Genomic DNA, 57,033 nt, shown 5'->3' with positions numbered 1-57,033 from the left:
ACGGGCGACGCATCTGGACGGGTTTTACTGTTCGTCCTCTTCCCGACGCCGCCCCATCGGACCGCCAAACGGGCCGCTCGCTCGACCCGGTCAACCGGAGTGTTTAGAAATGCGTGCCAATGGTGAAGTTTCCGGCAATGGCGCCTGCGCCGTGGTCGAGAATGTGACCTTCGAAGAAATCCAGATCGGCCAGACGGCCAGCCTGTCGCGCCAGCTCACCCTGATGGATGTGGAGCTGTTCGCCACCGTGTCGGGCAACATCAACCCGGCCCATCTCGACCCGAAATTCGCCGCCGACAGCCGGTTCCAGAAGGTGATCGGCCCCGGCATGTGGACGGGCTCGCTGATCTCCGGCGTGCTGGGCACCTATCTGCCGGGCGCCGGCTCGCTCTATGCCGGCCAGAGCCTGCAATTCCGCCGCCCGGTGGGCTTGGGCGACATCGTCACCGCCACCGTCACCGTCACCGAGAAGCGTCCGGCCAAGAACATCGTCGTCTTCGACTGCGTCTGCACCAACCAGGATGGCGAGGTCGTGGTTCTGGGCACCGCCGAGGTGGTCGCTCCGACCCAGAAGGTGGTCCGTCCGGCGCATGAGCTGCCGCAGATCCAGATGATCCGCCACGACAAGCATGACGCCCTGCTCGCCAAATGCGACGAGTTGCCGCCGGTCGTCACCGCCGTCGCCTATCCCTGCGACGCCAGCTCCCTCCAGGGCGCCGTCGAGGCCGCCGAGGCCGGGCTGATCGACCCCATCCTGGTCGGGCCGGAAGCCGTCATCCGCAAGGTCGCGGCGGCGAACGGGCTCGACATCGCCCGCTACCGCATCGTCGACGCCGCCCACAGCCGCGCCGCCGCCGCGTCCGCCGTGGCGCTGGCCCGCAACGGCGAGGCCGAGGCGGTGATGAAGGGCAGCCTGCACACCGACGAGCTGATGGGCGAGGTGGTGAAGAAGGAGACCGGCCTGCGCACCGCCAGCCGGATCAGCCACGTCTTCCTGATGAATGTGCCCACATACTCCAAGACGCTGCTGATCACCGACGCGGCGATCAACATCTATCCGACGCTGGAGGACAAGGTCCACATCGTCCAGAACGCCATCGATCTCGCCAAGGTGCTGGGCGTCGCCACCCCGCGCGTCGCCATCCTGTCGGCGGTCGAGACGATCAACCCGAAGATCAACACCACGCTGGAAGCGGCCGCCCTGTGCAAGATGGCCGACCGCGGCCAGATCACCGGCGGCATCCTCGACGGCCCGCTGGCCTTCGACAACGCCATCTCCGCCGAGGCGGCGCGCACCAAGGGCATCACCTCCCCGGTCGCCGGCCAGCCCGACATCCTGCTCGCCCCCGATCTGGAGGCCGGCAACATGCTGGTCAAGCAGCTGTCCTTCCTGGCCAACGCCGACCTCGCCGGCATCGTGCTCGGCGCCAAGGTCCCGGTCATCCTCACCAGCCGCGCCGACAATGTGCGGGCGCGCCTCGCCTCCTGCGCGGTCGCCTCGCTGGTCGCCGCCGCGAAACGCCAGCCGAAGCTCGCGCTGGCCGCCGAATAGGACGTAATCGTCATGGTCGCACTGTCAAACTCCAGCGAGGACGCCTGCCTCGTCATCAATGCGGGGTCCTCCAGCCTGAAATTCTGCGTCTTCCAGGGTGGCAGCGCCGCCGAGCTGGCGCCGGTCGTCACCGGCCAGATCTCCGGCATCGGCACCGCCCCCCGCTTCGAGGCCAAGGACGCCTCCCGCAACAAGATCGCCGACCACAGCTGGGCCGACGGGGAGAATCCCGGCCGTCCGAAGCTTCTCCACCATCTGCTCGACTGGATCGGCGGCACGCTGAAGGGCGCCACGCTGGTGGCCGCCGGCCATCGCGTCGTCCATGGCGGCACCCGCTTCTCCGCCCCCGTCCGCGTCACCGCGGCGGTGCTCGACCAGCTGGAGGAGCTGATCCCGCTCGCTCCCCTGCACGAGCCGCACAACATCGCCGCCATGCGGGCGCTGGCGGAGGTCTATCCGTCGCTGCCGCAGGTCGCCTGCTTCGACACCGCCTTCCACCAGACCCAGCCCTGGCAGTCGCAGACCTTCGCCATCCCGCGCGAGCTGACGGCGAAGGGCATCCGCCGCTACGGCTTCCACGGGCTGAGCTACGAATATATCGCCCACCGCCTGCCCCAGGTGGCGCCGGAGCTGGCCGACGCCCATGTGGTGGTCTGCCATCTCGGCAGCGGCGCCAGCCTGTGCGCCATGCGCGGCGGGCACAGCGTCGACACCACCATGGGCTTCACCGCACTGGACGGCGTGCCGATGGGCACCCGGCCGGGCGCCATCGATCCCGGCGTGCTGATCTATCTGATGCGCGAGAAGGGCTACGGCGCCGACGAGCTGGAAAAGCTGCTCTACCACAAGTCGGGCATGCTGGGCGTGTCGGGCATCTCCAACGACATGCGCGACCTGGAGAATTCCGACCTGCCGGCGGCGGCCGAGGCGGTGGAGCTGTTCTGCCACACTGTCGCCAAGCAGGTGGCGGCGCTGGCCGGCTCGATGGGCGGGCTGGACGCGGTGGTCTTCACCGCCGGTGTGGGGGAGAACTCCACCCTGGTCCGCGCGCGGGTGGCGGAGAAGCTGGCCTGGCTCGGCGTCGCCATCGACCCGGCGGCCAACCGGGCCAAGGCGACCCGCATCTCGGCCCAGGACAGCCGGGTGCCGGTCTTCATCATCCCGACCGACGAGGAACGGATGATCGCCCGCCACACGCTGGGCGTCATCGCCGCGGCGCAGGTGAGCCGGGCGGCTTAAACGTCCTCTCCCGCCCGGAGAATCCCCTCTCCCCAGGGGGGAGAGGGAGACCTTCCCGGTAAGGAAGAAGGCATCATGGAACAGGTCCCCACAAGCGCCGTCATCAAACCGCCGGAGAATGTCCGGCTCGGCATCCTGTCGATGCTGCTGGCGATGGTGCTGATGACCATCATGAACGCGCTGGCCAAGATCCTGGCGGAGACCTATCCGCTGGGCGAGGTCACCTTCTTCCGCAACCTGTTCGCCCTGCTGCCGGCGGTCGCCATGGTCGCCGCGGCGGGCGGGCGGAGCTGCCTGCGCACCGACCATCGGCTGGGGCATCTGTGGCGGGCCATCGTCGGCCTCGCCTCCATGGTGCTGCTGTTCTGGGCCTACCACCTGATGCCGCTGGCCAACGCCGTGGCGATCTCCTATTCCGCCCCGTTGTTCCTGACCGCGCTGTCGGTGCCGCTGCTGGGCGAACGGGTCGGTCCGTTCCGCTGGGGCGCCGTGGTGGTCGGCTTCGCCGGCGTGCTGATCATGGTGCAGCCCGGTCCCGACATGATCGACCGCGGCGCGATGGTGGCTCTGACCGCCGCCGTCAGCTACGCGCTGGCGATGATCGCCATGCGCCAGCTCGGCCGCACCGAACGGCCGGTGACCACGGTCTTCTATTTCACCGTCATCTCCACCCTGCTCAGCGCGCTGGCCTTGCCCTTCGGCTGGACCATGCCGGACGGGCATGGGCTGCTCCTGATGGCGGGGATGGGAATCGCCGGCGGCGGGGCGCAGTATTTCAGCACACGGGCCTATTCGCTGGCCCGGGCGGTGGTGGTCGGCCCCTTCAGCTATGCCAGCCTGATCTATGCGACGATCCTCGGCTGGCTGGTCTGGGGCGATGTTCCGGCCCCGCATGTGCTGGTCGGCGCCGCGGTGGTCATCGGCAGCGGCCTGCTGATCCTCTACCGCGAGACCCGGCGCGGGGCCGCCCCCGCCCGCCCGGAGGCGCCGCGCGGCGCCGGGCCGGTCAGGACCGCCTGAGCGGCCCCGGCCCGAACAGCGCGAAACAGACACAGCGCGAAACAGACACCGAGATTCGTTCGAAGGAAAGGACAGGCATCATGGTCACGACCGATGTCCACCGCACCCCGGCTCCCCGCCTGACCGGCCGGCTGCACCTGATCACCGGCGGCCGCGACGCCGCCGGCCCCGACCGCCCCCATCCGCCGATCCCGGCGCACAAGGCGGCACAGCCCGCCCATGCGGTCTGCGCCATCGTCGGCGGCACCGGCCTGTCCGCCAAGCTGGAGCTGCTGCGGCGGCTGGTGACGCGGGTCGATGTGCTGGCGCTCGGCGGCGGCATCGCCAACAGCCTGCTCGCCGCGACCGGCACCGACATGGGCGCCTCGCTGTGCGATCACGCGTTGATCGACGAGGCCCGCAAGCTGCTGGACCGGGCCAAGGCCTGCGGCTGCGAGGTTCTGCTGCCGGTCGATGCGGTGGTGGCGACCGAGGCGCGCAAGGGAGCGGAGGACCGCGTCGTCCCCTGCGCCGCCATCGGGCCCGAGGATATGGTGGTCGACATCGGCCCGGCGACCGTGGCGCGGCTGACCGCCTGCGTCGAGGCCGCGCGCACCGTCGTCTGGACCGGCCCCCTCGGCGTTTATGAGATCGCCCCGTTCGACGGCGGCACCAACGCGCTGGCCTGGCTGATCGCCCGGCGCACCCGCGACGCCGGCCTGCAATCGGTGGCGGCGGGCGACGACACCATCGTCGCCCTGGCATCGGCCGGCGTGGAAAGCCGCTTCAGCGAGCTGAGCACCCGCGACGCCCTGCCGTCCTGGCTCGACGCGATGTCGCCGCGGGCGGTACCGGCCTGACGGCCGTCCTCTCCACCAAATTTGCGAACCCCCGCGGGTCGAACCCCGCTTTCACGGGTTAACTCAAGGTCTCCATGCCATCGGTACGGGACCGAAACGAAAAGACTGGAGCACATCATGGCTGTACGGGTAGCGATCAACGGTTTTGGCCGCATCGGCCGTCTGGTTCTGCGCGCCATCTACGAGAGCGGCCGCAAGGACGTGGAGGTCGTGGCGATCAACGACCTGGCCGATCTGAAGGCGAACGCGCACCTGCTGAAGTACGACAGCGTCCATGGCCGCTTCCCCGGCACCATCGAGACCGGAGACGGCGTCCTGATCGTCAACGGCCATTCGATCAAGGTCGTCCAGGAGCGTGACCCGGCCAAGCTGCCGTGGAAGGATCTCGGCGTCGAGATCGCCATGGAATGCTCGGGCATCTTCACCAAGCGGGCCGACGCCGCCAAGCATCTGGAAGCCGGCGCGCAGAAGGTGCTGATCTCGGCCCCGGCCACCGACGAGGACATCACCGTCGTCTATGGCGTCAACCACGACAAGCTGACCGCCGAGCACAAGATCGTCTCCAACGCGTCCTGCACCACCAATTGCCTGGCCCCGGTGGCCTTCGTGCTGAACAATCTGGTCGGCATCGAAAAGGGCTTCATGACCACGATCCACTCCTACACGGGTGACCAGCGGATCGTCGACACCAACCACAAGGACCTCCACCGCGCCCGCGCGGCGGCCCTGAACATGATCCCGACCTCGACCGGTGCGGCCAAGGCGGTCGGCAAGGTCCTGCCGGAGCTGAAGGGCAAGCTGGACGGCACCGCCATGCGGGTGCCGACGCCGAACGTGTCGGTCGTCGATTTCAAGTTCACCGCCAAGCGCGCCACCTCGGTCGAGGAGATCACCAAGGCGATCGCCGACGCCGCCAACGGCCCGCTGAAGGGCGTGCTGGGCGCCTACACCGAGGATCTGGTATCGTCGGACTTCAACCACGACGCGCACAGCTCGACCTTCGCCCTGACGGAAACAAAGGTCATCGACGGCAATTTCGTCCGCGTCATGGCGTGGTACGATAACGAGTGGGGCTTCTCCAACCGCATGGCCGACACCGCCGTCGCGATGGCGAACGCCAAATAAGGCGACCAACCCGGATCAGCCCGACCCAGACCAGAAGGAGCCGGACGATGAGCAAGACGGTCATATGGACGGAAACCGACGCCAAGGGTTTCGAGTCCGAGTGCCTGTTCAACGAGGACAGCCGCCACTATGAGGTGATGGTCTGCGCATCGGGCCGGCGCCTCTGCCGGTCGGAGTCCTTCCCGGCCCAGTCCGATCCCATGCAGGGGATGAGCGAGGCCGACCGCCGCCAGGCCCTGCGCTGCGCCGAACGGCTGGTGACCGAGATCGAGCATGATCTGGGCGACCGCTGACAAAAATCGGCAGGTTGAAACGGTCAGGGCCGGCATCCTCGGGGTGCCGGCCCTTTCGCGTTACCGATGCCCGGCGAAATCCGCCGTCCGCTCGACGAGATCGTCCAGATCGCGGTGGAACTGCTCCAGCGCGAAGCCGGTGCCGAACATCCGCCACAGCCAGTCGGTCGGCATGTCGCGGGTCCGCCGTTCGGCCCGCGTTTGCTCGATGGAGCCGCGATAGGTCGCCAGAGCATCGGTGAGCGCGGTGGAACGGTCGGGCGCCAGTCCGGCGCTCAGGGCGTCGGCCAGACCGCGCAAACTCGCCGCCCCCGCCACGGCGACCGGTGCCCAGTCGGGACAGACGTCGCGGTCCTGGATATCCAACCGCGGCTGCCCCACCGCCCGGCGCAGCATCACCAGATCGTTGCGCAGCCGCATCAGCGTCCGCAGCAGCGGATCGGGATCCGGCATGTCGGCCAGCCGGCTGCGCCGCTCCCGCGCGGCCTCCCCCACCAGCGTCTCCAACCGGGTCAGGGCTCGCCGGCTGCCCACCACCAGCCGTTCGAGTGCCTCCAGGGAAGCGTCGTCGCCGACGGCCAGCGCATCCAACTGATCGGCGAGCAGCCGCGCCACCGCCGCCGCCGAGTCCAGCACCGTGCGCGAGGCGCGGGCCGGCGCCACCAGCAGCGACACCAGGATGCCGACGGCGCAGCCCAGCCCGACCTCCAGCATGCGGTCGAGCGCGACGGAGAGCGGCCCGAGGCTTGCCCCGGCACTGCCCAGCAGCACGATGATCGCCGTGATCGGGGCGATGCGGAAGCCCGCCGACATCGCCGCCAGATAGGAGAGCGGCGCCACCGCCGCCAGCAGCGCCAGGGCGCGCGCCAGCCCGTCGGTGTGGGGAATCAGCATGGCGATCGCGCCGCCATAGGCCACGCCGACCAGCGATCCGGCGAACCGGTCCAGCGCCGCCTTGAGCGAGCCGCCGACATTGCTCTGGGTGACGATGAGCGCCGTGATCACCGCCCAGAAGCCTTGCGGCAGATCCAGCGCGTTGGCCAGCGCGAAGGTCGCCAGGGACGAGACGGTCATCCGCAGGGCATGCACCAGCTTGGACCGGTTGCGCACCGTCCACGGCGCGACCGCGCCCGGCACTCCGTTCATCCCGCCGCTCTCTCCGCCATCCCGCTCATTCCTCTTGCTCCTCCTCCTCTTCCTCCGGTCCCTCGTCGAGAACCACCGTGTCGTCGACGGCGTAGAGCATGCACTCCTCCTTGCCGCCCAACTGCTCGCAGCGTTCCAGGGCCGCCGTCTTCGCCTCCTCCTCGCTGTCGCGGTCCCAGACCGAGCCCCAGCGACCGGCCAGCGTCACCGCCAGCGCCTTGTGGCCGGGGTTGCGCTGGTAATTCACCATGCCGACCTTGCGCGTCAGGTCGCTGACGAAGGGGACCCGCGCGGGATCGAAGCGGCCGGCGCCGACGATCTCCACCGGCATCGGCCTGAAGTCTTTGGCGTCCGTCATCACCACCTCGTCGCCGACCGCATAGAGGGTGCAGGGCTCCTCGGCGCGGTACTGGCAATATTGCAGGGCGCTGCGCTTCACATCCTCCTCGGTCCGGCTGTTCGACCTGTTGGAGAAATAGGCGTAATTCCCCTTGGCCGAGATCGCCAAAGCCTTGGGCGAGGTCAGGCCGGGATACATCGCCAGCGCCTCGCGCGCCTTGACGCTGAGATAGGGAATGGATGCCGGGTCCACCGGATGGGCCGGGCGGGCCGGCGGAGGAGCCGGAGCCGCCGGTGCCGGGACCGGTGCCGGGGAGAGGGCCGACGGCGGGGTCGGAACCGGCGGGGCGGCGAGTGACGCGATCGACAGTTGCGCCCGTTCGGACGGCGCCGGGCTGGCCGAACCGGCGGGCGCGGCGGACGGTGCCTCGCTCCCCAGCTCGGCCATCCGCGCCTCGGCGATGGGGGCGAAGGTGCCCTGCGGGAACTGCTTCAGATAGGCCTCGAACAGGCCGCGGTTGGAGCTGCCCTTGATGCTGTCCCAGAACAGCGTCTCCTTGTCGGCCCCCGCTGCGGCGCCGGCCGTGGCGGCCCCGTCGGCCGGCGCCGGCGGCATCACCACCGTGGTCGGCCCCAGGAAATAGAAGCGCCCTTCGATGGGAGAGGCGGAAACCCAGGGCTGCTGGACGCCGCCGGAACCGCGTTTCACCGTGATGCCGACATCGTTGAAGACATCGAACACATTCTCCCCCGGCTTCAGCATGGCCTTCGACAAGGCTTCGGTGTAGGGGCTGTTGGCCCCGGCGCCGTCGGCCGCCACGGCGCCCGGCTGGGTCGCATAGGCGATGATGGTGCCGGCCGGCGCCTGCATCTGCGCCAGACCGGGAGACGCCGCGCGCAGGCCGCGCCCGCCGAAGGGATTGTTGCGGCAGGCGTCGAGGATGACGATGTTCAGCCGGCTTTCCGCCAGCGCCATCTCATCCAGCACGCTGGCGATATCGACCAGCTCGTAACGGACATCCGCCTCCTTCTCCAGATTGGCGGAGACCGGCAGCAGATAGTTGGTTCCCCGCGCCTGCATGCCGTGCCCGGCATAGAAGAACAACCCGACATCGGCCCCGGCCAGCTTGGCGCCGAAGCTGCGGATCGCCCGTTCGGTGCCGGCGCGGTCGAGGTCGAGCTGCGGCCCTCCACCGATCAGCTCGAAGCCGGCGGTGCGCAGGGAGTCCGCCATCGCCTTGGCGTCGTTGACCGGGTTGGGCAGCCGCGGCGCATACTGGTAGGTGCTGTTGCCCAGCACCAGCGCCACCCGCCGGTCCGCCATCGCCTCCCCCGGGCCGGACACCCAGGCGAAAAGCGACAGGGCGAGCGCGAGGGTGCGTCCCAGGTTATTCACGGCCGGTGTCCTTCGGATCTGAAGCGTTGCCGCCACTCTGCCCGCGCAACGCCCGCGCTTGCAAGACCGGCAATGCCACGCGCGATGCCGCCGCCACGCGACGGCTTTGCGAATGGCCGTTCACATCCGCTTCTCAAACCGTTCATGAGGCTGACCAACGACATTCAATGCGGTCGCCCAGACTGCGCGCTGACACAGGGCTGGCGCAAGCCGGCCAAAAAATCCGCAAGGGAGAGGAACGCCGTGTTCAAGACCACCGCCCGCACCATGACAGGTTCCATGGCCCGCAGCATGACCCGCACCGTGGCCGCCGCCGGGCTCGCCGCCCTGCTGATGAGCGGAACCGCCGCACCGGCCGCCTTCGCCGATGACGGGCTGCCCAACGTCACCATCCTGGCGACCGGCGGCACCATCGCCGGCACCGGTGCCACCAGCACCACCACCGTCGGCTACACCGCCGCCAAGGTCGGTGTCGAGAAGCTGATCGAAGCGGTGCCGGAGCTGAGGAAGGTCGCCAACGTCAAGGGCGAGCAGGTCTTCCAGATCGCCAGCGAGAACATGACCAACGAGCATTGGCTGAAGCTGGCCAAGCGGGTCAACGAGTTGCTGGCCCAGAAGGATGTCGACGGCATCGTCATCACCCACGGCACCGACACCATCGAGGAAACCGCCTATTTCCTCAACCTGACGGTCAAGAGCACCAAGCCGGTGGTGATCGTCGGCGCCATGCGCCCCTCCACCGCCATCAGCGCCGACGGGCCGGTCAACCTCTACAACGCGGTGACGCTGGCGGGCTCCAAGGACGCCGTCGGCAAGGGCGTGCTGGTCGCGTTGAACGACCAGATCAACGCCGGCCGCGACGTGACCAAGACCAACACCTCGACCGCCGACACCTTCCGCACGCCGGAACTGGGCTTCCTCGGCTACATGCAGGACAACAAGCCGCACTTCTACCGGCAGGTCGTGCGCAAGCACACCGCCGAGGCCGAGTTCGACATCTCCAACCTCGACAGCCTGCCGCAGGTGGACATCGTCTATGGCTATGCCAACAACAACCGCACCGCGCTCGACGCCCTGGTGAAGGCGGGAGCCAAGGGCATCATCCATGCCGGCGTCGGTGACGGCAGCCTGTCGAACGCGATGAAGCCCGGCCTGATCGACGCCCGCAAGCAGGGGGTGATCATCGTCCGCTCGTCGCGTGTCGGCAACGGCATCGTCGCCCGCAATGGCGAGGCCAACGACGACGAGCTGGATTTCATCGCCAGCGACACCCTCAACCCGCAGAAGGCGCGCATCCTGCTGATGCTGGCGCTGACCAGGACGACCGACAGCAAGGCCATCCAGAAGATGTTCTACACCTACTGACCCGGTGCCGGAGGGGGGAGGCGCCCGCCATCCCCGGCCGCCCCGCCCCCTTCCGGTCGGTAACCGACCTCGACACCAACCCTCCCCGCGGCGCGCTGGTCTCCGCCAGCGGACCGCGATATGGCTTCTCCAGCCGGGCGGAATGGGTTCTGCTGCTGATGCTGGGCTGGGACACCAGCGACCCGCCGCGGCCGGACACCCGGCCGGATCCGAAGCCCTGGGGCGACTGACGCGGCGGAAAGCGGAAACGAGGAAGGGATAGGACGGAATGACCGATGGCATGCCTCCCGCCTGGATGCTGTGGGCGCTGTTGTCAGCGTGCTTCGCGGCGCTGACCGCCGTCTTCGCCAAGGTCGGCGTCGAAGGCGTCGGCTCCGACATGGCGACGCTGATCCGGACCGCCGTCATCTTCGCGCTGCTGATCGGAATCACCGTCGCGTCGGGTCAGTCGCTGTCGCCTTCGGCGGTGCCGGGCAGGACATGGCTGTTCCTGGTGCTGTCCGGTCTCGCCACCGGTGCCTCCTGGCTGTGCTATTTCCGCGCGCTGAAGCTGGGGCCCGCCTCCCAGGTGGCGCCGGTCGACAAGCTCAGCGTCGTGCTGGTCGCCCTGTTCGGCGTCCTGTTCCTCGGCGAGAGGCTGTCGGCACCGAACTGGCTTGGCGTCGTCCTGATCGCCGCCGGGGTGATCCTGCTGGCGTTCAGGTGACGCCCTCAAGCCGCGCGGACGTGGCGGAGGAAATCCTCGGCCTGATCGCGCAGGAAGAGCGCCTGCCGGCCGAGATCGGCGGCAGCGCGAACCTCCGAGGCCATCGTGCTGGTCTCATGGGCGGAGCGGGAGACCTCCTCGATGGTGTCGGACACCTCGGTCGTGCGGTCGGCGGCGCGCTGGACCGAGCGGGCGATGTCGGCGGTGGTGGCGCTCTGCCGGTCGGCGGACGCGGCGATGCGGTTCACGAGATCGCTGACCGACAGCACGGTGCGGCCGATGCCGCCGATGGCCTCCACCGCATCGCCGGTCACCGCCTGGATTTCCGCCACCTGCCGGGCGATGTCGTCGGTCGCCCTCGCGGTCTGGTTGGCGAGCGTCTTGACCTCTCCGGCGACGACGGCGAACCCCTTGCCGGCTTCGCCGGCCCGCGCCGCCTCGATGGTGGCGTTCAGCGCCAGCAGGTTGGTGGCGATGCGCAGATCGCCCATGAACAGGGTCGCGGTGCCGCCCACCAGCCGCTTGACCCGGTCCACCGGCTCGAACAGGTCGTTCAGGGCGCGGTCGCCGGCATAGAGCTTGCCGTCACGCACCTCGAACGTCTGCCCATACTGCTTCAGCACGTCCCAGGCGACGCGCATGTTGGTTTCCTGCCGCTCCATCGCCATCCGGTCGGCGTAGCCGGTCAGCAGACGCTCATTGACACCGAATGTGGAGAAGGCAAGCAATATAAACCCTCCGCCACAAAGCAGAACGGTCTTTCCCGCAAGGGACAAAGCTTTTATCATCGCACCCAACCCCAAATTTATTATCGACTCTGACACTCTATTCTTGATTTTGAGCGTCTGCCTTTTGAGTCGGCCATCTGCAAAAGAAAAAATGGGGAAGGCGTTAAAGAAAAATTATTGAAGAGTCCTGATTTTTCTTTGGGTATTTGAGTCAGTCATACGGATTGATTGAAGCATCACGTAGGCTTTGAAAGCTTCGTTCAATGGCCCGCGCCATATTTCGCCATCATTGCCGAAGAGGCGGGCAACAAGGTCGATTCCATCCTCCGGACCCTTTCCCCTGGAAATGGGGATGCTGCCATGCGAAAGGCTTTACGACGGCGCCCGGCCCATCGCCGTCAGCCCGTCGACCATGCGCACCAGTTCCACAACGGACCGGGCTTCCATCTTGCGCATGGCCTGACCGCGATGCAGCTTCACCGTCGCCTCGCTGAGGCCGAGATCGTCGGCGATCTGCTTGTTGCGCAGGCCGGACACCACCATCATCGTGATCTCGCGCTCGCGCGCGGTCAGCGTGTCGAAACGGGCGCGCTGGCTGGTCAGGCCGCGCTCCTGGCAGCGGCGCTCGCCATGGGCGGCGATCGCGGCATGGATGGCGTCCAGCAATTCCTGGTGATGCACCGGCTTGGTCAGGAATTCGAAGGCGCCGGCCTTCATGGCGCGGACCGACATCGGCACGTCGGCATGGCCGCTGATGAAGATCACCGGCAGGCTGTTGCCGGATCGGGCGAGTTCCGCCTGGAAATCGAGACCGCTGCGCCCCGGCAGCCGCACATCCAGCACCATGCAGCCGACCTCGATGGCCGGTCGCTGGTCGATGTAGTGCTGCACCGACCCGTAGCTCCTGACCTGGAGCCCGACGGACTCCAGCAATCCCTCCAGCGCTTCGCGGACGGCTTCGTCATCGTCGATGATCACGACGGTCTCGACCGCCGTCACGGCTTCGGGCTTCCTCCTCATCACTGTCCTCCGGGCGAAACAGGCAGAACGAATTCGAACACGCTGCCACCGGGCGTCCCTGGCGACGCGGTCAGCCGTCCGCCATGCAGCTCGACGATCGACCGGCTGATCGACAGCCCCATGCCCAGCCCATCGGGCTTGGTGGTGTACAGCGCGCGGAAGATGGCGTCGACATCGGCTTCGGCGATCCCCGGCCCGCTGTCCTCGACCCGCACGCGGATCCAGCCATCGGCGCCGCCGGTGACGATGCGCAGCCGCCGCTCGGCCGGCTCGGCCCCGACAGCGGCGGCGGTGGACGTGGCGGTTGAAGTGGCCGCCATCGCCTCGATGGCGTTCATCACCAGATTGAGGATGAGCTGCTGCAACTGCACCCGGTCGCCATGGACCCAGGGCGGACCGGCCTGAAGGTCGGTTTCCACACTTATGCGGGCGCGACGCAATTCGGCCCGCACCAGTTCCAGCGTGTCGGCGATCAGCGCGCTCATGTCGACCCAGCCGGGATCGACCGGAGTCCGCCGCGCCAACGCGCGGATGCTGCGGACGACGTCGCCGGCGCGCTGGGCGTCGCGCACGATCCGCTCCACCACCACGCGGGTCTTGTCGAGGTCGGGTCGCGGCAGCGACAGATGACGAAGGCAGGTGCCGGCGTTGGTGACGATCGCCATCAGCGGCTGGTTCACCTCGTGCGCCACCGCGGCGGCGAGTTCCCCCATCATGGTCAGCCGGCCGATATGGGCGAGATCGGCCTGGGCGGTCCGCAACGCCTCGGCGATCTGCCGGCGCTGGGTCAGGTCGCGAAACACCAGGATCGAGCCGACCAGCGCCCCGTCATCGTCGATGATGGCGGAGCAGCGTTCCTCCACCACCAGTCCCGCCACCAGTCCAGCCGGCCCGATACCGGCGGGAGGATGTCCGGCCCCGTCGCCACCGCGGGGCAGCAGCCGCGACTGGCGTTCCGGCGGGGCGAAATCGCCGCTGCGCAGGACGAGGGCGGAGAAATCCTCCAGCGGCTCATGGGTCTCCTCGTCCACCGCGACGAAGACGGCGGACAGCGGCTGGCCTGCGGCCTCCGGCGCGGTCCAGCCGGTCATCGTCTCCGCCGCCCGGTTCATGAAATCGACACGGCCGTCGCGGTCGCACAGGATGACGCCGTCGCGGATGCTGGCGAGCGTGGCGGCATAGCGCCGCTCGCTGAGGCGCAGCCGGGTGTCGCTGGCATGCTTGTACAAGGCCATCTGGATCACGGTGCGCATCTGCGGTTCCTCGAAGGGCTTCAGCAGATAGCCGAAGGGCTCCGTCAGGCTGGCGCGATGCACGACCTCGTCATTGGCGTAGGCGGTGAGGAAGATGATGGGAATGCGGTGGGCATCGCGGATCCGGCGCGCCGCCTCGATTCCGTCCATCTCCCCTTCCAGCCGGATGTCCATCAGCACGAGGTCGGGCTGCTGACTACAGGCGAGCCGGACGGCATCTTCGCCGCTGGCCGACATGCCGACGATCACATGCCCCATCCGGGAGAGCTGATGCTGAATATCACGCGCAACGATGCGGTCGTCCTCGACGATGAGAATGCGTGCCGCGATCATTGACTTCCCCGATTGCCCCCCTTCAAAGGAAAGGTGATGGCAAACTCCGAACCTTTATTGAAAGTATACTTCAAAGTTCCGTGCAGCTGACTGGTCAAATCAGAAACAAGCTGGAACCCGACGGTGTCCATCCTATCGGGATCATACCCGTCGGGCAAGCCCACGCCGTCATCCCGAACGGATAGGCGGCAGTCCTGCCCATCGGTGGTCAGCGCGACCCGCAGCACCCCGCCCCGCCCGTCCGGATAGGCATGCTTCAACGCGTTGGAGACCAGTTCATTGACGATCAGCCCGCAGGGCACCGCGCGGTCGAGGTCCAGCTTCAGGTCGTCCAGCCCGGCCTCCAGCCGCACCGACCCGGCATGGCGGGAATAGGCGCGCAGCAGATGGGCGCAGACCGATTCCAGATGCTCGCGCATCGGCACGCGGGCGAAATTGCCCAGGCGGTAGAGGCTTTCATGCACCAGCGCCATCGACCGCACGCGGTCGCGGCTGTCGGCGAACAGGGCGGCCACCGCCTCGTCCTTGATCCGGCGGGACTGGAGATTGAGCAGGCTGGTGACGAGTTGCAGGTTGTTCTTCACCCGGTGATGGATTTCCTTGAGCAGCGCGTCCTTCTCCTCCAGAGACGCCGTCTCCAGCGACGCCGCGGCCTGGGCGCCGAGCAGGGTCAGCACATTGACGCGCTGCGGGGTGAAGGCGTAGGTCGCCAGCGCGTTCTCCAGATGCAGCAGCCCGACGACACGGCGGCGGCGCACCAGCGGCAGGCAGAGGATGGCGCGGGCCTCCGTCTCATGGAGATAGGGATCGGCGGACAGTTGGCCGGCGGCGCGGGTGTCGTCGACGATCACCGCCTCCTGGTCGCGGATGGCGCCATGGATGAGGGCATGGGGCAGAGGGAAGCGGTCGGCCTCCTCCTGCACCAGCCGGACCGATACGCCGTAGAGCCCGGTGGTCGCCTCCGCCTCCACCCTCAGGCGCTCGCCACGGGCGAGGATCAGCAGGCCGCGGCTGGCGCCGGCATGTTCGAGCACCAGGGTCAGCAGGGTGGTGGTCAGCTGTTCGACGCCGGCCTGGTCGGAGACGGTGCGCAGCGTCTCCAGAAGCGAGGTCAGATCGACGCCGTCGAACCCTCTCGGCACCTCCGGCACCGCCGCCTCGCCCGCCTCCATCCCCAGGGAAGGGTAACGGCGGGTGAGCTGCCGGACCTTGGCCACCGCCCCCCAGGCGCCATAGCGGTCCGCCGCCTCGCGGATGCAGGCCAGCTCCAGCGTCGGGATGCCCATCCGGCGGTAATGGGCGGCGGCGCATTCCTGGGCCAACGCCTCCACATGCGGCAGGGCGGTACGCCGGGCCGCCAGAACCGCGCGGTCGTAACCGCGCATGGCGTCCTCGCTCCGCCCCTGCGTCCGCGCCGATTCCGCCTCGACCAGGGCGAAGCGCGCGTCGAAGCTGTCGGGGCTGTGGCCGACCCATTCCCGCAGCTGGCCGAGATGCCGCTCCAGTTCCGCGGCGTGGCGGGGCCGCTCCTCGGGACGGCAGCCGTCCATCGTTCCGGCCCGCGCCAGGGCGGCGTGGAAATGGAACTCCGCCATCTCCCAATGGCCGGAGGTCGTCCACAAAAGGCCCTCGGCCCGTTCGGCCGCTTCGACCGCCCCCGCCATCTCGCCGGCGATGCAGCGGAGCTGAAGCGTGCGGATCCAGTGCCAGCAGGTGGCGATGTCCAGGCTGGGGTTGGCCAGGAGCCGCGCCTCGAAGGCCGCGTTGTCGAAGCCCTGCCCGTCGAACGAGCCGAGCGCGCCGGTCCGCCCGCGCAAGGCGCGCACCAATTGCAGCTGGGTGGTGAGGATGTCGACGCACAGCCCGAACTTGACCTGCCGCACATGGGCGAGCCGCGCCTCCGCCGTCCGCTGCACCGTCGCCAGCGGGTCGCCCGCAGCCAGCATGCTGGTGATCAGCGTGACGCTGGTGAAGCCGCCATAGGTGACGTCCCCGACCTCCCGCGCCTCCTCGAAGGCGCGCAGAAGCAGGGGACGTTCGCTGCGGATATCGCGGGTCCAGGGCACGACATGATAGGCGAAGGTCATCAGCACCCGCGCCCGGTAGCGGCTCCGCCCCTGCCGCTCCGCCAGATCGTAACCGAGCCGGCCGAACGCGTAGCCGGCGGCGTAATCGCCGAAATAGGGGCCGGCCATCATGCCGAGATAGGCGAAGCCCAGCGCGGAGGCGTCGCTGCGCCCGTGCCGGAGCGTCAGGTTGGCCATCCGGCACAGGATCAGGCAGACGAGGTTGCGGTCGCTGAAGAAGGCCGGCGGCAGCGCCGCGGCCAGCACGTCCAGCGTCGCCCGGCTGTCGGGATCGCCGATGGACGACAGCGTCGCCAGCGAGGCGATCGGCCGGCCGCCGATGGCCGACCGCAACCGCGCATACTCCTCCCGCGCCAGGGCCGCCGGCGGATGGGCCGGCCAGTCGATGCCGACGCCGCGCAGATAGGCGAGACAGGCGTCGATGGCGCGGTCGCTGCGGTCGATGGCGGTGTAGACGGTGACGAGCAGGGCGGTGATGACGGCGCGGTCGACAGGACAGACGGCCCGCCCGGCCAGCCCGACCAGCCTCAGCTCGGCCCGCCGCAGATCGCCGCTGAGGAATTCGCATTCGGCCAGCAGATGCTCCAGCGCGAAGGCCAGCCGGTGACGCCGCTCCCATTGGCCGCCTTCCAGCAGGCGCAGGCCCGCCTGCGCATAGGCGAGTGCCGAGCCATGGGCGCTGGCGGTCTTGGCCTGATGACCGGCGGCGAGAAGGAGCGTCGCCACCTCCTCCCGCTCCCGCCCGTCCTGGATGAGGGACAGGCAGCCGTCATACTGGCCGACCAGCGCGAACAGCCGCTCGCCCGACAGGTCGGCGGCGAACCCCCGGTGCAGGGCGCGGGCGATGTCGAGATGGAGCATGCTCCGCCCCTCCGCCGGCACCAGGGCGTAGGCCCCCTCCTGCACCCGGTCATGCAGGAAGCGGTAGCCGTCGCCGGTGCGCAGCAGCAGCCCCTCGCCCAGCACCGGCTCAAGCTGCCGCCCGGTCTCCGCCTCCGTCAGGCCGGCGGCCAGCGCCAGGGTGGCGAGCGGAGCGCCGGCGCCCAATGCCGCGAGCCGGGCCAGCAGGTCGCGCGCCTGGGCCGGAAAACGGGCCAGCCGTTCGGTCATCAAGGTGGCGATGCTGGACCCCGACCGCGCCGTCTCCACCGCCGCCAGATCCCAGTCCCAGCGCTTCGCCCCGCGGTCGAACCACAGCCGGCCGGAGCGCTCCAGCGCGGTCAGAAGCTGCACCGCGAAGAAGGCGTTGCCACCGGTCCGCGCCTCCAGCAGCGCCGCCAGCGCCGCCACCTCGCCCGGCTCGCGGTCCAGGCTGTCGGCGACCATCCGGCGCAGATCACCGGACGGCAGCGGCCCCAGCGGAATCTCACGGCAATCAAGTCCCCGGCTGTCGGAGTCCCGGCCGTCGCCGTCCGCCCCGTCGGGGCCCGATGCCAAAGTCCTGATCCGGTCCAGCAAGGCCGTCAGCGGGTGATCCGTTCCCACCTCGTCGCTGCGGTAGGCGCCGATCAGCAGCAGATGGCTGGCGCCGCCATCGGTGATCAGCCGGTCCAGCAGGTCCAGCGTCGCCCGATCCAGCCATTGCAGATCGTCGAGGAACAGCGCCAGCGGGTGATCGGGACGGGCGAACAGCTGGAGCACCCGGCGGAACAGCAGGTCGAAGCGGTTCTGCGCCTCCTGCGGCGGCAGCGGCGGAACCGCCGGCTGTTCGCCGATCAGCAGGGCGAGGTTGGGGATCAGGGCGGTCATCAGCGCGCCGCCGTCACCCACCGCCTCCGCCAACCCGCGGCACCACTGGTCGCGATGGGGAACCGGCAGGGCCAGGATGCGGCTGGCCAGCCCGCGGAAGGCCTCGGCAAGGCTGGCATAAGGCAGGTCGCGCCGACCTTGGTCGAACTTGCCGGCGGCGAACAGACCGCGCGGCGGCACCAGCCGCGTCTCAAGCGCATGAACGACCGCCGATTTGCCGACGCCCGAGCGGCCGGAAATCAGGACGATGCCCATCCGGCCGCGGCTGGCGACCCGGTCGAAGGCGGCCTGGAGGGCGGCGACGGGCTCGTCCCGCCCAAAAAGCGACGGTGGCGGCTCCAGCCCCTCCGGCAGATCGCGCATCCCCGGCGCAAAGGAAGCGATGCGGCCCTGCCCGTCCCACAGTTGCAGGGCATGGGTCAGGTCGCGGACGAGGCCGTCGGCGGTCTGGTAGCGGTCCTCCGCCGTCTTGGCGAGAAGCCGCAGCAGAATGCCGGCGATGGCCGGCGGCAGATCGGGGCTGTGCTGGGTGGGCGGGACCGGGGCGCGGGCGAGATGACAGTGGACCCATTCGATGGGATCCTGGGCGAAGAAGGGCAACGCCCCGGTGAACAGTTCATAGAGCGTGACCCCCAGCGCATAGAGGTCGCTGCGGCGGTCGACCGGACGATTCATCCGTCCCGTCTGCTCCGGCGCCATGTAGGGCAGCAGTGCCGCCGGACGCTCCACCTCCCGTCGCCACGGGACCGACAGGTCGGCCGCCCGGCCGAAGCCGGTCAGGCGCACCGTTCCATCATCGCCGACCAGCAGGTTGAAGGGCCGCAGGTCGCCATGCAGAAGCCCGCGGCGATGCAGCCGCGCCACCGCGCCGACGATGCGGATCGCCAGGGCAAGCCGCTGGCGGAAGGTCCCCGCCGACAGGGAGGGAAATGAAAACGCCAAAGGCTGTCCGCCGGGATCGGCCAGGGTCAGCACCGGCACGCCGCAATGGCGCAGCAGGTCGAGCGGCTTGACCGCCCAGGCCGGGTCCAGGTGGCGCGACAGCTCATGTTCCCGACGCAGCCGTTCCTGCACCGTCTCGGTGGCCGCTTCCGGCTCCGCCATCCGCGCCAGGATGGGAAATGGCTGTCCCGGCCGCGTCACCCGCAGCAGGCGGGTTTCCCCATCGCCGCCCAGGACATGGATGCCTGATCCGGTTTCCGTCAGATGGTCCAGATAGCTTTCCATGAAACGGCCCTTCCCAAGCGCGGCGTCGACAGAGTAGCGGCATTCCGTCACGGATGGGGAGTTCGCCGCCAGGGATCGGCGGGCCGGTCAGGCGCAGGGCGACCCGACCAGGGAAGCGCCCAGGGATTTGCCAAGGGATCCGGCTGTTGGCCGGACGCCATTGGACAGCATGTCGCGCTGCCGCCAGCTGCGCGGCGACAGGCCGACCAGACGGCTGAAGGTCCGGGTGAAATGGCTCTGGTCGGCGAAGCCGCAGGCCAGCGCCACATCGGCCAGCGTCTGCGAGCCGTCCCGGATCAGCTCCTTGGCGTGGTCGATCCGGCGCTGCAACAGCCATTGATAGGGCGTGGTGTTGGCGGTGCGGCGGAAGGCGCGGACGAAATGCCCAACCGACAGCCGGCATTCGGCGGCGAGGTCGGCCAGCCGGATTTCGCCGTCGAGGTTGGCGGCGATCATCTCCTTCACCCGCCGCTCCTGCCAGGGCGCCAGCATCCCCCCGGTCCTGGCCGGGCTCACCCGGCCATAGGTCGTGACGATGTGGGTCGCCAGCGCCGAACAGACATGGTCGAGATAGAGCAGGCTGATCCGCTCGGGAAACTCCAGCGTCGGCAGGATGGCCGAAGCCAGCGCCCGGACCGTCGGATCGTCGAGCGGGCGGCTGGGGTCGATGGACAGATCCTCCAACCGCCCGCCGCGCTGATCGGGACAGGCGTTCTCCAGCACCGCACGGGGCAGATGGAAGGTCAGCGTGTCGAAAGCCGTGTGCATGTGGCAATCGATCCTGCGCCGATAATCATGGATGGAGGTGAGGCCGGCGATGTTGGCGGGTTTCTCCACCGGCTTGCCGTCGACGCGGATGTCGGACCTGAAGTTGGACAGATGATGGCTGACCAGGAACGCGTCTTCCGGTTCGGGACTGAAACGGCCGACCCCGCCGGTCGCGCAGCGGATCCGCGCGATGCCGACCATGCTTCCGCCCGATCCCAGGACCAGCACCTCCGGCTCCTCCGGCATCGGAACGTAGCGCAGTTGCAGATTGGTCCGGTGGGCCATGGCCATGGCTGTCTCCGTTGGCTGGCGGGTTGTACGGCTCGCCCGAGAGGGTAACCGCGACGCTATGCCGCAAGCCACTAGACGCAGATTAACCTTGGCAGTGTTTAGGTCGAGCCACCCTAGACTTTGGTTTAGGTTCTGATCGAACCTCGGGCGATTTTGTTCGATAATATCGTAAAATCAATGGCTTTTGGGGAACTCCCAGCCGCCTTTCAGCGCCGCAGATGTCCGCGGACGGCGTCGGCGGCCGACAGCACCGCCACCGCCGCCTTGTGGACATGGCGGGTCATGCTGGCGAAGGAATGGGGAAGCCCCTCATGCAGCACCAGCCGGTGCGGGATCCGCGCCTGTTCCAGCCGCCGGGCGAGGCGCAGGCTGTCGTCGCGCAGGCAATCCAGCCCGGCCGTCGCCAGATGCAGCGGTGGCAGCCCGCGCAGATCGGCCAGCAGGGGGGCCGCCGCCGGATCGCGGGTGATGCCGTCATGGCCGAGATATTGCCGCCAGTACCAGCGCATCCGCTCGGTGGTCAGGCCGAAGCGCCCGTCGCCGAACAGGCGGTGCGATTCGGTATCGAAGTCATGGGCGAACATGCCGTAGAGCAGCAGGGCGAAGGACAAGGGCGGCCCCGGTTCCTCCCGCGCGTCGAGCGCGAGGCCGAGCGCCAGATTGGCCCCCGCCGAATCGCCGCCGACAGCGATCCGCTCCGGGTCGAGCCCGTGGCCGGCGCCGTGGCGCACCACCCAGCGCAGGGCGGCCAGCGCCTCGCCGCGCTGATGCGGGAAGCGCCGTTCGGGCGCCAGGCTGTAAGCGACGGCGCAAACCACCGCACCGCTGCGCCGGGCCAGCAGGCGCAGCAGCCGGTCATGGGTGTCGATGGAATTCACCACGAAGCCGCCGCCGTGGAAATAGATCAGCACCGGCAGCGGATGGCCGGCGGTCTCCGCCACCGGCGGCCGGATCAGACGCAGGCGCAGCGGGCCGGCGGGGCCGTCCGTCACGATGTCGCGCACGTCGGCGGGCAGCTCGATGGCCAGCGCCGGGCCGTTGAGGAAGACATGGTAGCGCTCCGCCGCATCGCGGGCCTCGGCCAGCGGCAGGCGCAACGGGTCGGCGGGGACCAGACCGGCGCGGGCGGCCAGGGTTCCCAGTTCGACGACCTCCGGATCGAGCAGGTCACGCTGAAAGGGCAGGATGGTGTCCGGCATCGGGGCTCTCTCCGGAATCAGAGGATGTAGGACATGACGAGATACAGAACCGCCTCGCCATCGCCGGCATTGCGGTAGCGGTGGGGGGCGTCGGCCTCGAACAGGATCGAGTCGCCCTCTTCCAGCCGGTGCTCGCCGTCGGCGGTGGCGATCTCGACCCGGCCCCGGCCGACCAGGATGTTCTCCACCGTGCCGGGCGAATGGCCGTCGGAGGATTCGTCCGCACCCGGGCTCAACCGCAGCTCGTAGAATTCCACCTGCCGCTCCCCCCGCAGCGGAAACAGCGCGCGCGAGGTGAAGAGGCCGTCGCGGGAGGTCAGGCCGCGCTGTTCCGCCCGCCGGATCACCGTGGTGCCGGCCTCGCCACCGCTGCTGAGCAGGCTGGAAAAGGACAGATCCAGCGCCTTGGCGACGGTCCACAGCGTGCCGATGTCGGGACGGTGCCGCCCCTCCTCGATCGCCGCCAGGATGCGCGGATCGTTGCCGGACAGTTGGGCGAGCGCCTCCACCGACAGCCCCTGCCGGCGGCGGAAGCCGCGCAGATTGTCGCCGATCACCCCGGCCAGCTGGTCGATGGATGGCGGCTCGGGGGAATGGATGGAGGATTGAGCGGTGTCGATCGTCATGGCTCCACGCTCCTGCGGCAGGACGGACGGGGCGGCGCGGACCTCCCCGACAGGCATTGGCAGGATTGAACACCAATCAAACCTACTTAACAAGTAGGAATATGACGTCTATTTGTGTTGTTTATGGAGAATTCACAATGAAATAACAATTTTTCTTAGTTCTATTATGCGGGAACGCCAAGCCCGCCCGGGGGTGACCGGGCGGGCTTGGCGCTGGCTGGATCGCCGTGGAGCCGAGCGGCCGGGCCGCTCACGGCATGGCGGTATCGGGGGCGGCATCGGGGGCGGCATCGGGGACCGGCCCATGCTCCTTCACCTCGTGGCGATGGCGTTCGGCGAAGCGCTCCAGCGCCCGGCGGGCGGCGTCGAACGCGTCACGGATGGCCGCATCGGCGCTCTCATGACCATGGCCACCGGCCTTGCCGCTATGCACGACCAGCTCGTCCCCGGGAACGGTCAGGGAGACCTGGACCGTGAACTGCTTGCCCTGATGCTGGTGGCGGTGCGGCACCTCGAAGACGACGCGCTTGGCCATGATGCGCCCGAAGAAGCGGTCGAGCTTGTCGGCATGCTCGCGGATCAGATGGTCCAGGGCGGGAGAGGGGTCGATGTTGCGGAAGGCGATCTGCAACGGTTGACGCATGACCATACTCCTTGTCTTTCGCGCGGGATGCGGGGCCTGGACGGCCTTGCCTCCTGCGGGGTCCGCCCTTTGCACCGGTGAACCGCTCAGTGGACCAGCGAGGGAGACCTTGTGATCCCAGGATCGCACAACCGGCGAATCCCGCCTTAATCTGGGTCAATGCGCTCTCGGCCCGACGGATGTAGACTCCCGCGCGTTCCGGGCCAAGCCGGATTTCGGAAGGCCGGCGTCAGGCCAGCCCGATCAGCCGGATCAGGGTCAGGCTGATCGCCCCCAGCACCAGCAGGCAGAGGATGACCGCCGCGGTGACCCGCCCGCCGGCCCGCGCCACCGTCCGCACATCGACCCCCAGCCCCAGCGCCGCCATCGACACCACCGTCAGCAGGGTCGCCGCATGCTCCATCGCCGGCAATGCCGCCTGCGGAATGAGGTCGAGCGAGCGCAACGCGATCATCGCCAGAAAGCCCTGGATGAACCACGGCACCAGATGATGGAACGGCGGATGGGCCCGGCCCCTCCCCTCCCCGGCGTCGGCCATGCCGCCGGCCCCCTCGTCCCCGAGCCGGGGCGCCAGCAGCGACAGCAGCAGGCAGACCGGCCCCAGCATCAGCACCCGCACCAGCTTGACCAGCGTGCCGACCTGCACGGCGGTGGCGCCCAGGGGGGCGGCGGCGGCGATCACCTGCGGGACGGCATAGACGGTCAGCCCGGCCAGCGCGCCATATTGCACCCCGCTCAACCGCAGCCCCATGCCGACCAGCGGCAGGCCGAGCACGACGGCCACCCCCAGCACGGCGGTGAAGGCGATGGAGGCGGCGACATCGTCGCTGTGGGCATCGATCACCGGCGCCACCGCGGCGATGGCCGAATTGCCGCAGATCGCGTTGCCGCAGGCCACCAGCAGCGCCATCCGCACCGGCAGGCCGAGCAGCCGCCCGATCCCGAAGCCGGCCAGCAGGGCGAAGGCCACCACCCCGGCGATACCCAGCAGCAGAGCCGGGCCCGCTGAGAGAATGGTGGCGGCGCTGACCGACGCGCCGAGCAGGATGACCGCCACCTCCAGCAGGATCTTGGCGGAAAAGCCGATGCCGGGATGCCAGCGCGCCGACGGCTGCCAGGCGGTGCGCAGCGCGGTGCCGATCAGGATCGCCAGCACCAGCGCCTCGATCCACGCCTCGCCGAACAGCGCGATTTCGGCCGACGCGGCGGCGAAGGCGAGCGCGGTGACGGCGACGCACAGGGCGAGGCCAGGCAAAATCCGGCCGGCACGAGCAAGCAGGGGGCGTTCCGGCACCGCTTTCGCGGCTGCCGCGCTGTCTGGGCACATGGGATGGATCTCCGTGAACGGTCTGGAGCGGGAAATCACCGTTCCGATGCGTGAAATTATGGAGACCGCATCCGATCACATCCAACGCAAAAAAATGATGTGTTCGATAAATTCAGGTTATGGATTCAGGTGGGCAGGCAGTCCTCGAAGGCCGGCACCCGCCACGGCCCGCCGAGATCGGCATTGCGCAGCAGCAGCACAAGCTCCTCGCGCGAACGGGTGACGGCGGTATAGAGCCAGCGCCAGCGGTGCTCGCGGAAGGCCGCCGAATCATCCACCACGGTGACCGACGGGAACTCCGACCCCTGCGAGGCATGACAGGTGATCAGCCACGCCCAGTCGTAAAGCTGGATGTCCTTGCCGACCCGCGGCTGGACCATGCCGTCGGTGTAATGGGCCTGGAACATCCAGGGATGGACGATCAGCTTGCCGCGCGACCGCAACTCGTCCTCCATCTGGACGCCGAGCGACCACAGCCCGGCGTCGCGGCCCTGCGCCTCGGCGGCGGGACGGGTCAGCGCGCCGATCATGCCGTTGTAGAGCCCCTCGTCCTTCTGGTTGCGGCGGCAGATGACGCGCTCCCCCGCCTGCGGCATCACCGACTCGTGACCGAGCAGCGTCCGCATCCGCTTGGTGTAGGTGGTGCGGACACGGTGGGTGCCGCAGATCGCCTGAGACGACGGCCGCATGATCAGCGACTGGGTGGCGCGCTCCAGCGGCAGGACATGGACCTTGCCGACGGAGCCGAAGCGGCGCGGCATCTCCTGCCGGCGCAGCAGGTGGGCCAACCGGATGACCGGGCTTTCGCGGGCGGTGCGATGCGGCTCGGTCAGGCGGAAATCCGGCTCCCCGCTGGTGAACAGCCCCTGGCCGGATACCGGCGGCAGCTGGTAATCGTCGGCGATGACCAGGATCTTCTTGCCGGTCCGCATCAGGTCGCGGGCCAGATCGTCGCCGATCATCGACCCCTCGTCGCAGACGATCAGATCGGCGTCGGCGACCGGCCCGTCGCTGCGCCGGGCGAAGATCAGGTCGCCGGTATCGCCGTCCTTGCGCGGGGCATAGAGCAGCGAATGCAGCGTCGCCGCCCCCTCGATCCCCTTCTGCCGCAGCACCTGCGCCGCCTTGCCGGTGGGGGCGCCGACCACATAGTCGGTCAGCCGGCGTCGTTCCAGCAGATGCTCCAACGCGAAGGCGGTGGTCTTGGTCTTGCCGGTCCCGGCCTCCCCGGCCAGCCAGAAGACCTGCTGGGCCTGGTCGTCCTTGTACCAGGCATCGATCGCCTGGATGGCGCGATGCTGCTCGTCGGTCGGGCTGTCGGACTGCATTGGATCAAACCGGGATCAAATCATGAATCTGGAACGGACCATACCCCGAGCGCGGGACGCCGGTCCAGAGCGCATCACCCCCTGGCGGATCGCCGGAACGATCCCATCTCCTGCGGGCGGTGGAAGCGGCGCCGCCGCCGCCATCGCGCCATCACCGGTCACGACGAAGGCTCCCGCCCGCATGCGCAATCCCTATTGGCAAGGTCCCGTCTCGGCGAATTTCGACGGTCTGCGCTTCTTCAATCCCGGCGAGCCGGACACCGACCGCAGCCTGAGCCAACTGCTCCGCTGGCAATTCGGCCGGAAGGTGGCCCGATGGCCCCGCCAAGTGCCGGTCGTCCCGGTGATGCCGGCCCGCAGCGTCGCCGGCCTGCGGGTGACGGTGGTGGGGCATGTCACCACCCTGATCCAAAGCGCCGGACTGAACATCCTGACCGACCCGGTCTGGTCCGACCGCGCCAGCCCGGTTGGCTTCGCCGGGCCGAAGCGGGTGACGGCACCGGGCATCCGCTTCCATGATCTGCCGAGGATCGACGCGGTTCTGCTGTCGCACAATCATTACGACCATCTCGATATCGCGACTCTGAAGCGCCTGCACGACCGCGACGCGCCGCTGATCATCACCCCGCTCGGCAACGACACCATCCTGCGCGAACATATCGCGGGAGTGCGGACGGCGGCGGGCGACTGGTGGAGCCGCTTCGCGCTGGGACCGGACGCCGACGCCCACATCGTGCCGGCCAACCACTGGTCGGCGCGCACCGGGCGCGACCGCCGGATGGCCCTGTGGGGCGGCTTCGTCCTGCGCACCCCGGCCGGCTCGGTCTATTTCGCCGGTGACACCGGCTATGGCAGCGGTGCCGCCTTCCGCGCCATCGGCGAGCGGCTGGGGGCCTGCGACCTGGCGCTGATCCCCATCGGCGCCTACGCGCCGCGCTGGTTCATGGCGACCCAGCATTGCGACCCCGACGAGGCGGTGCGGATCATGACCGACATCGGGGCGAAAAAGGCGGTCGGCATCCATTGGGGTACCTTCGCCCTGACCGACGAGGCGCGGGACGAGCCGCCGCAGCGGCTGCGCGCCGCCCTGGCCGCCCACGGCATCGATCCCGCCCGCTTCGAAGCCGCCCATCCCGGAACGGTGGTGGAGGGCTGACGGAGGCCGCCCTACAGATCCACCTCCAGCGTCACCTTCACCGGGTCGAGCACGACCATGGTCTGGAAGGACTGCACCAGCTCGTTGTCGGCGAACAGGCGGCGCGACAGCAGCTCGTAGCTCGCCATGTCCGGGACCAGCAGGATCAGCACGAAGCTGGCCCTGCCGGTGACGAAATAGCATTGCTGCACCTCCGGCGCCTCGCGGAACTGGCGCTTGGCGGCGGCGATGACGGGGGAGCGGTCGTTGACGGTCTGCACCTCCACCACCAGCGTGACGCCCTGCCCGGCCGCCGCCGGATCGACCACCGCCACGTTGCGGCGGATGGTTCCGGCCGCCTCCATCCGGGCGATGCGGCGCTGCACCGCCGGGGCGGAGAGATGCACCGCCTCGCCGATCTCGCGCTGCGAGGTCCTGTTGTCCTGCTGGAGGATGCGCAGGATCGCGCGGTCCTGGTCGTCGAGCGGATCGGGCGGGCGAGCGATCGTTGAGCGCATGGCGGCTTTCACGAAGGAACGTTGCGTCGGATCGGCCAAACTTAAGCCCCCGGCAGCCCCGCGTCACAGTATCTTTGCGCCGTCCCCATCCACGGAAGGCCCGGCGCGTGGCGAACGCATCCATCAAGTTCATCTCTGCCAAGTTCACTTCAGCCGAAACCACCCCGTCCCCGCGGTCGGAGCCGGCGGCGCTGCCGCTGCTGATCCTGCTGGCGTCGCTGCTGTCGCAATATACCGGGGCGGCCTCGGCGAAATCGCTGTTCCCGCTGGTCGGGGCGGAGGGGGTGACGGCTCTGCGCGTCGGGCTGTCGGCGCTGATGCTGATGGCGATCCTGCGGCCCTGGCGCGGCCGGCCGGGACGCAAGCCGCCGGGACGGGCGGATCTGCGCAACCTGCTGGTCTATGGCGCCACGCTGGGGGCGATGAACCTGTCGATCTACCGGGCGATGGAGCTGATTCCGATCGGCATCGCCATCGCCATCGAGGTGACCGGGCCGCTGGCGGTGGCTCTGCTGGGATCGCGCCGGCTGAAGGATTTCCTGTGGATCGCCTGCGCCGCCGCCGGCCTCGCCCTGCTGCTGCCGCTGCGGGAGGCGTCCGGCGCCCTCGACCCGGCGGGCGTCGCCTATGCGGCGGCGGCCGCCTTCTGCTGGGCGCTCTACATCCTGTTCGGCAAGCGGGCGTCGTCCCTGCCGGGCGGGCAGGCGGTGGCCTGGGGCATGCTGGTCGCCGCCAGCTTCACCGTTCCGCTGGGGATCGCCCATGCCGGGGCGGGACTGCTGGCGCCGGCGGCGCTGGCCACCGGCCTCGCCGTCGCCGTGCTGTCCAGCATGGTGCCCTATCTGCTGGAGATGATGGCGCTCCGCCGCCTGCCCAGCCATGTCTTCGGCCTTGCCGTCAGCGCCTCCCCCGCGGTGGCGGCGCTGATCGGCTTCCTGATGCTGGGCGAGCAGCTGAGCGGTCTGCAATGGGCCGCCATCGCCTGCATCATGGGCGCCTCGGCCGGCGCCGCCCTGGGCCAGGGCGCGCGTCGGCGGGCGTGACGTCCCGTCGCGCTCAGACGGGGTGGGCGCGGTCCGGAATCTCCAGGTCGAGCAGCGCCGAAGCCAGGCATTTGCCATGGGCGTCGAGCGCCAGCGAGCGGGTGACGCCGCCGCCCAGCGCCTGCCGCATCACGAAGTTGAGGGCGCCGACGCTGGGGATGGTGTAGCGCACCACCTCGCCATGCACGACCTCGTGGAACAGCGCCTTGACCCGCTCGGCGGTGACCTGGGCCTCGATCAGCGGATAGTCCGCCTCGTCGAAGGCGATGACGGAGATGTTGGAGATGTCGCCCTTGTCGCCGGTGCGGGAATGGGCGATGTCGCGGAGTTTCATGTCAGGCCTCCCTGTATTCGATGGCGGGCGCCGCCAGTTCGCGCGGCAGCAGGGCGGACAGCATCGCCACCACGTCCTTGGCGGATTTGGTGGCGCCGCCGCCGCTGGCCGGGCCGTTGGTGTAGAGCGTTTCGACCTCGTTGCCGATGCGCTGCGCCTCCTTCAGGCTGGCGGTGCGCCCGACCACCCGCACCCGCACCTCGTAGGGCTCCCGGCCGCCGGCGGTGGACAGCGCGCCGCCATGGATGGAATCGACGCCGAGCAGGTCGAAACGCAGCTCGCTCGCGGCGACGCCGGTCAGCGCCAGCCGCTCGCGCACGATCTCCAGCGCCAGCCGGCCGCGGGCGAGCGCGCCGGGACCGGCATAGGAGATCTGCCCCTCGCCGATGAAGCTGTCGAGATAGCCGACCGAGACCTTCAGCGTCGCCGGCCGCGGCCGCCCGCTGGCGCCCGACACCCGGACCCGGTCCGGACCCTCCTGCACGAAGCGCACCCGCGAGAAGTCGGCGACCACGTCCGGCGTCAGATAGGCGGCGGGATCGTGGATTTCATAGAGCAGCTGTTCCTTGCAGGTGGCGGTCGTCACAGCCCCGCCCGACCCGGCGACCTTGGTGATGATGGCGGAGCCGTCCTCTCCCACCTCGGCGATGGGAAAGCCGAGCCGGGCGAGGCCGGCGACGTCCTTCACGCCGGGATCGGCGAAATAGCCGCCGGTGATCTGGCCGGCGCATTCCAGCAGATGGCCGACCACCGTTCCCTTGCCGAGGAGATCCCAATCCTCCATCGACCAGCCGAACTCGAAGATCTGCGGGGCGAGGAACAGGGCCGGATCGGCGACGCGGCCGGTGATGACGATGTCGGCTCCGGCCTTCAGCGCCTCGACGATGGGGGCGGCGCCGAGATAGGCGTTGGCGGAGACCAGCTTGCCGGCCATGGCCGACACCGGCTCCCCGGTCTCCTCGATGCGGTGGTCGCCGGACTTCAGCGTCTCCAGCACGTCGTCGCCGGACACCGCGGCGATCCTCAGCCCGCCGAGCCCGAGCGAGCGGGCGATCTCCCGCGTCCGGGCGGCGGCGGCGGCCGGGTTGGCCGCCCCCATGTTGGTGATGATGCGGATGCCCTTCTCCCGGCAGGGCCGCAGCACCGCCAGCATGCGCTCGGCCAGCAGCGGGTCGTAGCCCTGCGCCGGGTCCTTCAGCTTGGCCCCCTGGGCGATGGCGATCGTGCGCTCCGCCAGGCATTCGAAGACGAGATACTGGATGTCGCCCTTTTCGGCCAGTTCCACGGCCGGTTCGATGCGGTCGCCCGAATAGCCGGCGCCCGATCCGATACGGATGGTTTTCATGTTGTGCTCCTGTTCGCGGCCGTACCCATGGCCGCTTCGGAAGGGGGGCTGTCGGAAGGCCCCTCTCTCGGAATGGTGCCGTCGCAACGGCCCCGTCAGAACGGAATGACCCCGAGGATGGCCGCGGCGAAGGTCATGACCACCGAGGCGGCGAACAGATAGGGGATCGAGAATTTCTGATGCTCGCCCAGCCCGATGCCGCACAGGCCGACCACCAGGAAGGTGGCGGGGGTGAGCGGGCTGACCGGGAAGCCGACGGTCATCTGGCCCAGCACGGAGGCCTGGGCGATCTGGATCGGGTCGCCGCCCAGCGTCTTGTAGACCTCGGCCACCACCGGCATCATGCCGAAATAATAGGAGTCCGGGTCGAACAGCAGGCTCAGCGGCATCGACAGGATGCCCAGCGTGAAGGGAATGTGCTGCGCCATGTCCGGGGGCACGAAGGCGACGGCGGACTGCGCCATGGCGCTCAGCATCTTGGTGCCGCCCATGATGCCGGTGAAGACGCCGGCCGCCAGCAGGATGCTCGCCATCATCAGCGCCGCCTTGGCATGGGCGTCGACGCGGTCCTTCTGCATCTTGACGTCGGGATAGTTGATCATCAGCGCCAGCACGGTGCCGATCATGAACATCACCACCGGATCGACCGCCCCCTCGATCATCACGCCCATGATCACGGCGGTGAGGATCAGGTTGACCCAGAACAGCTTCGGCCGGCGGATCCGGATCTGCTCCGGCGTCAGGACGCGCGGCGCCGGCCCGACCGGAGCCTCGCCCGCCGCCAGTGCCGCGCCGCCAAGGCCGAGACGGCGCTCCTCGCGCTTGCCGAGCAGGAAGGCGACGGTGAAGATGAACAGCAGGCCGACGCCCTGCACCGCGATCAGCGGGTTGAAGATGTCGGTCACCGGCACCTTCAGCGCGGCGGCGGAGCGGATCATCGGGCCGGTCCAGGGCAGGAAATTGACGCCCGCCGCCATCGACACGCACAGCGCCAGGATGCGCTTGTCCATGCCCAGCCGCTCATAGAGCGGCAGCATCGCCGGAATGGTGATCAGGAAGCAGACGGCACCCGACCCGTCGAGATGGATCAGCAGGGCCAGCAGCGTGCTGCCGACGGTGATGCGCGCCGGCCGCGTGCCGACGACGCGCAGGATGCGGTCGATGATCGGATCCATCATGCCGGCGTCGGTGACGACGCCGAAGAAGATGATGGCGAAGACGAACATGCCGGCGGTCGGTGCGATCGACCGGATGCCGGCGATGATGAATTTGCTGGTTTCAAGACCGAAGCCGCCCGCCAGCGCCGCGATGATCGGCACGGCGATCAGCGCGACGAGCGGCGACATCCGGTTCGTCATGATGACCACCAGCAGAACGACGATGGTGGCCAAGCCGAGCAACGCAAGCATGGGACCTCCTCATTGTCCATTGTTCTTGTTGTTTTTCTTCTTTTGTGACAGGCACTCGCCCTGTTCCGAAGAAGCGTGGCGGCCGGATCCCGGCAGGCGGCATCAATGCCGCGAATGACATCGCGGATTTGACTTCGCAAAAAATTCGTCTTTATCCGGAACCGGCCGCGGCGGAACGCTCCCACCGCCCAGTTGTCTTACCGACCTGCTGCGGGGCGAGCATCCTTGATTGACAATGTACGAACCCACAATCAGATTAGAGAAATGAATTTGTTGTATCACGGTAATCCGATTTTTCTATAAGAGGCGCGCCATGCTCCAGGGAGTGAGACACATCAAGGCGTTCGTCGCCGTGGCGCGTCTCGGCAGCTTCACCAGGGCGGCGGCGGAGGTCAACGTGTCGCAGCCGGCCCTGACCGTACAGATCCGCCAGTTGGAGGAAAGCCTGGGCGTGCGGCTGTTCGACCGCAACAAGCGTCATGTCGTGCTGACCCAGGCCGGCCGCGATCTGCTGCCCGCCCTGCAACGGGTGCTGGTCGAACTGGATGCGGTGATGAGCGCCAGCCATGATCTGGCCGGGCTGAGACGGGGATCGGTGTCGGTCGCCACCCTGCCCTCGGTCGCCGCCGGGCTGCTGCCGATCGCCATCCGGCGCTTCGCCACCGACCATCCCAACATCGACGTACGGGTCAGCGATGTCGTCGCCGAGCGCATCATCCAGCTGGTCAAGGCGGAGGAGGTGGATTTCGGTATCGGCAGCCGGGTCGGCCCGGACCGCGATGTCGAGGTCGTCGATTTCCTGTGCGACCGGATGTGCGCCTTCTTCCCCGCCGACCATCCTTTGAACGGGCGGCGCCCGCTGCCGCTGCGGGATGTCGTCGCCTTCCCGCTGATCCTGACGGCGCGCGGCACCAGCGTACGGTCCCTGGTCGAACGGACGGTTGAGAAGGAAGGGCTTGAAATCAGCCTGTCCTGCGAGGCCAACTACATGTCGACGGCGGTCGGCATGGTGCGGGCCGGGCTCGGTGTTACGGTGCTGCCGGAATCGGCGGTCGCCGCCGCCTCCTGCGAGGGGATCGTGGTGGAGCCGATCCAAAGCGCCGGGCTGATGCGCCGGATCGGCTTCATCCGCAAGACCGGCCGCTCCCTGTCCCCGGCGGCGGAGCGCTTCACCGCCCTGTTGCGGGACATCGCAGGCCCGGCTCTGCCGCATTTCTCCAGCATGGACGGCGGCGGCGCGAAAGGGCGGCCGGATCGCAAGATCCCCCTTATTGGATAAGGTTTTTTAATTACTGTGATCCAGCAATTCAATTTCAGGCCGCCCGCCCTATAGTAGTATATTAGTTTTCCCTCTGATACGGTGCGACGCGAAGGCTCCGATGAAATTTCTGGAAAACCTGACGATCCGGGCCAAGCTGTTCGCATTGGTCGGATTGTCCATCCTGGCGCCTGCCGTCGTGATCGCGATCAGCAGCGGCTTCACCCACCGGCGCATGGTCGACGACCGCATCGACACCATCCGCTCCGCGGTGGAACTGGCGGTCGGCATGGCGAAGGGGTTGACTGTTCAAGTCGAGGCCAAGGCCATGCCCCGCGAGGAGGCGCTGGCCCGCTTCCGCGACGCGGTCCATGCCATGTCCTACCATGATGGCGCCGATTACCTGTTCGCCTACGACCTCGATGGCATCGCCGTCGCCAACCCGTCCAATCCCAAGGCGGTGGGCACCGACCGCACCGGGTTGCAGGACAAGGCCGGCAAATATTTCGTCCGCGAGATCGTCGACACGCTGCGCCGGCAGGACAGCGCCATCATCCATTATGTCTGGCCGAAGCTGGGATCCGAGGTTCCGCTGCTGAAGACCAACTATGTGCGGCGCTACCAGCCGCTTGGCCTGATCGTCGGATCCGGCGTCTACACCGACGATATCGACGCCGCCTATCGCGAGTTCCTCGGCAGGGTCCTCGCCACCACGGCGGCGCTGATCGGCGTGCTGGTGCTGATCGCCTTCCTGGTCAACCGCGACATCGTGCGCTCGCTGCACCGGCTGCGCGACAAGATGACCGCGCTGGCCGCCGGCGATCTCGGCGTGACCTTCCCGGAGGCGGCCCGCCGCAACGAGATCGGCGGCATGGCCCAGGCGCTGCGGGTGTTCAAGGAGAATGCCGAGGCCAAGGCCGCCCTGGAAGCCAGCCAGGCGGCGCAGGCCGAGCGGGCCGCGGCGGAAAAGCGCGAGGCGATGACGCGGCTCGCCAGCCATTTCGAGCAGACCGTCGGCAATCTGATCCATGATGTCGCCGGCGAGACGGACGCCATCGAACGGCGCGCCCAGGACATGACGCGCGCCGCCGACGAGACCGGCCGGCTGGCCGGCGCCGCCGCCACGGCGACGGAACAGACCTCCGCCAACGTCCAGACCGTCGCCGCCGCGACGGAGGAATTGACCAGCTCGATCGGCGAGATCAGCCGGCAGGTCGGCCAGTCGGCGCGGATCGCCCGCGAAGCGGTCGAGAACACCGAACGGGCCAACGGCAAGGTGCAGGGTTTGGCCGACGCGGTGGAACGGATCGGCGCGGTGGTCGGGCTGATCAACTCCATCGCCAGCCAGACCAATCTGCTGGCGCTCAACGCCACCATCGAAGCCGCCCGCGCCGGGGAGGCCGGCAAGGGCTTCACCGTCGTCGCCAGCGAGGTGAAGGCGCTCGCCAACCAGACCGCCAAGGCCACCGAGGAGATCGCAGCCCAGGTCGCCGCCATCCAGGGCGAGACCACCCAGGCCGTGCAGGAGATCAAGGGCGTGGCGCAGGTCATCGGCCGGGTCAACGACGTCGCCGCCTCGATCGCGTCGGCGGTCGAACAGCAGGGGGCGGCGACCCGCGAGATCAGCCGCAACATCCAGCAGGCCGCCCAGGGCAGCCACGAGGTCTCGTCCAGCATCGGCGGCGTCAATTCCGCCGCCGGCCGGAACGGCACGGTCGCCTACGAGGTGCTGGAGAATGTGCGGGAGCTGTCGATGCGGACCGACAGCCTGCGCGGCGAGGTGACCCGTTTCCTGACTCAGCTGCGGGCCGGCTGACCGGCCCTCCCCCGCTTCAGGTCACCGGGGCCGGGTTGAACAGGGTCAGCGCGTTGCGCAGGCCCCAATGGTCGGCCCAGGTCCGCTTGCGCCCGCTCGCCACCTCCAGCATCAGGTGGAACAGCTCCCACCCGACCTCCTCGATGCTGGCCTCGCCGGTGGCGATGCGGCCGGCGTCGACGTCGATCAGGTCATGCCAGCGCGAGGCCAGCTCCGTCCGCGTCGCCACCTTGATCACCGGCGCCATGGCGAGGCCATAGGGCGTGCCGCGCCCGGTGGTGAAGACTTCGATATTGCAGCCGGACGCCAGTTGCAACGTGCCGCAGATGAAGTCGCTGGCCGGCGTGGCGGCATAGAGCAGCCCCTTGCGCGTCGCCCGCTCGCCCGGCGCCAGCACGCCGGTGATGGCGCTTGTGCCCGACTTGGCGATGGAGCCCAGCGCCTTCTCCACCACATTGGCCAGCCCGCCCTTCTTGTTGCCGGGGGTGGGGTTGGCGCTGCGGTCGGCCGAGCCGGCCTGGAGATAATCGTCGTACCAGCGCATCTCGCGGATCAGCGCGCGGCCGGTCTCCTCGTCGACGGCGCGCGGGGTGAGCAGATGGATGGCGTCGCGCACCTCCGTCACCTCGGAGAACATCACGGTCGCCCCGGCGCGCACCAGCAGATCGGCGGCATAGCCGACCGCCGGGTTGGCGGTCACCCCGGAAAAGGCGTCGCTGCCGCCGCATTGCAGCCCGACGACGAGGTCCGACGCCGGGCAGGTCTCGCGCCGCCGCTGGTTCAGCTGGGCCAGCCGGCGGTCGGCCATATCCAGGATGGCGGCGACCATGTCGCCGAAGCCCTGGTGACGTTCGTCCTGCAAGGTGACGATGCTCGGCTCCACCCCGGCCGGCAGCAGCCGTTCCGGCTGGAGCTTCTCGCAGCCGAGCCCGACCACCATCACCGCCCCGCCCAGGTTGGGGTTGCGGGCGAGATTTTGCAGCGTGCGGATCGGCACCGCCGCCCCCGGCGCGTTGATCGCCACGCCGCAGCCATAGGTGTGGTTGAGGGCGACGACGTCGTCGACGTTGGGGTATTTCGGCAGCAGATCCTTCTTGATGCGCTCGATGGCGAAATCCATCACCCCGGCGACGCACTGCACGCTGATGCTGATGCCCAGCACATTCTTGGTGCCGACGGTCCCGTCGGGATTTCGGTAGCCCTCGAACGTGTAGCCCTCCAGCGCCGGAGCCTCGGGCGGCACGGCGGTTGCCAGCGGCAGCGTGTCCAGCTCCGGCGCTTCCGGCAGGCGGACCAGCGATTCCTCGATCCAGGCGCCGCGGCGGATCGGCCGGGCGGCGGCGCCGATCACCTGCCCGTAGCGGACGATCGGCGCCCCCTCCTCAAGGTCGGCCAGCGCCACCTTGTGGCCCTGCGGCACGAAATCGGTCAGGGCCAGCCCGCACTCGAATGTCGTTCCGGGCGGCAGGCCGCCGGAATTCACCACGATGGCGACGTTATCCTCGGGATGGACCAGGATGTAGAGAGGCTTCTGGGTCATGGCTTGCCCTGGGTGTGTCGAGTATCCCCCTCCCCCTGGGGAGAGGGTCGGGGTGAGGGGGATGCATCGCATGGATTGTTACTGCTTCAGTTCCATCCGCTTGATCTCGCCGACGATGACGAGATAGCTGACCGCCGCGATCAGGGCGTTGGCGCCGACGAACACCAGCGCCCCATTGAACGAGCCGGAGGTCTGGATGATGTAGCCGATGACGATCGGCGTCGAGATCGACGACAGATTGCCGCACATGTTGAACACGCCGCCGCTGAGCCCGGTGATCTCCTTGGGCGCGCAATCCGACATGACGGCCCAGCCGAGCGCGCCGATGCCCTTGCCGAAGAAGGCCAGCGCCATCAACGCCACGATGACCCATTGCAGATCGGTGTAGTTGCAGGCGATCATCGCCATCGACATCACCATGCCCAGCACGATCGGCGTCTTGCGCGCCGCGGTCAGCGAATAGCCCCGGCGCAGCATGACATCGGACATCACCCCGCCGAGGATGCCGCCGACGAAGCCGCAGATCGCCGGGATCGAGGCGATGAAGCCGGCATTCAGGATCGACATGCCGCGCGCCTGGACCAGATAGACCGGGAACCAGGTGATGAAGAAATAGGTGATGGCGTTGATGCAGAACTGGCCGATGAAGATGCCGACCATCATGCGGCTGGCGAAAAGCTGGCGGATGTAATCCCATTTCGCCCCGCTCCGGGCCCCGCCCTGGGCGGACGCCGCCTTCTTCCGGCCGTCATCCATGTTGACCAGGCCGCCGCCGGCCGCGATGTGGTCCAGCTCGGCCTGGTTGATGCGCGGGTGGTCCTTGGGGGGGTAGACCGTCTTCATCCACACGCCGGCCATGATGATGCCGAGCCCGCCCATGACGCCGAACACCCAATGCCAGCCGAAGGAATGAGTCAGCCAACCCATCAGCGGCGCGAAGATCACCGTCGCGAAATACTGGGCGGAATTGAAGATGGCCGACGCGGTCGCCCGCTCCTGTCCGGGGAACCACGCCGCGACGACGCGGCTGTTGCCGGGAAAGGACGGCGCCTCGGCGAAACCGACGGCGAAGCGCAGCGCGAACAGCAGCATGACCGCCGCCCCGCCGGTGACGAAGCCGATGGTGCCCTGCATCAGGGTGAAGAGCGACCAGATGAAGATGCTCAGCCCATAGACGATCTTCGACCCGAAGCGGTCGAGCAGCCAGCCGCCCGGCAGCTGCCCCAGCACATAGGCCCAGCCGAAGGCGGAGAAGATGAAGCCCATCTCCGCGGCGCTGATGCCGAGTTCCTTCGAGATCACCGGGCCGGTGATCGACAGCGTCGCCCGGTCGGCGTAATTGATGACCGTGACCAGGAACAGCATCGCCAGGATCAGGTAGCGGACCCTGGTGCGCGGGGCGGCGGTCTGGCTTGCCGCCGCCGCGGAATAGGCCGCCCGCCCGTTGTTGGCGGCGGTGCTCTCGGCGGCGCTCTCGATAGTCATGAAATTTCCTCCCTCACGTCATGAGGGCGGGCAGGCGCGTCAGTCCGTTCCCGGACCCGTCCGGCGGGTCCTGGCTTCTTGGCTGCGTCTTGTGTCCGGCGTCGGAAACAAAAAGGCCCGGCGCCTGCCCGTCCGGCGATGGTTCGTTGCTGGGGTTACTGCGGTCCCAAGGCCTCGATCAGAACGCGCAGCTCCTCGACCTCGGCCGGCGCGCAGTCGGTCAGCGGCGCCCGCACCGGTCCGGCGGAGCGGCCGACGATGGCGGCACCGGCCTTGACGATGCTGACGGCATAGCCGGCCTTGCGGTTGCGGATCGCCAGATAGGGCAGGAAGAACTGGTCGAGCAGCCGGTCGGTGGTCGCCGTGTCTCCGGCGGACACCGCGTGGTAGAACTCCATCGCCGTGCGTGGAATGAAGTTGAAGACGGCGGACGAATAGACCGGAACGCCGATGGCGCGATAGGCGGCGGCGTAGACCTCGGCGGTCGGCAGGCCACCCAGATAGCTGAAGCGGTCGCCCATCCTGCGGCGGATGGTCGTCATCAGCTCGATGTCGCCCAGCCCGTCCTTGAAGCCGATCAGGTTGGGGCAGCGCTCCGCCAGCGCCGCCAGACGGTCGGCGCTCAGCTTGCAGGTGGCGCGGTTGTAGATGATGACGCCGATGCCGACCGACTTGCAGATCGCCTCGACATGGGCGGCCACGCCCTCCTGGTCGGCTTCGGTCAGGTAATGCGGCAGCACCAGGATGCCGGCGGCGCCGGCCTTTTCGGCCGCCCGCGCCATCTCGACCGCGATGCGGGTGGAATAGCCGACGCCGGCGATGATCGGCACCTCCTTGCCGCAGACCTCGACGGCCAGCGAGACGATGCTCTTGTGCTCGTCCGGGGTCAGGGAGAACAGCTCGCCGGTGCCGCCGGCGGCGAACAGGGCCGACGCGCCATAGGGCTTCAGCCATTCCAGACGGCGGGCATAGCCGCCCGGCTCGAAGCCGCCGTCGGCGGTGAAATCGGTCAGCGGGAACGACAGCAGACCTTCGCTGACGACGGCCTTCAGGGCTTGCGGTTCCATCGGAGACATCCTTGGGAAAGCGGTGGAAACGGTCCGCAGAGGCGAAGCCGCGGACGAATGGCGGTTGAGACCGGCGGAACGGATCGGACTGTGACGATCCGTTCGACAGCGGCGGCGTCCGATGGCATGACGACTAGCATCATATCAGTCATCATACAAGTGATTTGATGCAGGTCATTGCAATCCGCTCCACCATCAATCCGTGGCTCATGACAGCGGGAGCGCACAGCAAAAGGGACGCGGCCGGCAACGCGGCGGCGTCCCTTTTGATCTCCGGAGGGGCGGCGGTGAAGCGGGCCGTCAGCCCGCCGCGGCTGTCATCTTGAAATCGCCGCCGGCGCGCAGCCGGTCGCGGCTGCCGTTCAGATGCAGGCGCAGCGCGGCACGGGCGCCCTCCGGGTCCTGGCGCTCGATGGCGGAATAGATGGTCTGGTGCTCATCATTGATCCGCCGCAGGTACTGGCGGCGCGACTCCTCCTCCAGATGCCCGTAGCGCACGCGGGCACGCGGAATCAGCAGCGATCCGAGATAAGAGAACAGGGCCAGGAAATGCTTGTTTCCGGTCGCCGCGGCGATGGCGCTGTGGAAGGCCAGATCGGCGTCGATGGCATCCTCCCCCGCCTCCACCGCCGTCGTCATCGTATCCAGCGCCTCGCGCATGCGGGCCAGCTGGGTATCGTCACGGCGGATGGCGGCGAGATAGGCGGCCTCCGATTCCAGGCTGATGCGGACTTCCAGCACGGAAATCGCCTCGTTCACCGCCTCCAGCGTCGATTCCTCGATGCGGAAGGGCAGAATGGCGGCGTCGCGCAGGACGAAGGCGCCCAGCCCCTGCCGGGTGGACACCATGCCGACCGCCTTCAGATTGGCGATCGCCTCACGCACCACGGTGCGGCTGACGCCGAACTCGTCGATCAGATCCTGTTCGCTCGGCAGCCGGTCGCCGCTCTTGTATTGACCGCTGGAAATCCGTTGGGCCAGGGCATCCACCAGTTGCTTCGCCAGCGGATCCCGGCGCCTGCGCGCTGTCATCACCATCCTCACCCAAACCAGGTTCCGGGACGGACCGCCCGTCACCACTCCATCAACCAGAGTTAACACCCGCGAAACCTATGCGACAATAGACAAGCGGGCGGGAAGGAACAGGCGCTGAAGGGCCGGTTTGCGGGCGACCACTTGTATGATAACTGATGGCGTGATAGATCGCCTTACAAACAAATGTCCGGCCGCGATTGTCGGCGCATGTCCCTCTCCCATGAAGGAGCCTCCGTCCATGACCATCACCGGCGAGATGCTGATCGGCGCTTCGGCGCATCGCGGCGGCCAGGGCGCGTTCCGCGCCGTCGACCCCTCCACCGGCGAAGCGCTGGAGCCTGCCTTCGGCGGCGGCGGCGTGGCCGAGGTGGAGCGCGCCTGCGCGCTGGCCTGGGCCGCCTTCGACGCCTTCCGCGAAACCGGGCTGGAGCGGCGCGCCGCCTTCCTGGAGACCATCGCCCAGGCCATCCTCGACATCGGCGACGAGCTGATCACCCGCGCCATGGCCGAGACCGGCCTGCCGCGCGCCCGGCTGGAGGGCGAGCGCGGCCGCACCGTCGGCCAGCTCCGCCTGTTCGCCCAGGTCGTGCGCGAGGGCGGCTGGATCGAGGCCCGCATCGACCCGGCGCAGCCGGCCCGCGCGCCGCTGCCGCGCGCCGACCTGCGCCAGCGCCACATCGCGCTGGGGCCGGTCGCGGTGTTCGGCGCGTCGAACTTCCCGCTCGCCTTTTCGGTGGCCGGCGGCGACACCGCGTCGGCGTTGGCCGCCGGCTGCCCGGTGGTGGTCAAGGGCCATGGCGCCCATCCCGGCACCTCCGAGCTGGTCGGCCGCGCCGTCCAGGCGGCGGTGGCGTCCTGCGGCCTGCCCGAAGGCGTCTTCTCGCTGCTGTTCGGCAATGGACGGGAGATCGGCACGGCGCTGGTCGCCGATCCGCGCATCAAGGCGGTCGGCTTCACCGGCTCGCGCGGCGGCGGGCTGGCGCTGATGGGGGTGGCGGCCAGGCGGCCCGAGCCGATCCCGGTCTATGCCGAGATGAGCAGCATCAACCCGGTCTTCCTGATGCCGGCGGCGCTGGCCTCGCGCGCCGAGGCGCTGGGCAAGGGCTTCGTCGCCTCGCTGACCATGGGAGCCGGACAGTTCTGCACCAACCCCGGCATCCTGCTGGGCGTGGAGGGGGCCGACCTCGACCGCTTCGTCGCGGCGGCGGTCGAGGCTCTCGGCGGCAGTGCCGCGTCGACCATGCTGACGCCGGGCATCCATGCCGCCTTCGACAGCGGCGTCGCCAGGCTGGCCGGCAGCGGCGCGGTGGCGACGCTGGCGCGCGGTCTGGCCTGCAACGGGCCGAACCAGGCGCGGGCGGCCTTCTTCACCACGACGGCGGAGGCCTTCCTGGCCGATACGGCGTTGCAGGAGGAGGTCTTCGGCGCCGCCTCGCTGCTGATCCGCTGCAAGGACGTGGCGGCGATGGTGGCGGTCGCCGAAAGGCTGGAAGGACAGCTGACGGCGACCTTGCAGATGGACGCGGCGGACAAGGCGGCGGTGGCCGGGCTGATCCCGACGCTGGAGCGCAAGGCCGGTCGGTTGCTGGCGAACGGCTGGCCGACCGGGGTCGAGGTCTGCCACGCCATGGTGCATGGCGGCCCGTTCCCGGCGACGTCGGACCCGCGCGGCACCTCGGTCGGCACGCTGGCGATCCGCCGGTTCCTGCGCCCGGTCTGCTACCAGGACATCCCCGCCGACCTGCTGCCGGAGGCCTTGCGCGACGGCAACCCGCTGGGCGTGTGGCGCCGCGTCGATGGGACGCTTGGAAAGGATTGATGCCGGCCGGGGCGGGGGCGCTTCAGCGTCTCCCGTCCCGCCGCCGCCTCTCCCTTTGCCCCTGCCGTTCCATCGCCGCCCGCAGCAGGGCGGCGAAACGGAACGGCGCGTGCAGGAACTTGCCGTAGGGCAGCGTCGCGAACCAGCCGAGGACAAGGCCGAGATGGAGCAGCAGCAGCGGCCCCATCGCGCCCGTCCCGCGCAACGCCAGCAGCCCCAGGCCGCTGGCCGCCACCAGGAAAAGCTGCGCCAGCAGGGCGCAGTCGGCACCGGTCAGGCCCGTCGCCACCGGCCCCGGATCGGCCCGCCGCTTCAGCAGCGCCAGCCCGGCGCTGCCGACCACCATCGCCACCCCGCCCAGACCGCCGAGCAGGACCGGCAGGCTCGACAACGGATAGGGCGCCTGCCAGCCCAGCCCGTGATCATAGAGGGTCGCCATGGCGGTCGCGGCGAAGCACAGAGCCACCCCATGGAACAGCGCGTGGTGGAAGCGCCGCCGCGCCCGGGAGAACCGCTCCTCCCGGTCGGCGCAGCCGATCCCGCCTCCGCCGAGATTGCGCAGGCTGACGGCGTCCGACAGGGCGGCGCGCAGGGCCGGCAGCAGCGCGGCGCCGCCCGGCATTGGTCCCATCCCGCGCCAGAAGGACGCGACGCTGAAGCCGATGGCCAGCAGCGACCACAGCATCACCGCCCCGGCCACCCCGGCGATGGCCCCCCAGGGCACCAGCCGGTAGAAGGCGCCCGGTCCCTCATGCCGCCCGACCAGCAGTTCCGGCGGCAACCACAGCAGCGCCGGAAGCGTCACCAACGCCACCGAAGCCAACGTAACGGCGGCGGCGAAGCCCCATCCCGCGGCGGGCAGCCGTCCCCGCAACGGCGGCGGCCAGACATGCTCGCGATAGGAGATCTGCCTGGCCAGGCTCAGGCTCTTCGGCAGATTGAGGGCGAAGTCATGCGGCGGGGCATATTGGCAGGCGTGATAGCAGGACCGGCAGCTGTGGCAGAGGTTGGACAGGAAGGCGAGGTCGGCCGCCGAGACCGACCGCCGCGCCTTCAGCGCCGGAAAGACTGCGCAATAGCCGTCGCAGAACTGGCAGGCGTTGCAGATGTCCAGCGCGCGGCGCGCCTCGTCGGCGATCCGCCCCGCGTCGTCAGTGCCGGGCATGGGCCGCCGCCTCCCGCCCGGCGATGCGTCCGAACACGGCACCCACCGCCATGGCGCTCCCCGCCAGATAGCCGTGGCCGAGGATGGTCGGCGCCATCACCACCCCGGCGGCATAGATTCCCGGAAAGGCGGTTCCGTCGCGCCGCAGCACCCGCGCCCGGTCATCGACCCGCAAGCCCAGGCAGGTGGCGGTGACGCCGGCCCGCAGCGGATAGGCGCCGAAGGGCGGCACCGTCAGCGGCGACGCCAGCCGCGTCTTCGGCGGATCGAGCCCCGCCGTCGCCTCCCCGCCACCGCCGCCACCGCCGATCGCGGCGTTGAAGGCGGCGACCGTGGCCTCCAGCGCCGCCGGATCGATGCCGAGCGCCCGCGCCAGCCCGCCGATGCTCTCCGCCCGGATCGCCGGAAAGATGGACGGGCGGAACCGCCGCTCGATCACCGCGTCGAAGACGGAGAAGGCGACGCCGCCCGGACAGCGCGCCACCCGCTCGCCCCAGGCGCTGTAGCGTCCCGATCCGACGCTGGCGCCCTCGTCGGCGAACCGGCGGCCGTCCCGATCCACCACGATGCCGTGGGCGATGCCGTCCAGCCGGGTGACGATGCCGCCGTCGAACCGTGGCGCCCGGCCATCCACCGCCACCATGTGGCAGCGGTCCGCCCGCCCCGCCGGCGCCGCCCCCTCGTCCAGCAACGCCTTCAGCGGCACACCGGTCGCATGGGGGGTGCCGCGGATCATGAACTGGTCGGCGACCTCGCCCCATTGCCGCCGCAGCCAGCCGGGATCGCCCTGGAAACCGCCGGAGGCGACGACCAGCGCCCGCCCCCGGATCGTCCGCGCCCCCCCACCCTCTCCCGCCACGGTGACGGCGGGCGCGCCATCCCCCGGATGCAGCGCGCCCACGGCGCTGTCATAGCGGATCCCGACGCCCAACCCGTCGGCGGTGGCGTAGAGCGCATTGACCAGCGCCTTGCCGCCGCCGAGGAAAAAGGCGGTCTTGCGCGAATAGGGCAGCAGCTCGTCGGCGCCGTCGTGGAACCGCACGCCATTGCCGGCCAGCCACGCGACGATCCCGGCGCTGTCCTCGATGAAGCGGCGCGTCACCACATCGTCGGCGGCGGCCGCCACGCGGCGCAGTTCCTCCCGATAGTCGGCGGCGGAGTAACGGTCCCGCACCCACGGGGTCGGCCCGTCATGCATGACGCGCATGTTGCGGGAATGGCGGGCGTTCCCGCCGCGCAACGTCCTGGGCGCGGCCTCCAGCAGCAGGACGGCGGCACCGGCCCGCCGTGCCGCGATGGCGGCGCAGAGCGCGGCATTCCCGCCCCCCACCACCAGAACGTCACAGTCGTACGGAGCACCGGTCATCGATCAGCCGCGGCGGAAAGCGGACCACAGCCCGTCTGCCGGACGAAGCCCAAGGAGCCCTGGCTTTAGCCCCGGAGGACAGGCGCTGGGAAGGGTCTCGGCCTGCGACAAAGCGCGGCGCCCCCGCGCGGGCGCGATCACCCGCCGGTCATCACCCGCCGATGTAATGCGGCATCAGCTTCGCCTGATCACCGATCCAGACGCGGCAGCGGCTGTCCTGGTCGCGGAAGAAATAGACCTTGCCGGACTGGCGGCGGTTCTGCGGATCGATCAGGTTGGCGCCGCCGGAAAAGGCGACGCCATAGCGGTAGTCCGGCGTCGCCGCCCAATAGAGACCGTCGATCTTCTGCAGGAAGGCGCCGCGCTGGCACAGATGCGACAGGGTCTGGTCCAGCGTGGCGAAACCGTCCAGCCCCTGCGGCAAGCGGTAGACCGCGCGGCTTTCGGTGCGGCGCAGGCGCGGCTCGTGGCCGGGCGGCGGCGGCTCGTAGGCGCGGAAGGGTGGACGGAGATGGCCGGGCCCGGTGCGGTCGGTCCGCAGCACCTCCTGCGCCCCGGCGGCGGCCGGAAGCAGCAGAATGGTCAGCAAGGTGGCGGGGCGGATCATCGCGGCGAAGACCATGGCCATGCCGGCATCCGTTCCACGATCAGGCGATCCGGGACCAGCCGGGACGGAAACGGGCGACGGCGGCCTGGAGTTCCTTGGGCTTGATCGGCTTGGGCAGGGTCGCTGTCTAACCATTCCGGCACATCCGGTCAAGCCGCCGGCCTCCTCTCCACGGGGTGATCGCATTCCACTCCCTCTCCCGCCCTGGGAGAGGGCGATCGTCGCCGAATGCCATCTCCCCGCTCCGCTCTTTATGGCTTCTTTATGCCGGACGCGGAAATCCGCATCGACCCTTTACGACGATCCGCGCAATTGAAGGGGCACGCGCAACAAGGGAGGACCCTCGCGTGCTCGATATCCTGTTTCTGGCGGTGGGGCTGGCGTTCTTCGCGCTGAGCGCCCTCGCCGTCCGCGCCTTCGACCGGCTGTGACCGGGAAAGGCGACCGACCATGACCGTCGATCTCATCCTGGGCGGGCTGGTGGCCGTGGGGCTGCTCGGCTACCTCGGCTATGCCCTCATCCGTCCCGAGCGGTTCTGAGGAGGAGTTCCCATGAACGCCGCGGACAGTCTCCAGATCATCGTCTTCTGTGTCCTGCTGGTCGCGCTCACGCCGCTGGCCGGGGGCTATATGGCCCGCGTCTTCACCGGCGAGCGCGTGCCGCTCGACCGCCTGCTCGGTCCCGTCGAGCGGGGCATCTACCGGCTGTGCGGCATCCGTGCCGACCAGGAACAGCATTGGACGGCCTACGCCCTGGCCATGCTGGCCTTCAACCTGCTGGGCTTCCTGCTGCTCTATGCGCTGCTGCGCGCGCAGTCCTGGCTGCCGCTGAACCCGGCCGGGATGGCGCCGGTGTCGCCGGATCTCGCCTTCAACACCGCCGTCAGCTTCATGAGCAACACCAACTGGCAGGCCTATGGCGGCGAGAGCACGCTGAGCTACCTGAGCCAGATGGCCGGGCTGACCGTCCAGAATTTCGTGTCGGCGGCCACCGGCATCGCCGTGCTGGTGGCGCTGATCCGCGGCTTCGTCCGGCGGTCGGCCCGCACCGTCGGCAACTTCTATGTCGATATGACGCGGGCGACGCTCTATGTGCTGCTGCCGCTCAGCATCGTCACCGCGCTGTTCCTGGTCAGCCAGGGCGTGCCGCAGAATCTCGACAGCTACGCCGTCGCCACCACGGTGGAGGGCGGCCAGCAGGTGATCGCCCAGGGTCCCGTCGCCTCGCAGGAGGCGATCAAGCAGCTGGGCTCCAACGGCGGCGGCTTCTTCTCCGTCAATTCCGCCCACCCGTATGAGAACCCGACGCCGCTGGCGAATTTCGTCGAGATGGTCTTCCTGCTGATGCTGGCCGCCGGACTGACCGATACCTTCGGCCGGATGGTCGGCGACCGGCGCCAGGGCTGGGCCATCTTCGCCGCCATGGGCATCCTGTTCCTCGCCGGGCTCGGCGTCGCCTGCTGGGCCGAATTGCAGGCCAACCCCGCCGCCATCGCCGCCGGGCTCGACCCCGCCGCCGGCAACATGGAGGGCAAGGAGGTCCGCTTCGGCATCATCAATTCGGCGCTGTGGGCGGTGGCGACCACCGCCGCCTCCAACGGGTCGGTCAACGCCATGCATGACAGCTTCATGCCGCTGGGCGGCATGATCCCGATGGTCAACATCATGCTGGGCGAGGTGGTGTTCGGCGGCGTCGGGGCCGGGCTCTACGGCATGCTGATCTTCGTCGTCCTCGCCGTCTTCATCGCCGGGCTGATGGTCGGCCGCACGCCGGAATATCTCGGCAAGAAGATCGAGGCGAAGGAGATCAAGCTGGCGATGATCGCCACCCTGACGCTGCCGCTGGGCGTTCTCGGCTTCTCGGCGCTGACGCTGGTGCTGCCCGCCGGGCTGGCCGGCATCCAGGATCCCGGCCCGCATGGGCTGAGCGAGGTGCTCTACGCCTACAGCTCCGCCACCGGCAACAACGGCTCCGCCTTCGCCGGCTTCGCCGCCAACAGCCTGTACCACAACACCACCATCGCGCTCGCCATGCTGCTCGGCCGCTTCCTGGTGATCCTGCCGGTGCTGGCGATCGCCGGCGGCCTGGCCGCCAAGCGGGCGGTTCCCGCCTCCGCCGGGACCTTCCCGACGCATGGCGGCCTGTTCATCGGCCTGCTGGTCGGCATCGTGCTGATCGTCGGCGGGCTGACCTTCTTCCCGGCGCTCGCGCTGGGACCGATCGTCGAGCATCTGATGCTCGGCACCGGGACCTTCTTCTGAGGATGCCACCGATGATGCACCGCACTTCGGAGATTTCCCTGTTCGACGCCAGGATCGCCGCCCAGGCGGCCGGCGACGCCATCCGCAAGCTCGACCCGCGCGAGCTGGTCAAGAACCCGGTCATCTTCGTGACCGCCGTGGTCGCCGCCCTGTCCACCGTGCTGGTCCTGCGCGACCTCGCCGGGTTCGGGCATGGCGGTGCCAGCGTCGGCGTCGCCGGCCAGATCGCCGCCTGGCTGTGGTTCACCGTGCTGTTCGCCAACTTCGCCGAGGCCGTCGCCGAAGGGCGCGGCAAGGCGCAGGCGGCCAGCCTGCGCAAGACCAAGACGGAAACCGCCGCCAAGAAGCTGGCGAGCCTCGACGCCGCCACCCACCAGGCGGTGCCGGCGGCCAGCCTGCGCACCGGCGACCTCGTGCTGGTCGAGGCCGGCGACGTCATCCCCGGCGACGGCGACGTCGTCGCCGGCATCGCCACGGTGGACGAAAGCGCCATCACCGGCGAATCCGCCCCGGTGATCCGCGAATCCGGCGGCGACCGCTCGGCCGTCACCGGCGGCACCCGGGTGGTGTCGGACCGCATCGTCCTGCGCATCACCGCCAATCCGGGCGAAAGCTTCCTCGACCGCATGATCGCCCTGGTCGAGGGCGCCAAGCGCCAGAAGACGCCGAACGAGATCGCGCTGAACATCCTGCTGGCGGGCCTGTCGATCATCTTCCTCCTGGTGGTGATGACCCTGCCGGCCTTCGCCGACTATTCCGGCGCCGCCATCCCGATGGCCTTCCTGATCGCCCTGCTGGTGACGCTGATCCCGACGACCATCGGCGGCCTGCTGTCGGCCATCGGCATCGCCGGCATGGACCGCCTCGTCCGCTTCAGCGTCATCGCCAAGTCGGGCCGCGCGGTGGAGGCGGCGGGCGACGTCGACGTCCTGCTGCTCGACAAGACCGGCACCATCACGCTGGGCAACCGCCAGGCGGCCGAGTTCCTCCCGGTCGGCGGCATCGCCGAGCGCGATCTGGCCGAAGCCGCCTTTCTCTCCTCGCTGGCCGACGACACGCCGGAGGGCAAGTCCATCGTGGCGCTGGCCCAGCAGCGTTTCGGCTTCGATCCGGCCGCGCTCGACCGCGCCGGCCTGAGCTTCATCGCCTTCACCGCCCAGACGCGGATGAGCGGGGTGGACGTCGCCGCGACCGGAACGCGGATCCGCAAGGGGGCGCCGGACACCATCATGGCGATGATCGGCGCCATGGCGGGCGCCACGGTCGGCGCCCCGGCCGGCGCCCCCGCCGGTGGGGCATCCGCCGGCCAGCGCGGGGGCGCGGGCGGAAGCGGCCGCGACCTGACGCTGGCGGTGGAACGGGTCGCCAAGGCCGGCGGCACGCCGCTGGTGGTCGCCCGCGACGGCCGGGCGCTGGGCGTCGTCTATCTCAAGGACATCGTCAAGCCCGACATCCGCGAGCGCTTCCTGACCCTGCGCAGCATGGGCATCAAGACGGTGATGGTCACCGGCGACAACCCGCTGACCGCCGCCGCCATCGCCGCCGAGGCCGGAGTGGACGATTTCCTGGCCGAGGCGACACCGGAGCGCAAGCTCGAGCTGATCCGCTCCTATCAGGCGGAGGGGCGGCTGGTCGCCATGTGCGGCGACGGGTCGAACGACGCCCCGGCGCTGGCCCAGGCGGATGTCGGCGTCGCCATGAACACCGGCACCCAGGCGGCGCGCGAGGCCGGCAACATGGTCGATCTGGAAAGCGATCCGACCAAGCTGATCGAGATCGTCATGATCGGCAAGCAGCTGCTGATGAGCCGCGGCGCGCTGACCACCTTCTCCATCGCCAACGACGTGGCGAAGTACTTCGCCATCATCCCGGCGCTGTTCATCGCCGCCTATCCCCAGTTGCAGGCGCTGAACGTCATGGGGCTGGCCAGCCCGCAGAGCGCCATCCTGTCGGCCATCATCTTCAACGCGCTGATCATCGTCGCCCTGATCCCGCTGGCGCTGAAGGGCGTCGCCTACCGCCCGGCCGACGCCGCCAGCCTGCTGCGGCGCAACCTGCTGATCTACGGCCTCGGCGGTCTGGTGGTGCCCTTCATCGGCATCAAGCTGATCGACGTCGCCATCACCACGCTCGGCCTTGTCTGAGGAGCCTCATCGCATGATCCGGGAACTTCGCCCCGCCCTCGTCCTCATCATCGTCATGACGGTGCTGACGGGCCTTCTCTACCCGCTGGCGGTCACCGGGGCCGCCAAGGCGCTGTTTCCGTCCCAGGCCGCCGGCAGCCTGATCGAGCGCAACGGCACGGTGGTCGGCTCGGCGCTGATCGGCCAGCCCTTCAGCGGGGCGGCCTATTTCCACCCGCGCCCCTCCGCCGCCGGCAAGGGCTATGACGCCACCAACAGCGGCGCCACCAATCTCGGCGCGATCAACAAGCCACTGGTCGAGGCGCTCGGCAAGACCGCGGCGGAGCTGCGGGCGGAGAACCCCGACGCGCAGGGCCCGATCCCGGCCGATCTCGCCACCGCGTCGGGCAGCGGCCTCGACCCGCACATCTCGCCCGACGGCGCCGCCTTCCAGGTGGAGCGCGTCGCCAAGGCCCGCAACGTTCCGGCCGACCGGGTCCGCGCCCTGGTGGCGCAATTCACCGAGGGCCGGCAGCTCGGCCTGTTCGGCGATCCGCGGGTGAATGTGCTGCTGCTGAATCTGGCCCTGGACGAGAAGCTGCCGGTCGCCCGTTGACGCCCACCGCCGACGACGCCTGTTGACGACGCCTGTTGACGCCAGGGGGCGGCGCGGTCACGCTGCGCCGCTCCGGGGGAGAGGAAGGATGACGATGTCCAGCACTGCCGGGATCATGGACTGATGGCCGAACCGGACAGCGACGAGCGCCCCTCGCCCGACGCCCTGCTGGAGGAGGCGAACCGCGAGCGGCGCGGGCGGCTGAAGATCTTCCTGGGGGCGGCCCCCGGCGTCGGCAAGACCTACGCGATGCTGGAGGACGCCCACGCCCGGCGGCGCGACGGCACCGATCTGGTGGTCGGCGTGGTCGAGACCCACGGGCGCCACGACACCGAAGCCCTGCTGGACGGGCTGGACATCCTGCCGCGGCGGCGGATCGACTATCGCGGGCGGCCCTTCCAGGAGATGGACCTGGACGCCATCCTGGCCCGCCGGCCGAGGCTGGTGCTGGTGGACGAGCTGGCCCACACCAACATTCCCGGCAGCCGCCACCTCAAGCGCTGGCAGGATGTCGAGGAGATCCTCGACGCCGGCATCGACGTCTGCTCGACGCTCAACGTCCAGCATCTGGAAAGCCTGAACGACGTCGTCGAGCGGATCGCCGGGATCAAGGTGCGCGAGACGCTGCCCGACAGCGTCCTGCACCGGGCCGACGAGATCGCGCTGATCGACCTGCCGCCGCAGGAGCTGATCCGGCGCCTGCAGGAGGGCAAGGTCTATGTGCCCGAGCAGGCCAAGCGGGCGGCCGACCATTTCTTCTCCGCCGGCACGCTGACCGCGCTGCGCGAGATGGCGCTGCGGCAGGCGGCGGAGCGGGTGGACGCGCAGATGCTGCGCTACATGCGCGCCCACGCCATCGCCGGCCCCTGGCCGACGCGCGAACGCATCCTGGTCTGCATCGGCGACGGGCCGCAGGCCCTGCGGCTGGTGCGCACCGCCAAGCGGGCGGCGGAACGGCGCGACGCGCCCTGGGTGGTGCTGTATGTCGACACCCACCGCAACCATGCGCTGTCGGAGGAGGATAAGGACGGCATCGCCCAGGCGCTGCGGCTGGCCGCGCAGCTTGGCGGCGAGACCGCGGTGGTGCCGGGCGAGCGGGCGGCGGCGGAGATCCTGGCCTTCGCCCGCGCCCGCAACGTCAGCCAGATCATCGTCGGCCGCGCCCATCCCCGGCGCCGGCTGCGGGCGCTGCACCAGTCGGTGACCACCGACCTGCTGGCCCGCAACGAGGATTTCGATGTTCTGGTCGTGGCGGGCGAGGACGAGCGGCCGGCGCGCAGCCTGGAGACCCGGGCGCCGTCGGTCGTCTTCGACTGGCTGGCCTATGTGGTGGCGACGCTGACCGTCGCGTCGGCGACGGCGATCGGGCTGGCGATCGACGTCTGGCTGCCGCTGCCCAACATCTCGGTCGCCTATCTGGTCGGCGTGCTGCTGGTGGCGATCCGCCACGGGCTGGCGCCGTCGATCTACGCCTCGGTGCTGAGCTTCCTGACCTTCAACTTCCTGTTCACCGAGCCGAAATACACCTTCGCCATCACCGACGCGCAGAACATCATGACGGTGTTCTTCTTCCTGGTGGCGGCGGTCATCACCTCCAACCTGGCCGCCCGCGTCCGCGCCCAGGTGGAGACGACCCGGCTCAGCGCCCGCCGCACCGCCAACCTCTACGACTTCAACCGCCGCATCTCGGCGGCGGTCGGGCTGGATGACGTGCTGTGGGCGGTGGTCCATCACGTCGCCTCCACCATGAACGGCCATTCGCTGGTGCTGCTGCCGCGCGAGGGCCGGCTGGAGGTCGCCGCCGGCTACCCGCCGGAGGACACGCTGGACGAGAAGTCGATGGCGGCGGCGCGCTGGTCCTGGGAAAACGGCAAGACCGCCGGCCGCGGCTCCACCACCCTGCCCGCCGCCGACTGGCTGTTCCTGCCGCTGCGGACCGGACGCGGGCCGATGGGCGTGCTGGGCGTCCAGATGACGGGGGAGCAGCAGCTGCTGTCGCCGGAGCAGGGCCGGCTGCTCGACACGCTGGCCGATCAGGCGGCGGTCGCCATCGAACGCACGGCGCTGGTCGCCGACATCGAGACGGCGCGCGTCGCCGCCGAGACCGAGCGGCTGCGCTCGGCCCTGCTGTCCTCGCTGTCGCATGACCTGCGAACGCCGCTGGTCTCCATCCTGGGGGCCTCGTCCAGCCTCACCAGCTATGGCGAGACGCTGGCGCCGCCGGAACGGATGGAGCTGGTCCAGACCATCCAGGAGGAGGCGGAACGGCTGAACCGCTTCGTGCAGAACCTGCTGGACATGACGCGGATCGGCTCGGGCGCGCTGAAGCCGCGCACCGACTGGGTCGATCTGGCCGACGTGATCGGGGCGGCGCTGGAGCGGGCGAAGCGGATGCTGGGGGACCGCCCGGTGCGGCTGGAGCTTGAGCCGGGCCTGCCGCTGCTGCGGCTCGACCCGGTGCTGACCGGACAGGTGTTCTTCAACCTGATCGACAATGCCTGCAAATACTCGCCCGACGGCAGCCCCATCCTCCTCCAGGCCAGCCGCGCCGGCGGCGAGGTGCTGATCGAGCTGTGCGACCAGGGGGCGGGCATCCCCGAGGCCGACCGCGAACGGATCTTCGACATGTTCTACCGGGTGGAGGCCGGCGACGCCCAGACGGCGGGAACCGGGCTTGGCCTCGCCATCTGCCGTGGTATCGTGGAGGCGCACGGCGGCACCATCCGGGCTTTGCCCGGTCGCCACGGCGTCGGCACCTGCATCGCCATCCTGCTGCCGGTGCCGGCCGGGCCGGAGATCGCCGACATCGAGGGAGACAGCGCGCGTGGCGAGGATTCAGGTACCCCGGATTCTGGTCGTTGACGACGAACCGCAGATCCGCAAGTTCCTGCGCATCAGCCTGTCGGCCAACGGCTACGAGGTGGTGGAGGCGGAGAACGGGCGCGACGGGATCGGGGCCTGCGCGGAGCGGCGGCCGGATCTGGTGATCCTCGACCTCGGCCTGCCCGATCTCGACGGGCAGGAGGTGATCAGCGCGATCCACCGGACCGCGCCGGTGCCGATCATCGTGCTGTCGGTGCGCGCCCAGGAGTATGACAAGGTGGAGGCGCTGGACCGCGGCGCCGTCGATTACGTGGTCAAGCCCTTCGGCGTCGGCGAGCTGATGGCCCGCGTGCGCGCCGTGCTGCGCCAGCGCCCGGCCGATGCCGAACCGCCGACCAGCGTCACCGCCGGCACGCTGGTCATCGACCTCGCCCGCCGCATCGTCGAACGCGGCGGGGCGGAGGTCCATCTGTCGCGCAAGGAGTATGAGCTGCTGGCGATGCTGGCGCGCCATGCCGACCATGTCCTGACCCACGCCGACCTGCTGCGCGAGGTCTGGGGGCCGGCGCATGTGCACGACACCGCCTATCTGCGGGTCTATGTGAAGCAGCTCCGCCAGAAGCTGGAGGACGACCCCAATTTGCCGGTCCTGATCGTCACCGAGCCGGGGGTGGGATACCGGTTCAGGACCGGGACGGAGTGACCCCGCCCCGGAAAAGGGAATGAAACGCGATAACCCGCTCTCCCTCAATAGGGCCGGTCGCCCAGAACGGTGGCGCGGTGCATGATCCGGCGGTGCGGCGCATAGTCGTTCACCGCGTAATGCTGGGTCGAGCGGTTGTCCCACAGCACCAGATCGTCGGTCTTCCAGCGCCAGCGCACGGTGAATTCCGGGCGGCTGACATGGTCATAAAGGAAGTCCAGGATCGCCGCACTTTCACGGTCGCTCAGCCCGACGATGCGCGAGGTGAAATTCTCGTTCACGAACAGGGCCTTGGCCCCGCTGACCGGATGGGTGCGGATGACCGGATGGACCACCGGCGGGTGTTTCTCCCGCGCCGCCTTCCAGCGGGCATGGGTCTCCGGATCGCCGTTGTGGCGCCATTCCGGAAAGGACCGGGTGAAGTCGTGCAGGGCCTTCAGCGGCTCCAGCAGGCGGCGGATCGGCTCGGACAGGCCGTTGTAGGCGGCGATGTTGCTGGCCCACACCGTGTCGCCGCCGACCGGCGGGATCAGCTTGCCGGAGAGCGCGACGATGGCCGGCGGGTTTTCGATGCAGGTGACGTCGGTGTGCCAGACATCATTGTCGCTCGGATTGTGCGGCCCGGTGTCCAGCACCATGATCTCCGGCTGTTCCGGCACCTTCGGATAGATCGGGTGGACATGCAGCTGGCCGAAGCGGGCGGCGAAGGCGCGCTGCGCCTGCGGGGTCAGCGGCTGGTTCTCGAAGAACAGCACCTGATGGGCGACCAGCGCCCGCTCCAGCGCCGCCGCCTCGCTGTCGGACAGCGGACGGGTGAGGTCGAGCCCCTCGACCCGCGCGCCGATGGCCGGGCTGACGGGGGTGAGGACGAGGGTGGGCAGGGCGATGTCGGGCATGGCGGTTCCCCAATTCCTGTCGTTCGGAAAGGCGCGTTTCTTTGGATGGCGGGCCTCAGCTCTTGCCCTTCCACGGCACCAGCCAGGCTTCGAGCAGGCGCATCCCGTAGGAAAAGGCGAAGGCGAAGGCGGCGATGATGCCGATGCCGACGAAGACCACGTCGGTGGCGAGGAAGTGCGAGGCGGACATGATCATGAAGCCGATGCCGCGGGTGGCGGCGATCAGTTCCGCCGCGACCAGCGTGCTCCAGCCGACGCCGATGCCGATGCGCAGGCCGGTCAGGATCTCCGGCAGGGCGCTGGGCAGCACGATGGCGCGGAACAGCTGCCAGCGGCTGGCGCCCAGCGACAGCGCGGCGTTCACCCGCTCGATCGGCAGCGACCGCACCCCGGCCTGGGCCGACAGGCACACCGGCGCGAAGATCGCCAGCGTCAGCAGGGCGATCTTCGACACCTCGCCGATGCCGAGCCAGATGATCATCAGCGGCAGATAGGCCAGCGGCGGCAAGGGCCAGTAGAACTCGATGGGCGTGTCGAGCACGCCCTTGGCCCAGCGGTTCAGCCCCATCGCCAACCCGAGCGGGATGCCGAGCGAGGCGGCGATGAGCGCGGCGGACAGGATGCGGAACAGGCTGGCCGACACATGCTCCCACAGGGTGGCGCCGGCATAGCCGTCCTCGACCACCGCCAGGAACTGGATGGCGACCTCCTGCGGGGTGGGCAGGAACAGCGGCGTCACCAGCCGGAAATGCGACACCAGGAACCAGCCGCCCAGCAACAGGACGGCGGTGGCGAGGCTGATCAGGCCGGTGCGGGCGCCGTCGAGGCCGAAGGGGTGGAGCCGGACGATCCTCGGCCGCTCCGCCGGGCCGTCGGCAAGGCGATCACCGGCGATGCGGTCGCCGGGACGGGCGAGATCGGTCATTGCAGCACCCTCCGGCGGGGTTCCGCCTCGTGATGAAGCCGGGCCTCCACCTCATGGTGCGGGCGGTGCACCAGGGAGCGGATCTCGTCGTAAAGCTCGGCGAATTCCGGCGCCGACAGGATGGCGCGCACGTCGCGTTCGGCGGCGAAGCGGCGGACGAAATCCAGCTCGAACCGGGCGACGATGCGGCCGGGGCGCGGCGACATCACCACCAGCGTGGTGCCGAGGAACAGCGCCTCCTCGATCGAATGGGTGATGAAGAAGATGCGTTTGCCGGTGCGCGCCCAGACATCGATCAGCAGTTCCTGCATCTGTTCGCGCGTCAGGCTGTCGAGCGCGCCGAACGGCTCGTCCATCAGCAGGATCTTCGGATCGGTCGCCAGCGCGCGGGCGATGCCGACGCGCTGGCGCATGCCGCCCGACAGCTCGTGCGGGGCGGCGTCGGCGAAGCCTTCCAGCCCGACCAGCCCGAGCAGCTCCTCCGCCCGCTCGCGCCGCCGCCGGGCGGGAACGCCGGCGAAGCGCAGGCCCAGCGCCACATTGTCGGCGACGCTGCTCCAGGGCAGCAGCGTGTCCTTCTGGAAGACGACGCCACGGTCGGCGCCGGGGCCGCCGACCGGCTGGCCGTCCAGGGTGATCGATCCCTCCGACAGCGGCAGGAAGCCGGCGATGGCGTTCAGCAGCGTCGATTTCCCGCAGCCCGACGCCCCCAGCGCCACGACGATGCTGTTGGCGTCGATGTCGAGCGACGCGCGGTCCAGCGCATGGACCACCCGCCCGTCGCGGGCGGAGAAGAAGACGCTGGCGTTGCGGACCTGGAGCATGGACGGCCTCCCGTTCGCCGGTGGATCAGCGGACGTCCTTGACGTAATCCGCGGTGACGAAACCGCCGTAGCTGGGCAGCACGGTGGTGATCTTCTTCTGCTCCTTCAGGAACTCGGCGGTCTCCTTCAGGATCTTCGCGGCGCCGCCGCCCTCGCCACCGGCAAGCCAGGCGGTGGAGGCCTGCACCTCGGCCGGGACCAGCGACAGGTTGGTCAGCGCCGACGCCTGATCGGACGGCGTGCCGCCCAGCAGCTTGGCCAGCGTCTTCGCATTCTCCGAGTCCGGTCCCCAGGCCGCCTTGTCGGTGCGGAAGGAGGTGCTGTAGCGCTCGATGGTGCCGGCGAAGCTGGTCAGGAAGGCCGGATTCTCCTTGGCGAAGGCGGCGGTCGCCACCCAGGCGGTGAAGGTCGGAGCGCCGCGGTCCGCCACCTCGCGCGAGGTCAGCAGCACCTTGCCGGTCTTCTTCAACTCGGTCAGCGCGGGATCCCAGACGAAGGCGCCGTCCAGATCGCCACGGTTCCAGGCGGCGACGATGTCGGGCTGCGGAATGGCGAAGATCTGGGCGTCGCGCTCCGTCAGCTTCTCCTGCTTCAGCACGGCGAGCAGCTGGTAATGGTCGGTGGAGACCGGGGCGGCGGCAAGCTTCTTGCCCTTCAGGTCGGCCGGCTTCTCGATGCCGGAGCCGTTGCGCACCACCAGCGCCTCGTCGGTGCCGGAAATGGTGGCGAGATGGAAGGCCTTCACGTCGAGCCCGCGGCTGACGGCGGCGGCGAAGGGGCTGGAGCCGACATAGCCGACCTGGACGTCGCCGGACGCGATGGCGGCGAAGACCTCGGCGCCGGAATTGAACTTGCGGAAATCGATCTCGACGCCGGTCGCCTTGGCGAAATCGCCATTGGCGATGGCGACCGAGGAGGGCAGCGCGTCGGTCTGATAGCCGACGACGACCTTGCCGGACCCGGCCTCGGCGACGAAGGGGGCGAGGGTCGCCAGGGCGGCGGCCAGGAAGGAAGGCAGTGCGGACTTCATCGTCTTTTCCCCCGTCACGGTTCGTATGCCGGCTTTGCGGGCGCCGGCGCCCCGAATGTCCAGGGACACTAGAGCGGCGCACGCGCGCTTGTCACCATAAAATCTACCTTTCTACAGGGAAATATATTTATACAACATATTTTCATTGCTTAATATGCCGCGGAGTCGGTGGCGGCGCGCGGCGGACAGCCTGACCGGGGTGCCCTGCACCGGCCGGAAAACCGGCCGCACTCCGAAAAAACATGGGCCGGACTCAAGCCGGCGCTTGACCCCGCCTCATTTTCCTATTT

Annotated in this window: 46 protein-coding genes; 19 read left to right on the top strand and 27 right to left on the bottom strand. The window is 69.2% G+C overall.

The window, feature by feature from the left end:
- Positions 1–109 precede the first annotated feature (109 nt).
- From AZL_RS22910 to AZL_RS22885, 6 genes are all read left to right on the top strand, one after another.
- Positions 110–1,552: a bifunctional enoyl-CoA hydratase/phosphate acetyltransferase gene (locus tag AZL_RS22910; protein ID WP_012976819.1), complete on the top strand. Its 1,443-nt coding sequence runs from the start codon at positions 110–112 to the stop codon at positions 1,550–1,552.
- 12 nt (positions 1,553–1,564) lie between these two features.
- Positions 1,565–2,791, top strand: a complete 1,227-nt coding sequence (locus tag AZL_RS22905) for an acetate/propionate family kinase (RefSeq protein ID WP_012976818.1) — start codon at positions 1,565–1,567, stop codon at positions 2,789–2,791.
- Between the two features lie 75 nt (positions 2,792–2,866).
- On the top strand, positions 2,867–3,811 hold the full coding sequence (locus AZL_RS22900) for a DMT family transporter (RefSeq protein WP_012976817.1): 945 nt from the start codon (positions 2,867–2,869) through the stop codon (positions 3,809–3,811).
- Between the two features lie 80 nt (positions 3,812–3,891).
- Positions 3,892–4,650: a phosphoglycerate kinase gene (gene pgk / locus AZL_RS22895; RefSeq protein WP_012976816.1), complete on the top strand. Its 759-nt coding sequence runs from the start codon at positions 3,892–3,894 to the stop codon at positions 4,648–4,650.
- A 117-nt stretch (positions 4,651–4,767) separates the two neighbouring features.
- Positions 4,768–5,775 carry a type I glyceraldehyde-3-phosphate dehydrogenase gene (gene gap, locus AZL_RS22890; protein ID WP_012976815.1) on the top strand — a complete coding sequence of 336 codons (1,008 nt, stop codon included), beginning with the start codon at positions 4,768–4,770 and terminating at the stop codon, positions 5,773–5,775.
- A 47-nt stretch (positions 5,776–5,822) separates the two neighbouring features.
- Positions 5,823–6,068, top strand: coding sequence for a hypothetical protein (locus AZL_RS22885; RefSeq protein ID WP_042445088.1), 246 nt, complete (start codon positions 5,823–5,825; stop codon positions 6,066–6,068).
- Between the two features lie 60 nt (positions 6,069–6,128).
- Here AZL_RS22885 and AZL_RS22880 read toward each other — a convergent pair whose 3' ends face one another.
- Together AZL_RS22880 and AZL_RS22875 are read right to left on the bottom strand one after the other, a co-directional pair.
- Positions 6,129–7,214, bottom strand: coding sequence for an FUSC family protein (locus tag AZL_RS22880; RefSeq protein WP_012976814.1), 1,086 nt, complete (start codon positions 7,212–7,214; stop codon positions 6,129–6,131).
- Positions 7,215–7,239: 25 nt separating this feature from the next.
- Positions 7,240–8,949, bottom strand: a complete 1,710-nt coding sequence (locus AZL_RS22875) for a caspase family protein (RefSeq protein ID WP_247894457.1) — start codon at positions 8,947–8,949, stop codon at positions 7,240–7,242.
- A gap of 333 nt (positions 8,950–9,282) precedes the next feature.
- On the opposite strand from AZL_RS22875, the gene AZL_RS22870 reads away from it, so the two are divergent.
- Positions 9,283–10,314, top strand: a complete 1,032-nt coding sequence (locus AZL_RS22870; protein WP_012976812.1) for a type II asparaginase — start codon at positions 9,283–9,285, stop codon at positions 10,312–10,314.
- 268 nt (positions 10,315–10,582) lie between these two features.
- Positions 10,583–11,020 carry an EamA family transporter gene (locus tag AZL_RS22865; protein ID WP_012976811.1) on the top strand — a complete coding sequence of 146 codons (438 nt, stop codon included), beginning with the start codon at positions 10,583–10,585 and terminating at the stop codon, positions 11,018–11,020.
- A 5-nt stretch (positions 11,021–11,025) separates the two neighbouring features.
- Here the strand turns inward: AZL_RS22865 and AZL_RS37545 are convergent, their stop codons facing one another.
- The 10 genes from AZL_RS37545 to AZL_RS22815 all read right to left on the bottom strand — a co-directional run bounded on the left by AZL_RS37545 (position 11,026) and on the right by AZL_RS22815 (position 25,599).
- A complete protein-coding gene (locus AZL_RS37545) occupies positions 11,026–11,748 on the bottom strand; it encodes a methyl-accepting chemotaxis protein (protein WP_052293753.1) in 723 nt (240 codons plus the stop codon).
- Between the two features lie 372 nt (positions 11,749–12,120).
- Positions 12,121–12,768, bottom strand: coding sequence for a response regulator transcription factor (locus AZL_RS22855; RefSeq protein ID WP_042445085.1), 648 nt, complete (start codon positions 12,766–12,768; stop codon positions 12,121–12,123).
- On the bottom strand, positions 12,768–14,354 hold the full coding sequence (locus tag AZL_RS22850; RefSeq protein ID WP_012976808.1) for a response regulator: 1,587 nt from the start codon (positions 14,352–14,354) through the stop codon (positions 12,768–12,770). Before AZL_RS22850 ends, AZL_RS22855 begins: the two co-directional genes overlap by 1 nt.
- Positions 14,351–19,417, bottom strand: a complete 5,067-nt coding sequence (locus AZL_RS22845) for an AAA family ATPase (RefSeq protein ID WP_042445083.1) — start codon at positions 19,415–19,417, stop codon at positions 14,351–14,353. The genes AZL_RS22850 and AZL_RS22845 overlap by 4 nt, the downstream gene beginning before the upstream one ends.
- 87 nt (positions 19,418–19,504) lie before the next feature.
- Positions 19,505–20,476 (bottom strand): helix-turn-helix transcriptional regulator, encoded by a 972-nt coding sequence (locus AZL_RS22840; protein ID WP_148219595.1) that lies wholly within the window; start codon positions 20,474–20,476, stop codon positions 19,505–19,507.
- A gap of 206 nt (positions 20,477–20,682) precedes the next feature.
- Positions 20,683–21,675 (bottom strand): alpha/beta hydrolase, encoded by a 993-nt coding sequence (locus tag AZL_RS22835; RefSeq protein WP_012976805.1) that lies wholly within the window; start codon positions 21,673–21,675, stop codon positions 20,683–20,685.
- Positions 21,676–21,692: 17 nt separating this feature from the next.
- Positions 21,693–22,301, bottom strand: coding sequence for a helix-turn-helix domain-containing protein (locus AZL_RS22830; RefSeq protein ID WP_042445079.1), 609 nt, complete (start codon positions 22,299–22,301; stop codon positions 21,693–21,695).
- Between the two features lie 250 nt (positions 22,302–22,551).
- The gene (locus AZL_RS22825; protein WP_012976803.1) at positions 22,552–22,944 is read right to left on the bottom strand and encodes an HPF/RaiA family ribosome-associated protein; all 393 of its coding nucleotides are present in this window, start codon (positions 22,942–22,944) and stop codon (positions 22,552–22,554) included.
- Between the two features lie 229 nt (positions 22,945–23,173).
- Positions 23,174–24,271: a YeiH family protein gene (locus tag AZL_RS22820; protein ID WP_012976802.1), complete on the bottom strand. Its 1,098-nt coding sequence runs from the start codon at positions 24,269–24,271 to the stop codon at positions 23,174–23,176.
- 125 nt (positions 24,272–24,396) lie between these two features.
- Positions 24,397–25,599, bottom strand: a complete 1,203-nt coding sequence (locus tag AZL_RS22815) for an ATP-dependent DNA helicase (protein WP_012976801.1) — start codon at positions 25,597–25,599, stop codon at positions 24,397–24,399.
- 181 nt (positions 25,600–25,780) lie between these two features.
- Here AZL_RS22815 and AZL_RS22810 point away from each other — a divergent pair, with 181 nt between their 5' ends.
- Positions 25,781–26,755: an MBL fold metallo-hydrolase gene (locus AZL_RS22810; RefSeq protein ID WP_012976800.1), complete on the top strand. Its 975-nt coding sequence runs from the start codon at positions 25,781–25,783 to the stop codon at positions 26,753–26,755.
- Between the two features lie 11 nt (positions 26,756–26,766).
- On the opposite strand, the gene AZL_RS22805 is transcribed toward AZL_RS22810, so the two are convergent.
- Positions 26,767–27,252 (bottom strand): Lrp/AsnC family transcriptional regulator, encoded by a 486-nt coding sequence (locus AZL_RS22805; RefSeq protein ID WP_042445075.1) that lies wholly within the window; start codon positions 27,250–27,252, stop codon positions 26,767–26,769.
- Between the two features lie 107 nt (positions 27,253–27,359).
- Here AZL_RS22805 and AZL_RS22800 point away from each other — a divergent pair, with 107 nt between their 5' ends.
- Positions 27,360–28,295 (top strand): EamA family transporter, encoded by a 936-nt coding sequence (locus tag AZL_RS22800; RefSeq protein WP_012976798.1) that lies wholly within the window; start codon positions 27,360–27,362, stop codon positions 28,293–28,295.
- 13 nt (positions 28,296–28,308) lie between these two features.
- Here the strand turns inward: AZL_RS22800 and AZL_RS22795 are convergent, their stop codons facing one another.
- The 3 genes from AZL_RS22795 to AZL_RS22785 form a co-directional block, all read right to left on the bottom strand.
- A complete protein-coding gene (locus tag AZL_RS22795; protein WP_012976797.1) occupies positions 28,309–28,629 on the bottom strand; it encodes an AtuA-related protein in 321 nt (106 codons plus the stop codon).
- Position 28,630: 1 nt separating this feature from the next.
- On the bottom strand, positions 28,631–29,974 hold the full coding sequence (locus tag AZL_RS22790) for an acyclic terpene utilization AtuA family protein (RefSeq protein WP_012976796.1): 1,344 nt from the start codon (positions 29,972–29,974) through the stop codon (positions 28,631–28,633).
- 95 nt (positions 29,975–30,069) lie between these two features.
- Positions 30,070–31,383, bottom strand: a complete 1,314-nt coding sequence (locus tag AZL_RS22785; protein WP_012976795.1) for a CitMHS family transporter — start codon at positions 31,381–31,383, stop codon at positions 30,070–30,072.
- Positions 31,384–31,696: 313 nt separating this feature from the next.
- Here AZL_RS22785 and AZL_RS22780 point away from each other — a divergent pair, with 313 nt between their 5' ends.
- Together AZL_RS22780 and AZL_RS22775 are read left to right on the top strand one after the other, a co-directional pair.
- Complete coding sequence (locus AZL_RS22780) at positions 31,697–32,662, top strand: LysR family transcriptional regulator (protein WP_012976794.1); 966 nt, start codon at positions 31,697–31,699, stop codon at positions 32,660–32,662.
- Between the two features lie 100 nt (positions 32,663–32,762).
- Entirely contained in the window at positions 32,763–34,457 is a 1,695-nt protein-coding gene (locus tag AZL_RS22775; protein ID WP_012976793.1) for a methyl-accepting chemotaxis protein, read from the top strand.
- A gap of 16 nt (positions 34,458–34,473) precedes the next feature.
- On the opposite strand, the gene garD is transcribed toward AZL_RS22775, so the two are convergent.
- From garD to AZL_RS22755, 4 genes are all read right to left on the bottom strand, one after another.
- Positions 34,474–35,997, bottom strand: a complete 1,524-nt coding sequence (gene garD / locus AZL_RS22770) for a galactarate dehydratase (RefSeq protein ID WP_042445070.1) — start codon at positions 35,995–35,997, stop codon at positions 34,474–34,476.
- A 78-nt stretch (positions 35,998–36,075) separates the two neighbouring features.
- Complete coding sequence (locus tag AZL_RS22765) at positions 36,076–37,482, bottom strand: MFS transporter (RefSeq protein WP_012976791.1); 1,407 nt, start codon at positions 37,480–37,482, stop codon at positions 36,076–36,078.
- Positions 37,483–37,637: 155 nt separating this feature from the next.
- Complete coding sequence (gene kdgD, locus AZL_RS22760; RefSeq protein WP_012976790.1) at positions 37,638–38,549, bottom strand: 5-dehydro-4-deoxyglucarate dehydratase; 912 nt, start codon at positions 38,547–38,549, stop codon at positions 37,638–37,640.
- Positions 38,550–38,849: 300 nt separating this feature from the next.
- Entirely contained in the window at positions 38,850–39,581 is a 732-nt protein-coding gene (locus tag AZL_RS22755) for a FadR/GntR family transcriptional regulator (RefSeq protein WP_042445352.1), read from the bottom strand.
- A gap of 241 nt (positions 39,582–39,822) precedes the next feature.
- Between AZL_RS22755 and AZL_RS22750 the strand changes: the two genes are divergently transcribed.
- Positions 39,823–41,403: an aldehyde dehydrogenase (NADP(+)) gene (locus AZL_RS22750; RefSeq protein WP_012976788.1), complete on the top strand. Its 1,581-nt coding sequence runs from the start codon at positions 39,823–39,825 to the stop codon at positions 41,401–41,403.
- A gap of 22 nt (positions 41,404–41,425) precedes the next feature.
- Here AZL_RS22750 and tcuB read toward each other — a convergent pair whose 3' ends face one another.
- The 3 genes from tcuB to AZL_RS22735 form a co-directional block, all read right to left on the bottom strand.
- The gene (gene tcuB, locus AZL_RS22745) at positions 41,426–42,568 is read right to left on the bottom strand and encodes a tricarballylate utilization 4Fe-4S protein TcuB (RefSeq protein ID WP_012976787.1); all 1,143 of its coding nucleotides are present in this window, start codon (positions 42,566–42,568) and stop codon (positions 41,426–41,428) included.
- Positions 42,555–43,934 carry an FAD-dependent tricarballylate dehydrogenase TcuA gene (tcuA, locus tag AZL_RS22740; protein WP_012976786.1) on the bottom strand — a complete coding sequence of 460 codons (1,380 nt, stop codon included), beginning with the start codon at positions 43,932–43,934 and terminating at the stop codon, positions 42,555–42,557. Before tcuA ends, tcuB begins: the two co-directional genes overlap by 14 nt.
- A 151-nt stretch (positions 43,935–44,085) precedes the next feature.
- On the bottom strand, positions 44,086–44,562 hold the full coding sequence (locus AZL_RS22735; RefSeq protein ID WP_042445067.1) for a hypothetical protein: 477 nt from the start codon (positions 44,560–44,562) through the stop codon (positions 44,086–44,088).
- Between the two features lie 429 nt (positions 44,563–44,991).
- Here AZL_RS22735 and kdpF point away from each other — a divergent pair, with 429 nt between their 5' ends.
- The 6 genes from kdpF to AZL_RS22710 all read left to right on the top strand — a co-directional run bounded on the left by kdpF (position 44,992) and on the right by AZL_RS22710 (position 53,068).
- Complete coding sequence (kdpF, locus tag AZL_RS33900) at positions 44,992–45,081, top strand: K(+)-transporting ATPase subunit F (RefSeq protein ID WP_063828251.1); 90 nt, start codon at positions 44,992–44,994, stop codon at positions 45,079–45,081.
- 12 nt (positions 45,082–45,093) lie between these two features.
- The gene (gene kdpA, locus AZL_RS22730; RefSeq protein ID WP_012976784.1) at positions 45,094–46,803 is read left to right on the top strand and encodes a potassium-transporting ATPase subunit KdpA; all 1,710 of its coding nucleotides are present in this window, start codon (positions 45,094–45,096) and stop codon (positions 46,801–46,803) included.
- Between the two features lie 14 nt (positions 46,804–46,817).
- Positions 46,818–48,947 (top strand): potassium-transporting ATPase subunit KdpB, encoded by a 2,130-nt coding sequence (gene kdpB / locus AZL_RS22725; protein WP_162471006.1) that lies wholly within the window; start codon positions 46,818–46,820, stop codon positions 48,945–48,947.
- A gap of 13 nt (positions 48,948–48,960) precedes the next feature.
- Complete coding sequence (kdpC, locus tag AZL_RS22720; protein ID WP_012976782.1) at positions 48,961–49,542, top strand: potassium-transporting ATPase subunit KdpC; 582 nt, start codon at positions 48,961–48,963, stop codon at positions 49,540–49,542.
- A gap of 123 nt (positions 49,543–49,665) precedes the next feature.
- Entirely contained in the window at positions 49,666–52,404 is a 2,739-nt protein-coding gene (locus AZL_RS22715; RefSeq protein ID WP_012976781.1) for a sensor histidine kinase, read from the top strand.
- Positions 52,367–53,068 (top strand): response regulator, encoded by a 702-nt coding sequence (locus tag AZL_RS22710; protein WP_012976780.1) that lies wholly within the window; start codon positions 52,367–52,369, stop codon positions 53,066–53,068. Before AZL_RS22715 ends, AZL_RS22710 begins: the two co-directional genes overlap by 38 nt.
- Positions 53,069–53,112: 44 nt before the next feature.
- Here AZL_RS22710 and tauD read toward each other — a convergent pair whose 3' ends face one another.
- Genes tauD through tauA form a run of 4 tightly spaced genes read right to left on the bottom strand, consistent with a single transcriptional unit; the run spans position 53,113 to position 56,743 of the window.
- Positions 53,113–53,964, bottom strand: a complete 852-nt coding sequence (gene tauD, locus AZL_RS22705; RefSeq protein ID WP_012976779.1) for a taurine dioxygenase — start codon at positions 53,962–53,964, stop codon at positions 53,113–53,115.
- A gap of 55 nt (positions 53,965–54,019) precedes the next feature.
- Positions 54,020–54,889 carry an ABC transporter permease subunit gene (locus AZL_RS22700; protein WP_012976778.1) on the bottom strand — a complete coding sequence of 290 codons (870 nt, stop codon included), beginning with the start codon at positions 54,887–54,889 and terminating at the stop codon, positions 54,020–54,022.
- Positions 54,886–55,713 (bottom strand): taurine ABC transporter ATP-binding protein, encoded by an 828-nt coding sequence (locus AZL_RS22695; RefSeq protein WP_012976777.1) that lies wholly within the window; start codon positions 55,711–55,713, stop codon positions 54,886–54,888. Before AZL_RS22695 ends, AZL_RS22700 begins: the two co-directional genes overlap by 4 nt.
- A gap of 25 nt (positions 55,714–55,738) precedes the next feature.
- Positions 55,739–56,743, bottom strand: a complete 1,005-nt coding sequence (gene tauA / locus AZL_RS22690; protein ID WP_012976776.1) for a taurine ABC transporter substrate-binding protein — start codon at positions 56,741–56,743, stop codon at positions 55,739–55,741.
- Positions 56,744–57,033 lie beyond the last annotated feature (290 nt).

It is taken from the genome of Azospirillum sp. B510 (assembly GCF_000010725.1).
In the GTDB taxonomy this organism is placed as follows: Bacteria; Pseudomonadota; Alphaproteobacteria; order Azospirillales; family Azospirillaceae; genus Azospirillum; species Azospirillum lipoferum_B.
Note: the sequence above shows the minus strand (reverse complement) of the source record. Positions and strands in the feature narration are given on the sequence as shown.

What these genes read in the sequence shown, in the direction of transcription:
- AZL_RS22910 (WP_012976819.1), top strand. Translation starts at nt 110, where the DNA reads ATGCGTGCCAATGGTGAAGTTTCCGGCAATGGCGCCTGCGCCGTGGTC.
- AZL_RS22905 (WP_012976818.1), top strand. Translation starts at nt 1,565, where the DNA reads ATGGTCGCACTGTCAAACTCCAGCGAGGACGCCTGCCTCGTCATCAAT.
- AZL_RS22900 (WP_012976817.1), top strand. Translation starts at nt 2,867, where the DNA reads ATGGAACAGGTCCCCACAAGCGCCGTCATCAAACCGCCGGAGAATGTC.
- pgk (WP_012976816.1), top strand. Translation starts at nt 3,892, where the DNA reads ATGGTCACGACCGATGTCCACCGCACCCCGGCTCCCCGCCTGACCGGC.
- gap (WP_012976815.1), top strand. Translation starts at nt 4,768, where the DNA reads ATGGCTGTACGGGTAGCGATCAACGGTTTTGGCCGCATCGGCCGTCTG.
- AZL_RS22885 (WP_042445088.1), top strand. Translation starts at nt 5,823, where the DNA reads ATGAGCAAGACGGTCATATGGACGGAAACCGACGCCAAGGGTTTCGAG.
- AZL_RS22880 (WP_012976814.1), bottom strand. Translation starts at nt 7,214, where the DNA reads ATGAACGGAGTGCCGGGCGCGGTCGCGCCGTGGACGGTGCGCAACCGG.
- AZL_RS22870 (WP_012976812.1), top strand. Translation starts at nt 9,283, where the DNA reads ATGAGCGGAACCGCCGCACCGGCCGCCTTCGCCGATGACGGGCTGCCC.
- AZL_RS22865 (WP_012976811.1), top strand. Translation starts at nt 10,583, where the DNA reads ATGACCGATGGCATGCCTCCCGCCTGGATGCTGTGGGCGCTGTTGTCA.
- AZL_RS22855 (WP_042445085.1), bottom strand. Translation starts at nt 12,768, where the DNA reads ATGAGGAGGAAGCCCGAAGCCGTGACGGCGGTCGAGACCGTCGTGATC.
- AZL_RS22850 (WP_012976808.1), bottom strand. Translation starts at nt 14,354, where the DNA reads ATGATCGCGGCACGCATTCTCATCGTCGAGGACGACCGCATCGTTGCG.
- AZL_RS22845 (WP_042445083.1), bottom strand. Translation starts at nt 19,417, where the DNA reads ATGGAAAGCTATCTGGACCATCTGACGGAAACCGGATCAGGCATCCAT.
- AZL_RS22840 (WP_148219595.1), bottom strand. Translation starts at nt 20,476, where the DNA reads ATGGCCATGGCCCACCGGACCAATCTGCAACTGCGCTACGTTCCGATG.
- AZL_RS22835 (WP_012976805.1), bottom strand. Translation starts at nt 21,675, where the DNA reads ATGCCGGACACCATCCTGCCCTTTCAGCGTGACCTGCTCGATCCGGAG.
- AZL_RS22830 (WP_042445079.1), bottom strand. Translation starts at nt 22,301, where the DNA reads ATGACGATCGACACCGCTCAATCCTCCATCCATTCCCCCGAGCCGCCA.
- AZL_RS22825 (WP_012976803.1), bottom strand. Translation starts at nt 22,944, where the DNA reads ATGCGTCAACCGTTGCAGATCGCCTTCCGCAACATCGACCCCTCTCCC.
- AZL_RS22820 (WP_012976802.1), bottom strand. Translation starts at nt 24,271, where the DNA reads ATGTGCCCAGACAGCGCGGCAGCCGCGAAAGCGGTGCCGGAACGCCCC.
- AZL_RS22815 (WP_012976801.1), bottom strand. Translation starts at nt 25,599, where the DNA reads ATGCAGTCCGACAGCCCGACCGACGAGCAGCATCGCGCCATCCAGGCG.
- AZL_RS22810 (WP_012976800.1), top strand. Translation starts at nt 25,781, where the DNA reads ATGCGCAATCCCTATTGGCAAGGTCCCGTCTCGGCGAATTTCGACGGT.
- AZL_RS22805 (WP_042445075.1), bottom strand. Translation starts at nt 27,252, where the DNA reads ATGCGCTCAACGATCGCTCGCCCGCCCGATCCGCTCGACGACCAGGAC.
- AZL_RS22795 (WP_012976797.1), bottom strand. Translation starts at nt 28,629, where the DNA reads ATGAAACTCCGCGACATCGCCCATTCCCGCACCGGCGACAAGGGCGAC.
- AZL_RS22790 (WP_012976796.1), bottom strand. Translation starts at nt 29,974, where the DNA reads ATGAAAACCATCCGTATCGGATCGGGCGCCGGCTATTCGGGCGACCGC.
- AZL_RS22785 (WP_012976795.1), bottom strand. Translation starts at nt 31,383, where the DNA reads ATGCTTGCGTTGCTCGGCTTGGCCACCATCGTCGTTCTGCTGGTGGTC.
- AZL_RS22780 (WP_012976794.1), top strand. Translation starts at nt 31,697, where the DNA reads ATGCTCCAGGGAGTGAGACACATCAAGGCGTTCGTCGCCGTGGCGCGT.
- AZL_RS22775 (WP_012976793.1), top strand. Translation starts at nt 32,763, where the DNA reads ATGAAATTTCTGGAAAACCTGACGATCCGGGCCAAGCTGTTCGCATTG.
- garD (WP_042445070.1), bottom strand. Translation starts at nt 35,997, where the DNA reads ATGACCCAGAAGCCTCTCTACATCCTGGTCCATCCCGAGGATAACGTC.
- AZL_RS22765 (WP_012976791.1), bottom strand. Translation starts at nt 37,482, where the DNA reads ATGACTATCGAGAGCGCCGCCGAGAGCACCGCCGCCAACAACGGGCGG.
- kdgD (WP_012976790.1), bottom strand. Translation starts at nt 38,549, where the DNA reads ATGGAACCGCAAGCCCTGAAGGCCGTCGTCAGCGAAGGTCTGCTGTCG.
- AZL_RS22755 (WP_042445352.1), bottom strand. Translation starts at nt 39,581, where the DNA reads ATGACAGCGCGCAGGCGCCGGGATCCGCTGGCGAAGCAACTGGTGGAT.
- AZL_RS22750 (WP_012976788.1), top strand. Translation starts at nt 39,823, where the DNA reads ATGACCATCACCGGCGAGATGCTGATCGGCGCTTCGGCGCATCGCGGC.
- tcuB (WP_012976787.1), bottom strand. Translation starts at nt 42,568, where the DNA reads ATGCCCGGCACTGACGACGCGGGGCGGATCGCCGACGAGGCGCGCCGC.
- tcuA (WP_012976786.1), bottom strand. Translation starts at nt 43,934, where the DNA reads ATGACCGGTGCTCCGTACGACTGTGACGTTCTGGTGGTGGGGGGCGGG.
- AZL_RS22735 (WP_042445067.1), bottom strand. Translation starts at nt 44,562, where the DNA reads ATGGCCATGGTCTTCGCCGCGATGATCCGCCCCGCCACCTTGCTGACC.
- kdpF (WP_063828251.1), top strand. Translation starts at nt 44,992, where the DNA reads ATGACCGTCGATCTCATCCTGGGCGGGCTGGTGGCCGTGGGGCTGCTC.
- kdpA (WP_012976784.1), top strand. Translation starts at nt 45,094, where the DNA reads ATGAACGCCGCGGACAGTCTCCAGATCATCGTCTTCTGTGTCCTGCTG.
- kdpB (WP_162471006.1), top strand. Translation starts at nt 46,818, where the DNA reads ATGCACCGCACTTCGGAGATTTCCCTGTTCGACGCCAGGATCGCCGCC.
- kdpC (WP_012976782.1), top strand. Translation starts at nt 48,961, where the DNA reads ATGATCCGGGAACTTCGCCCCGCCCTCGTCCTCATCATCGTCATGACG.
- AZL_RS22715 (WP_012976781.1), top strand. Translation starts at nt 49,666, where the DNA reads ATGGCCGAACCGGACAGCGACGAGCGCCCCTCGCCCGACGCCCTGCTG.
- tauD (WP_012976779.1), bottom strand. Translation starts at nt 53,964, where the DNA reads ATGCCCGACATCGCCCTGCCCACCCTCGTCCTCACCCCCGTCAGCCCG.
- AZL_RS22700 (WP_012976778.1), bottom strand. Translation starts at nt 54,889, where the DNA reads ATGACCGATCTCGCCCGTCCCGGCGACCGCATCGCCGGTGATCGCCTT.
- AZL_RS22695 (WP_012976777.1), bottom strand. Translation starts at nt 55,713, where the DNA reads ATGCTCCAGGTCCGCAACGCCAGCGTCTTCTTCTCCGCCCGCGACGGG.
- tauA (WP_012976776.1), bottom strand. Translation starts at nt 56,743, where the DNA reads ATGAAGTCCGCACTGCCTTCCTTCCTGGCCGCCGCCCTGGCGACCCTC.